This window comes from Porcipelethomonas ammoniilytica, from assembly GCF_025567485.1.
Classification (GTDB): Bacteria; Bacillota; Clostridia; order Oscillospirales; family Ruminococcaceae; genus Porcipelethomonas; species Porcipelethomonas ammoniilytica.
Genome location: NZ_JAOQKH010000009.1, coordinates 1 through 52976 on the forward strand (window position 1 = coordinate 1; position 52976 = coordinate 52976).

The 52976-nt window shown below is 38.8% G+C and carries 53 protein-coding genes; 23 read left to right on the plus strand and 30 right to left on the minus strand.

From position 1 onward, the window contains the following. Positions 1-302: 302 nt before the first annotated feature. The gene (locus tag OCV67_RS08235; RefSeq protein WP_317235031.1) at positions 303-1298 is read right to left on the minus strand and encodes a beta-ketoacyl-ACP synthase III; all 996 of its coding nucleotides are present in this window, start codon (positions 1296-1298) and stop codon (positions 303-305) included. A gap of 228 nt (positions 1299-1526) precedes the next feature. Between OCV67_RS08235 and fabD the strand changes: the two genes are divergently transcribed. The 5 genes from fabD (at position 1527) to OCV67_RS08260 (ending at position 6581) form a co-directional block, all read left to right on the plus strand. Continuing rightward, positions 1527-2438, plus strand: a complete 912-nt coding sequence (gene fabD, locus OCV67_RS08240; RefSeq protein WP_147643505.1) for an ACP S-malonyltransferase — start codon at positions 1527-1529, stop codon at positions 2436-2438. 766 nt (positions 2439-3204) lie between these two features. Continuing rightward, positions 3205-4041 (plus strand): shikimate dehydrogenase family protein, encoded by an 837-nt coding sequence (locus tag OCV67_RS08245; protein WP_147643506.1) that lies wholly within the window; start codon positions 3205-3207, stop codon positions 4039-4041. 9 nt (positions 4042-4050) lie between these two features. Beyond that, on the plus strand, positions 4051-4551 hold the full coding sequence (locus OCV67_RS08250; RefSeq protein WP_147643507.1) for a shikimate kinase: 501 nt from the start codon (positions 4051-4053) through the stop codon (positions 4549-4551). Positions 4552-4561: 10 nt separating this feature from the next. Next, entirely contained in the window at positions 4562-5734 is a 1173-nt protein-coding gene (locus OCV67_RS08255) for an amidohydrolase (protein ID WP_147643508.1), read from the plus strand. Positions 5735-5738: 4 nt separating this feature from the next. Beyond that, on the plus strand, positions 5739-6581 hold the full coding sequence (locus tag OCV67_RS08260; protein WP_147643509.1) for a fumarate hydratase: 843 nt from the start codon (positions 5739-5741) through the stop codon (positions 6579-6581). 344 nt (positions 6582-6925) lie between these two features. On the opposite strand, the gene OCV67_RS08265 is transcribed toward OCV67_RS08260, so the two are convergent. From OCV67_RS08265 to rnhA, 19 genes are all read right to left on the minus strand, one after another. Next, on the minus strand, positions 6926-7207 hold the full coding sequence (locus tag OCV67_RS08265; RefSeq protein WP_147643510.1) for a hypothetical protein: 282 nt from the start codon (positions 7205-7207) through the stop codon (positions 6926-6928). A 69-nt stretch (positions 7208-7276) separates the two neighbouring features. Further along, positions 7277-8746: a DUF4340 domain-containing protein gene (locus OCV67_RS08270; protein WP_178085058.1), complete on the minus strand. Its 1470-nt coding sequence runs from the start codon at positions 8744-8746 to the stop codon at positions 7277-7279. Further along, on the minus strand, positions 8743-10383 hold the full coding sequence (locus OCV67_RS08275; RefSeq protein WP_147643512.1) for a GldG family protein: 1641 nt from the start codon (positions 10381-10383) through the stop codon (positions 8743-8745). The genes OCV67_RS08270 and OCV67_RS08275 overlap by 4 nt, the downstream gene beginning before the upstream one ends. Before the next feature lie 14 nt (positions 10384-10397). Continuing rightward, a complete protein-coding gene (locus tag OCV67_RS08280) occupies positions 10398-11102 on the minus strand; it encodes an ABC transporter permease subunit (RefSeq protein ID WP_147643513.1) in 705 nt (234 codons plus the stop codon). Next, a complete protein-coding gene (locus OCV67_RS08285; RefSeq protein WP_147643514.1) occupies positions 11099-12085 on the minus strand; it encodes an ABC transporter ATP-binding protein in 987 nt (328 codons plus the stop codon). Before OCV67_RS08285 ends, OCV67_RS08280 begins: the two co-directional genes overlap by 4 nt. An 82-nt stretch (positions 12086-12167) precedes the next feature. Further along, a complete protein-coding gene (gltX, locus tag OCV67_RS08290) occupies positions 12168-13625 on the minus strand; it encodes a glutamate--tRNA ligase (RefSeq protein ID WP_147643515.1) in 1458 nt (485 codons plus the stop codon). 18 nt (positions 13626-13643) lie between these two features. Further along, the gene (gene ribF, locus OCV67_RS08295) at positions 13644-14573 is read right to left on the minus strand and encodes a riboflavin biosynthesis protein RibF (RefSeq protein ID WP_147643516.1); all 930 of its coding nucleotides are present in this window, start codon (positions 14571-14573) and stop codon (positions 13644-13646) included. After that, entirely contained in the window at positions 14574-15482 is a 909-nt protein-coding gene (gene truB, locus OCV67_RS08300) for a tRNA pseudouridine(55) synthase TruB (protein ID WP_147643517.1), read from the minus strand. Next, positions 15476-16432, minus strand: coding sequence for a DHH family phosphoesterase (locus tag OCV67_RS08305; RefSeq protein WP_262644437.1), 957 nt, complete (start codon positions 16430-16432; stop codon positions 15476-15478). Before OCV67_RS08305 ends, truB begins: the two co-directional genes overlap by 7 nt. 57 nt (positions 16433-16489) lie before the next feature. Next, the gene (rbfA, locus tag OCV67_RS08310; protein WP_147643518.1) at positions 16490-16825 is read right to left on the minus strand and encodes a 30S ribosome-binding factor RbfA; all 336 of its coding nucleotides are present in this window, start codon (positions 16823-16825) and stop codon (positions 16490-16492) included. A 67-nt stretch (positions 16826-16892) separates the two neighbouring features. Continuing rightward, positions 16893-19433, minus strand: a complete 2541-nt coding sequence (gene infB / locus OCV67_RS08315; protein ID WP_147643519.1) for a translation initiation factor IF-2 — start codon at positions 19431-19433, stop codon at positions 16893-16895. Between the two features lie 50 nt (positions 19434-19483). Continuing rightward, positions 19484-19840 (minus strand): L7Ae/L30e/S12e/Gadd45 family ribosomal protein, encoded by a 357-nt coding sequence (locus OCV67_RS08320; protein ID WP_147643520.1) that lies wholly within the window; start codon positions 19838-19840, stop codon positions 19484-19486. After that, the gene (rnpM, locus tag OCV67_RS08325; protein WP_147643521.1) at positions 19815-20087 is read right to left on the minus strand and encodes an RNase P modulator RnpM; all 273 of its coding nucleotides are present in this window, start codon (positions 20085-20087) and stop codon (positions 19815-19817) included. Before rnpM ends, OCV67_RS08320 begins: the two co-directional genes overlap by 26 nt. 22 nt (positions 20088-20109) lie before the next feature. Next, the gene (gene nusA / locus OCV67_RS08330; RefSeq protein WP_147643522.1) at positions 20110-21189 is read right to left on the minus strand and encodes a transcription termination factor NusA; all 1080 of its coding nucleotides are present in this window, start codon (positions 21187-21189) and stop codon (positions 20110-20112) included. Positions 21190-21212: 23 nt separating this feature from the next. Continuing rightward, on the minus strand, positions 21213-21716 hold the full coding sequence (locus tag OCV67_RS08335; RefSeq protein ID WP_147643523.1) for a ribosome maturation factor RimP: 504 nt from the start codon (positions 21714-21716) through the stop codon (positions 21213-21215). A 142-nt stretch (positions 21717-21858) separates the two neighbouring features. Further along, positions 21859-23235: an ABC transporter substrate-binding protein gene (locus OCV67_RS08340; RefSeq protein ID WP_147643524.1), complete on the minus strand. Its 1377-nt coding sequence runs from the start codon at positions 23233-23235 to the stop codon at positions 21859-21861. A gap of 143 nt (positions 23236-23378) precedes the next feature. Continuing rightward, complete coding sequence (nifU, locus tag OCV67_RS08345; protein ID WP_147643525.1) at positions 23379-23804, minus strand: Fe-S cluster assembly scaffold protein NifU; 426 nt, start codon at positions 23802-23804, stop codon at positions 23379-23381. A gap of 29 nt (positions 23805-23833) precedes the next feature. Next, positions 23834-25021, minus strand: a complete 1188-nt coding sequence (gene nifS / locus OCV67_RS08350; protein ID WP_147643526.1) for a cysteine desulfurase NifS — start codon at positions 25019-25021, stop codon at positions 23834-23836. A gap of 17 nt (positions 25022-25038) precedes the next feature. Continuing rightward, entirely contained in the window at positions 25039-25476 is a 438-nt protein-coding gene (gene rnhA, locus OCV67_RS08355; RefSeq protein ID WP_147643598.1) for a ribonuclease HI, read from the minus strand. Between the two features lie 855 nt (positions 25477-26331). Between rnhA and ilvB the strand changes: the two genes are divergently transcribed. The 12 genes from ilvB to OCV67_RS08415 all read left to right on the plus strand — a co-directional run bounded on the left by ilvB (position 26332) and on the right by OCV67_RS08415 (position 40705). Beyond that, positions 26332-28008 carry a biosynthetic-type acetolactate synthase large subunit gene (gene ilvB, locus OCV67_RS08360; RefSeq protein ID WP_147643527.1) on the plus strand — a complete coding sequence of 559 codons (1677 nt, stop codon included), beginning with the start codon at positions 26332-26334 and terminating at the stop codon, positions 28006-28008. Continuing rightward, positions 28008-28505, plus strand: coding sequence for an acetolactate synthase small subunit (gene ilvN / locus OCV67_RS08365; RefSeq protein ID WP_147643528.1), 498 nt, complete (start codon positions 28008-28010; stop codon positions 28503-28505). The genes ilvB and ilvN overlap by 1 nt, the downstream gene beginning before the upstream one ends. Before the next feature lie 55 nt (positions 28506-28560). Beyond that, positions 28561-29598, plus strand: a complete 1038-nt coding sequence (ilvC, locus tag OCV67_RS08370) for a ketol-acid reductoisomerase (RefSeq protein WP_147643529.1) — start codon at positions 28561-28563, stop codon at positions 29596-29598. A gap of 170 nt (positions 29599-29768) precedes the next feature. Then, on the plus strand, positions 29769-31430 hold the full coding sequence (gene ilvD, locus OCV67_RS08375; RefSeq protein WP_147643530.1) for a dihydroxy-acid dehydratase: 1662 nt from the start codon (positions 29769-29771) through the stop codon (positions 31428-31430). Between the two features lie 464 nt (positions 31431-31894). After that, positions 31895-33157, plus strand: a complete 1263-nt coding sequence (gene leuC / locus OCV67_RS08380) for a 3-isopropylmalate dehydratase large subunit (protein ID WP_147643531.1) — start codon at positions 31895-31897, stop codon at positions 33155-33157. 2 nt (positions 33158-33159) lie between these two features. Then, positions 33160-33654 (plus strand): 3-isopropylmalate dehydratase small subunit, encoded by a 495-nt coding sequence (leuD, locus tag OCV67_RS08385; RefSeq protein ID WP_147643532.1) that lies wholly within the window; start codon positions 33160-33162, stop codon positions 33652-33654. Positions 33655-33668: 14 nt separating this feature from the next. Beyond that, on the plus strand, positions 33669-34742 hold the full coding sequence (leuB, locus tag OCV67_RS08390; RefSeq protein ID WP_147643533.1) for a 3-isopropylmalate dehydrogenase: 1074 nt from the start codon (positions 33669-33671) through the stop codon (positions 34740-34742). Between the two features lie 19 nt (positions 34743-34761). Continuing rightward, positions 34762-35955: an ATP-binding protein gene (locus tag OCV67_RS08395; protein ID WP_147643534.1), complete on the plus strand. Its 1194-nt coding sequence runs from the start codon at positions 34762-34764 to the stop codon at positions 35953-35955. A gap of 276 nt (positions 35956-36231) precedes the next feature. Then, positions 36232-37428, plus strand: a complete 1197-nt coding sequence (gene ilvA / locus OCV67_RS08400) for a threonine ammonia-lyase (protein ID WP_147643535.1) — start codon at positions 36232-36234, stop codon at positions 37426-37428. 19 nt (positions 37429-37447) lie between these two features. Next, positions 37448-37822 (plus strand): RidA family protein, encoded by a 375-nt coding sequence (locus tag OCV67_RS08405; protein WP_147643536.1) that lies wholly within the window; start codon positions 37448-37450, stop codon positions 37820-37822. A gap of 191 nt (positions 37823-38013) precedes the next feature. Beyond that, positions 38014-39096, plus strand: a complete 1083-nt coding sequence (serC, locus tag OCV67_RS08410) for a 3-phosphoserine/phosphohydroxythreonine transaminase (RefSeq protein ID WP_147643537.1) — start codon at positions 38014-38016, stop codon at positions 39094-39096. 448 nt (positions 39097-39544) lie between these two features. Then, positions 39545-40705 (plus strand): phosphoglycerate dehydrogenase, encoded by a 1161-nt coding sequence (locus tag OCV67_RS08415; RefSeq protein ID WP_147643538.1) that lies wholly within the window; start codon positions 39545-39547, stop codon positions 40703-40705. A 343-nt stretch (positions 40706-41048) separates the two neighbouring features. On the opposite strand, the gene OCV67_RS08420 is transcribed toward OCV67_RS08415, so the two are convergent. Next, on the minus strand, positions 41049-41897 hold the full coding sequence (locus OCV67_RS08420) for an AraC family transcriptional regulator (RefSeq protein ID WP_147643539.1): 849 nt from the start codon (positions 41895-41897) through the stop codon (positions 41049-41051). Between the two features lie 93 nt (positions 41898-41990). Here OCV67_RS08420 and OCV67_RS08425 point away from each other — a divergent pair, with 93 nt between their 5' ends. Further along, the gene (locus OCV67_RS08425) at positions 41991-43370 is read left to right on the plus strand and encodes an MATE family efflux transporter (protein WP_147643599.1); all 1380 of its coding nucleotides are present in this window, start codon (positions 41991-41993) and stop codon (positions 43368-43370) included. A gap of 144 nt (positions 43371-43514) precedes the next feature. Here the strand turns inward: OCV67_RS08425 and OCV67_RS08430 are convergent, their stop codons facing one another. Beyond that, the gene (locus tag OCV67_RS08430) at positions 43515-44492 is read right to left on the minus strand and encodes an aldo/keto reductase (protein ID WP_147643540.1); all 978 of its coding nucleotides are present in this window, start codon (positions 44490-44492) and stop codon (positions 43515-43517) included. A gap of 137 nt (positions 44493-44629) precedes the next feature. Between OCV67_RS08430 and OCV67_RS08435 the strand changes: the two genes are divergently transcribed. Further along, positions 44630-44866 carry a spore coat associated protein CotJA gene (locus OCV67_RS08435; protein ID WP_262644442.1) on the plus strand — a complete coding sequence of 79 codons (237 nt, stop codon included), beginning with the start codon at positions 44630-44632 and terminating at the stop codon, positions 44864-44866. Beyond that, a complete protein-coding gene (locus OCV67_RS08440) occupies positions 44863-45117 on the plus strand; it encodes a spore coat protein CotJB (protein ID WP_147643542.1) in 255 nt (84 codons plus the stop codon). Before OCV67_RS08435 ends, OCV67_RS08440 begins: the two co-directional genes overlap by 4 nt. 48 nt (positions 45118-45165) lie before the next feature. Here OCV67_RS08440 and OCV67_RS08445 read toward each other — a convergent pair whose 3' ends face one another. The 6 genes from OCV67_RS08445 to OCV67_RS08470 form a co-directional block, all read right to left on the minus strand. Beyond that, positions 45166-46632 carry a recombinase family protein gene (locus OCV67_RS08445; RefSeq protein ID WP_147643543.1) on the minus strand — a complete coding sequence of 489 codons (1467 nt, stop codon included), beginning with the start codon at positions 46630-46632 and terminating at the stop codon, positions 45166-45168. A 304-nt stretch (positions 46633-46936) separates the two neighbouring features. Beyond that, positions 46937-47335, minus strand: a complete 399-nt coding sequence (locus OCV67_RS08450; RefSeq protein ID WP_147643544.1) for a type II toxin-antitoxin system HicB family antitoxin — start codon at positions 47333-47335, stop codon at positions 46937-46939. A gap of 23 nt (positions 47336-47358) precedes the next feature. Beyond that, entirely contained in the window at positions 47359-47556 is a 198-nt protein-coding gene (locus tag OCV67_RS08455) for a type II toxin-antitoxin system HicA family toxin (protein ID WP_147643545.1), read from the minus strand. 169 nt (positions 47557-47725) lie between these two features. Further along, a complete protein-coding gene (locus OCV67_RS08460) occupies positions 47726-48616 on the minus strand; it encodes a hypothetical protein (protein ID WP_147643546.1) in 891 nt (296 codons plus the stop codon). Continuing rightward, entirely contained in the window at positions 48603-50027 is a 1425-nt protein-coding gene (locus OCV67_RS08465) for a DUF4041 domain-containing protein (RefSeq protein ID WP_262644446.1), read from the minus strand. Before OCV67_RS08465 ends, OCV67_RS08460 begins: the two co-directional genes overlap by 14 nt. A 154-nt stretch (positions 50028-50181) precedes the next feature. Continuing rightward, positions 50182-50526, minus strand: coding sequence for a helix-turn-helix domain-containing protein (locus OCV67_RS08470; RefSeq protein WP_147643547.1), 345 nt, complete (start codon positions 50524-50526; stop codon positions 50182-50184). 182 nt (positions 50527-50708) lie between these two features. Between OCV67_RS08470 and OCV67_RS08475 the strand changes: the two genes are divergently transcribed. Next, positions 50709-50930, plus strand: coding sequence for a helix-turn-helix domain-containing protein (locus tag OCV67_RS08475; protein ID WP_147643548.1), 222 nt, complete (start codon positions 50709-50711; stop codon positions 50928-50930). Positions 50931-50942: 12 nt separating this feature from the next. Next, positions 50943-51170, plus strand: coding sequence for a hypothetical protein (locus tag OCV67_RS08480; RefSeq protein WP_147643549.1), 228 nt, complete (start codon positions 50943-50945; stop codon positions 51168-51170). A 119-nt stretch (positions 51171-51289) separates the two neighbouring features. On the opposite strand, the gene OCV67_RS08485 is transcribed toward OCV67_RS08480, so the two are convergent. Both OCV67_RS08485 and OCV67_RS08490 read right to left on the minus strand, forming a co-directional pair. Continuing rightward, entirely contained in the window at positions 51290-51790 is a 501-nt protein-coding gene (locus OCV67_RS08485; protein ID WP_147643550.1) for a hypothetical protein, read from the minus strand. Positions 51791-52102: 312 nt separating this feature from the next. After that, positions 52103-52489, minus strand: coding sequence for a helix-turn-helix domain-containing protein (locus OCV67_RS08490; protein ID WP_178085059.1), 387 nt, complete (start codon positions 52487-52489; stop codon positions 52103-52105). A 127-nt stretch (positions 52490-52616) separates the two neighbouring features. On the opposite strand from OCV67_RS08490, the gene OCV67_RS08495 reads away from it, so the two are divergent. After that, entirely contained in the window at positions 52617-52871 is a 255-nt protein-coding gene (locus OCV67_RS08495) for a hypothetical protein (protein ID WP_147643552.1), read from the plus strand. The last annotated feature ends 105 nt before the right edge of the window (positions 52872-52976 follow it).

Below are 52976 nucleotides of genomic sequence, written 5' to 3' on the forward strand. Positions count from 1 at the left end.
AAAAAAAGTAAGCAAAAAACTTTTATGCCAAATTTTATTGACTTGATTTTCTTTTTAAAGACTTGCAAAGTTAATTTTGCAGGGAATAAAAGAAAAAGATTTTGAAAAAAGTAAGCAAAAAACTTTTATGCCGAATTTTATTGACTTGATTTTGTTTTTAAAGACTTGCAAAGTTAATTTTGCAGGGAATAAAAGAAAAAGATTTTCAAAAAAAGTAAGCAAAAACTTTTATGCCAAATTTTATTGACTTGATTTTCTTTTTAAAGACTCGCAAAGTTACTATTGTGAAAATTCAATAAAAATTAAAATTCAAAAATAATTGCCCCAAAGGTCAGACCTGCACCGAAGCCTACAAATCCTACTTTGTCTCCTCTTTTGATTCTTCCGCTGCGTACTGCCTCGTCAAGAGCGATCGGAATGGAAGCACTTGAGGTATTGGCATGCTTGTCAAGATTCACAACAAATTTATCCATTGAAATTCCTAAGTTTTTAGCGGCAGTCTCAATAATTCTTACATTTGCCTGATGCGGAATGATTACGTCAAGTTCATTCAGATCGAAGTCGATTTTTTCTGCTGCCTTAGTAAGTGCATTCGGAAGAGCCTTTGTAGCAAATTTATATACTTCTCTGCCGTCTTGGTAAAGATAATGCGAATTGGACTCAGGAAAGCCGTCGTCAACCTTTCCGGCGCCTGTCATAAACGCATTTGCCGGTGGAATGGAACGTGCAAACAGATATTTCGCTCCTGTACCATCCGCACCGAGAAAGCTTGAATAAAGTGAATTTTCAGCACGTTCTATAACCAGAGCCGCTGCACCGTCTCCGAACAGCACACAGGTACTTCTGTCGGTATAATCTGTAATTTTTGTCAGATTTTCATTTGCCACCACAAGTGCATATTTCATATTTTCATCTGTCTGAAGGTATCTTTTTGCCATATCAATAGCATATACGCAGCCTGCACATGCACAGTTTACGTCGATCGTCATTGCATTAACAGCACCGATCTCCCTTTGGATCATACATGACATTGACGGAGTATAGTAATCAGAAGAAACGCTGGTGTCAATTATCACGCCTATGTCCTCCGGAGAAATTCCCGCGGCAGCGATAGCGTCCTTTGCCGCCATTGTTCCCATGTACCATGTAGGTTCGCCGTCTGATACAAAGCGTTCGGACATTCCTGTTCTTGTTCTTATCCATTCGTCACTGGTTTCGACGATAGATGTGAAGTCTTCATTTACAACCTTTTTAAGCGGCTGATATCCGCCTGTACCTAAAATTTTGATTCCCAGCAAAAAAAATTCCTCCCTGACATTGTTTTCTATTGAAATTTATGGTATATTATTATAAGCAGATGCAGTAAAACCATAAATGTATCAATTTTTATTGTAATCTATTTTTAACTTTTTTGCAATGTAATAATTGGTTTTTATTTGCCAAAATTTCAAAATCCCATATATTGCACAAAAAACTGTTTGATTTGTTGTGTAATATTAACAATTTATAGAAAGAGGTTTTTTACTATGACAGCATTTTTGTTTTCAGGACAGGGTTCACAGTATTCGGGTATGGGAAAAGAGCTTCTGGAATCTAATCCGGAATTTTCCTTTATTTATGACAAAGCGTCCGAAATACTGGGATATGATTTAAAAAAAGTAACCTTTGAGGGTACGGAAGAAGAACTTGCACAGACTTGTAATTCACAGCCTGCTATTATGGCAATGTCTCTTTTGTGTTTTGAAACTGCAAAGAAAAACGGTATTTCATTTGACGCAGCAGCGGGGCATTCACTGGGAGAATATGCCGCAATGACAGCTACAGGAATGCTATCCCTTGAGGACGGTTTCAGAGTGATCAAAGCAAGAGCTGCCGCAATGGACAAGGCAGGACGTGAAACACAGGGTGCTATGTACGCAATCATGAAAATGACTCCTGAGGAAATTGAAGCAGTATGCGAAGAAGTTTCGGGATATGTAGTACCTGTAAATTACAATTCCCCCGTTCAGACAGTAATTGCCGGTGAGAAAGAAGCGGTTGATAAGGCGGCGGAAGTGTTTGCTCAAAAGGGTGCAAGAGCAGTACCTCTTAAAGTATCAGCGGCTTTTCATTCTAAGCTGATGGAGAGTGCGTCAAAGGAATTTTATGAGGCAATTAAGGATATTAAGTTTAATAAACCGTCTGTACCGTTTTATTCAAACGTTACAGGGAAAGAACTTACAGATTTTTCCGATATGCCTTCACTTCTTGCAAAGCATATGATCTCACCTGTACGCTTTACTTCGGAATTAAATGCTATGAGCAGTGCCGGTATTGATAAATTTATTGAACTTGGACCTAATAAAGTCCTTACCGGACTGGTCAAGAAAACTCTTAAAGGTTCTACTGCTGTAAATATTGAAAATTTGAAAACACTTGAAGCAGCGTTAACTCTTTGAAGATTTTGAAAAATCTTCAGAAAAACTTTATCTTGTTCATTTCTTGTTACGCAACAAGAAATGAACCAAAGAAATGCGCCTGCTCAAACGCCGCAGTGGGCTTGCGGCACATAAGTGCCGAATTTTATCCGTCATACAGTTACTGAACTATTAGGTTATCCCATAAAAGGCAAGACGCAGCACATAAAATTCACACCCAAGTAAGATGGGTTCAGATGAATCTGGTCTCAAAGCTATCCTTTAATTCTTTGTAAAGTAAATTTTCGTGAATTAAATAAAATATATCAGTCAATTAAATCCGATATAAAAGTTTTTTGCTTACTTTTTTTCAAAATCTTTTTCTTTAATTCTCTGCAAAAGTAACTTTGCGAGTCTTTAAAAGGAAAATCAAGTCAATAAAATTCGGAATAAAAGTTTTTGCCCAGCTTTTTTCAAAATTTTTTCTTTAATTCTTTGTAAAGTAAATCTTCGTGAATTAAATAAAATATATCAGTCAATTAAATCCGATATAAAAGTTTTTTGCTTACTTTTTTTCAAAATCTTTTTCTTTAATTCTCTGCAAAGTAACTTTGCGAGTCTTTAAAAGGAAAATCAAGTCAATAAAATTCGGCATAAAAGTTTTTGCCCAGCTTTTTTCAAAATCTTTTTCTTTAATTCTCTGCAAAAGTAACTTTGCGAGTCTTTAAAAGGAAAATCAAGTCGATAAAATTCGGAATAAAAGTTTTTGCCCAGCTTTTTTCAAAAAGCTGGAGAAAGGAGTAAACCAATGAAAAAATATGCTTTAATAGGTCATCCGCTGGGACACTCCATGTCCCCATTTATACATAAAAGACTTTTTGAAGAGGCAGGCCGACAGGCTGAGTATACTTTGGAAGATATTCCTCCGGAGAGTCTAAAGGAAAAACTGCCTGAGCTATTAAAAAGTGTTACAGGTCTTAACGTTACAATCCCTCATAAAGTACCTGTAATAGATTATGTGGATAAGCTTGACGAAAGCGCCTTAAGGTACAATTCCGTAAACTGTATTTGCGGTAAAGACGGTGTACTGACAGGGTACAATACTGATTGCGACGGTTTTCTGCGTTCCGTACCTGAAAATGCTTTAGGCGGAAAAGTTCTGCTGTTGGGCTGCGGGGGAGTAGGCAGAATGATGGCAATTGAAGCGGCACGTCACGGCGCTGATATTACTATGGCAATTATTCCTGAAGCTCAGGATATGGCAGATTGCCTGAAAATGGAAATCGGAGAAAAATATCCCCGAATATCTGTAAAAATCGTTATGATGAACGAAATTTCGGGAAAATTTGACTTACTTGTAAATGCTACTCCGGTAGGTATGTACCCGAAATCTGACGCTTGCCCTGTTTCGGAAGAAGTTATCGGGAACTGCGGCGCAGTATTTGATGCTATTTACAATCCAACCAAAACAAAGCTTGTTACTGTTGCAGAAAGTAAGGGAATTACAGCAATTGGCGGTATGTCGATGCTGGTTTTACAGGCGGTTGTTGCACATGAAATCTGGAACGGTGACAGCTACACAAAAGAACAGATCGACAAAATTATAAATGAATCCGTTGAAATCGTTAACAGGGATTTTAAATAGGAGGAAATTATGGCTATATTCTTATGCGGATTTATGGGCTGCGGTAAAACTACTATCGGTAAAAATCTTGCTAAGCTGCTGGGCTGCGGATACTGTGACATGGACGAGCTTATTGTAAAAAAAGCGGGAATGTCCATACCTGAAATTTTTGAAACTAAGGGCGAAAAATATTTTCGCCAAATGGAATCTGACCTTATAATTGAACTTGGAAACTTTAAAGGAATAGTTTCCTGCGGCGGCGGAGCAATGCTTAATGAACAAAACGGAAAAAATGCCGCTGAAAACGGTACGGTATTGTTTCTTGACACACCTTTTGAAATATGCTATAAACGTATTGCAGGAGATTCCAACAGACCGATCGCCGCAAGCCGTACCAAAGAACAGCTTGAAGAGCTTTACAATGAACGTTATCCGAAGTATCTTAAAAATTCGAGAATGCGTGTAGATTGCAGCGGTACTCCTATGGAAATTTCAAAATATATAATTCAAAGTCTTAAACTGAAGAAATGAGAGAACATTTATGAAAATATATAATGTGCAGATAAAAACAATGGAAAAGAGACGGTCCATAGAAAACGGCTGGATTGAAATTGAAAACGGTAAAATCATTGCTGTTGAAGAGGGAAGTCCTGATGTTGTCGGTACAGAGGATCTGGACGGTCAGGGAAAGCTTTTGATTCCCGGATTTATTGACGCTCATACTCATCTTGGAATTATTGAAAACGGCATCGACTTTGAAGGAGACGACTGTAATGAAGCTACAGATCCCTTTACCCCTCAGCTTAGAACTATTGACGGCATTAATCCTATGGACAGATGCTTTGAAGAGGCGTATAAAAGGGGAATTACCTCCGCTGTTGTGGCTCCGGGGAGCGCTAATCCCTGCGGCGGTGAGATAATCGCTGTCAAAACCTATGGCAGACGTGTTGACGATATGATCATAAAGCCTGTGGGGATAAAATTTGCTCTGGGAGAAAATCCAAAGAGAGTTTACAATGACAGAGATGAAACTCCGGTTACAAGAATGGCTACGGCTGCTCTGATCCGTGAGGGACTTACTAAAGCAAAGCGTTATCTTGCGGATATTGACGCATATGAAATCGACAAGGAAAATAATGATATGCCTGAATTCGACCTGAAAAATCATGCGCTTATTCCGCTGCTCAGGAGGGAGATTTCCGCTCATTTTCATTGTCACCGTGCGGACGATATGTTTACGGCAGTAAGGATCGCAAAGGAATTTGATCTGAAGCTTGTGATTGTACATGCCACTGAAGGGCATCTTATTGCGGATATTTTAGGTACTGAAAAGCTATCGGCAATTTCCGGTCCGGTTATATGCGACAGATGCAAGCCGGAAATGAAAGGTCTTGAACTGAAAAATACAGCGGAGCTTGTCAAAAACGGGGTTAAAACTTCAATTTGCACCGATCATCCGGTTATACCCATCCAGTATCTTCCTGCGTCTGCCGCAATGGCTGTAAAGGGCGGACTGGACTCCGACAGCGCACTGGAAGCAATAACAATTAATGCCGCTGAAATTGCCGGAATTGATGATACAACGGGTTCAATTGCCGTAGGCAAAGACGCTGATTTACAGCTTTACTGCGGTGATCCTCTTGACATTATGAATGATCCTGAACTGGTCATGATCAATGGCAAAGTTTTAAACAATACAAAAGGAGACTGTTGAAAAAATGCGTGAGATAAATGTGTCTGAAATAGAAAATACTATAAGAGATTTATGTATAAGTGCAAATATTCAATTACCGAAAAGTCTTGAAGATAAAATTCAAAGCTGTGCTGAGCTGGAAATTTCTCCTGCCGGAAAAGCAGTATTTGAGGATCTTAAAGCAAACATTAATGCCGCTAAGGCTGAAAATATTCCGATTTGTCAGGATACGGGAATGGCTGTAATTTTCATGGAGATAGGTCAGGACGTTCATTTTACAGGCGGAAGTCTTGAAGATGCTATTAACAAGGGTGTGTCAAGAGGGTACACCGAAGGGTACTTAAGATGCTCCATCGTTGGCGATCCTCTTGAAAGAGTCAATACAGGGGACAATACGCCGCCTGTTGTGCATACGAGAATAGTGTCAGGAGACACGGTAAAAATCGACGTTTGTCCAAAAGGCTTTGGAAGTGAAAATATGTCGGCATTAAAAATGTTTACGCCGTCAGCATCCCTTGAGGATATTGTGGGATTTGTAATCGAAACTGCTTCAAAGGCAGGAAGCAATCCATGTCCGCCTATGGTTATAGGCGTAGGTATCGGCGGTAATTTTGAGCACTGCGCTTATCTTGCCAAAAAAGCTTTATGCCGTGATACTGCTGTGAGAAATCCTAAAAAGCTTTACAAGGATCTGGAGGACAAAATGCTTGAGCAAATCAACAAGCTGGGTATCGGTCCTCAGGGATTCGGCGGCAAAATTACTGCTCTGTGTGTAAATATTGAACAAGCGCCTACTCATATTGCAGGTCTGCCTGTTGCTGTGAATATAGGGTGTCATGTGACAAGACATGCGTCGGCTTTAATATAAGGTCTTTTACATTCTATTTTCTGTTTACTTTCTTGTCGAGCCTTATGAAACAAGTTCTATTGTACTAAAGACGAATTAAAAGTTTTTTGTTTACTTTTTTTCAAAATCTTTTTCTTTTATTTTCTGCAAAATTAACTTTGCGAGTCTTTAAAAAGAAAATCAAGTCAATAAAATTCGGCATAAAAGTTTTTTGTTTACTTTATTTCAAAATCTTTTTCTTTTATTTTCTGCAAAATTAACTTTGCGAGTCTTTAAAAAGAAAATCAAGTCAATAAAATTCGGCATAAAAGTTTTTTGCTTACTTTTTTTCAAAAAAGTAAGGACGCTTTTTAAGCGTCCTTTTTTTAATGTTTAGCAGTTCTTGAAAGCCATGCATTTGCGAGATCCAAAGCCTCGTACAGACTTTCTTTTTCGCTTGTTTTAGTAACTGCCTGATTAGGCGGCAGCGTCAGGTCGGTAGACATCTGATATACTTTTATTTTGCTTGCGACATCTATATCATGTACTTTCTTTTTATTAAGAATTTTCAGCATTACGACATAATCATCCGACATATTGCCGTAATATATAACATCTTCATGTCTTACAAGAGGAAATCCCTTGTATGTAAAAAAGCTTTTATCCATTGTAACCCTCCTTTTGTATACATTATTTTAATTATATCAAAGTTCTTACGTAATTTTTGTCGCATTACGTTACCAGTTCATAACAAATTCTTCGCTTGTGTCAAACTTGGACAGATTTTCGATCAGCAGATCGACATATGCGGTACGGCATTTGAAACACGGTACACCGTTTACACTAATAAGTGTTTTTTTGCCTTCGGACTTGTAGAATTCAACAGTCTGCTTTGTATTGCCGTCCTGGGTTTCAAGATAAACTGTAACCATAGGTTCTCCCTGGGGTTCTTCATCAATTATAAACTCTTCGGCTGAAGTTTTAAGCAGGAACGTATAGAAGGTACGGAATCTTTCCGTATCGCATTCAACACCGTTCTTAACTGCCTTGTAATCATCTTCGGAAGTTCCGCTGCCTTCAAAACTTACCGTTTCTCCGCCTTGAACGCTTATATCAAGCTTGCCGATATCCCAAACAAGAGTACCGAATACCATTTTTGAAGTGATATCTCCCGGCTGAAGGTCTGCCCAGCATAAATTTTCTTTGCTGACAGCATATATTACATCGTTATCATTGAACATTGCAGGATAATATTTTACGCCGTCAATGTCCATTTCATTTCCAAGCTTTAACGTATAGCTGTCGCCGTCCTGAGTTTTCATTTTAACTGTACAGAAAGGATCGTCGAGACCTGCCGATTTGATTTCTGTTTCTGACGGATGTGCGGCTATTACCGAATAAGCGCTGAGTCCGAAAAATCCGTTTACTGCGTTCTGGGATTTTTCAACGTCAAGATATGCAAATACAGGCTCTGTCATATAATGAGTCGAAAGAGTACCGCTCTTAGTATCGTCGTCATCGGTAGATTTATCATATTCCAGAACAATATCATAATCCAGATCGCTGCGGCTTATAGAAACTGTATCTACCGTGGGATTATTTCCGTCGGAGGAGTTTGCCAGAAGAGTTGTCGATACAAAGGAAGTTGCTGAATTTGCAAATACGCTTACGTTTGAAGTGGAAACCAGATAAACTGTATTTTCACCCTCAGCCATACAATATGTTTTACCGCTTTCAGGGGATTCGTTTCCTATAAGAAGCGTTTTGGTTTCAGCGTTTGATTTGACAGTAACCTTTGCCTGAGGATTAGTCAGACCGTATTTGTCTAAATCTGACGCATTTTCTTCCACGGTCGATTCTGACGATAAAGCCGCAGAACTGTTTAAAATTGAGGAAGTCAGGGTATAATTTATATCAAGATCCTCAAGACCTTTTATCGTAAGCGTTACCGTACCGTCCTCAGCCGGCTTGCCGACGGGAAGTGCTTCAAAGCCGCCACCGGCATTTTCAGCGGAAACTGATATTATATCAGCTTTTTCAAAGCTGAACAGTTCTGTGGGAACAGATATAGAATTTTCAGCAATTGATGAAGTGGAAGAATTTCCAGAATCTTCGTTGGCTCCTGTAAGCATCAGAACTGCATATCCGCCGCCGGCAATGACTAATGCGGCAGTACATGCCAGAACGGCTTTGATATTTTTTTTCATCGGTTTCTTCTCCTTATAAATACAACAATACCGCATATTACTACTATAATAGGTATTACAAACATTACAACTCTGCGGATTGCGGCAGCTTGTGAAACGGTAATATCAATTGTTTCAGAACCAAGATTCTTTTCGGCTATAATTACTGAATTTTCCTTGCCGCAGATTTTATTTACGGCGTTCATAATAAATTCAGCATTATTATAAGTTGAACCTGTTGTAAGGCGTGTATCGATCATTGACGCACCGCCGATTACCAGCATGTTGTTGGTGTGTGTCACATTTTCGCTGTCGGTATTGGACTTGGTAGCAAGTGCCATAACTACGTTTGAACCTTTTTCAGCATTTGAAGCGTCAAATTCTTCAGTTTCTTCTGTTGCCTGAGTTGTATCCTCAGATTCTGATGATTCACCGTTTAAATCAAGCTGAGAACTGTCGTCTGCTTCGGTGAGATTCAGCGGATAGAGCAAAGAAGATTCAGAGCTTGAAAGAAGCGCTGTTGTAGTTCTGTCAACATTGGCGTCGAAAAGAAGATTAATGTTTCGTGTCATAGGCGCTATTATCGGCAGCTTTGTATTTGACAGTCCTTCACTGAATGTTTCGTCGGAAGCCGTTACAATCGGAGCTTTAAGAGCCTGATTCATATCCATTGTGTTTCTTACTACGTTAACCTGCTGAGTCATTTTATCTTCAGATTCAATGACCTGATTTCCTCCCACTTCAATTCCCCAGATTTCAAGGAATTCGTCAATATTCGGAGTTTTGCGCTGTGACGTATCTGCAATATATATCAGGTTTTTATCAAGGTTTCCGCCGTTATAGAGAAAATCTTCAAGCTTTTTTATACTGTCTTCCGGAATATCGGTAGCGGGCGCCGGAAGTACCACAAGGTCGTAATCCTCCGGTGAAATTTCGTCTGCAATAATATCGGTAAATACCAGTTCGTATCCGTTTTTGGTCATAAGCTCGGCAAAGGTTGTTATTGCAGAAACTGTTTCACTTCCGAAAATTGCGGAACCGTTATATTTTGTAATAAATGCCGCCGTTTTGGGATTCGCGTCTGTAACGCTCATAATCGCCGACAAAAGCTCCTGTTCGCCTTTATATCCGGAAAGAGCCGAGGTACCGTAATATGAATTTGTTGTGTAGGCAAACAGCTCCTGGGTTACTGACAGTACCTTAACTCTGTCACCGGAGGCTATAACTATATTATCCATTGAGATAGTGCCGTTATAGTTAGCGGCATATTTATTTACAGCGTCGGGATTCTTGGTTGTATCATAAAAATTGTAGGTAATATGATCGGAATACTGGACTAATTTGTTCAGAGTTTCAAGAACCATTTTATAATATGTATTACTGTGGTAATTTGATTCGTTATCAAATACGGCAATTTCGACGTCTTTATCTATTGAGCTTACATAATCAATAGTCTGTTGTGAAATGTCATAGTATTTTTCCGGCGTCAGGTCAAGCTTCAGACCCTTTCTTTCTGTAAGAATACCTGCGATCAGATTTATAAAGACAATAACGGCAATAAATACGACTGTTATTACAGTTGCAACAGAACCGTATTTCAGTTTCTTTTTATTAAAAGACTTTTTTTTCTTTGGTTCTTTAGCTGTTTCTTTACTCATTTTTGTTATCCTCCTTAACTCCAGCGTCTCTTTTCAAATACCCTGACAGTCAGGAAATTGAATATTACAGCAGTACTGATATAGAACAGTACGCTTGAAAGATTGAATATTCCGCATGTAAATTCATAGTACTTATTGTAAAATGAAATTGAATTCAGGAAATCAGTTATAAAATCAATGCTTATGTAGTTTGTCAGAATATCAACCAGGCATAAAAACAACAGACTGCAAATGCCGCCTACTGCCGCTACCACCTGATTTTCTGTCAGTGAGGAAATAAACATTCCGATTGCGATAAACGCAGCGCCTAAAAGAATCAGAGCCAGATAATTTGAAAACAGGATTCCCCAGTCAACAGAACCGAAATAGCTTATGATAAGAGCATAGATAAGTACAATACTTACTCCGAATATGTACATTAAAATTGTAGCAAAGTATTTTCCGAGAACTATTCCTCCCAGTCCTACTGGAGCGGTCAGAAGTCCTTGTTCGGTTTTCTGTTTCTTTTCTTCGCTGAAGGATTTCATGGTAAGAATAGGAATCAGAAAAATTATTACTGCAAAAAGCATTGAAAACATTCCCGACATATCAGTTGTGCTTGACGACAGGGTATACATGTAAAAGAATAATCCTGCTAAAAGATAAAATACAGCCAGAAATACATAGGCTATACCCGATGTGAAAAATGCTCCAAGCTCTCGTCTGAAAATTGCGCTCATTGCTTTTTACCTCCGTCCGTTTCTTTAAGTTTGTTCAGATGCGGTTCAATACCCTCGCCCATAGTTATTTTCAGGAAGATATCTTCAAGGGTAAGTTCGCTGGACTTCATAAGCAGAATTGCCCAGCCGTGCTCCTGAACGACCTTATTTACTTCACGGCGGAGATCGGTACCTTCCTCCGCTTCCATTTCATATTCATATACTCCCGGTTCTCGTTCCATGTCTGCTCTTACATATTTTATACCCGGGATTTTTCTGAGTTCATAAAGAATCTCGTCTTTTTTGCCTTCAATACGGACAATAAGACGATGGTCGGCTGAAATTTTCTTTGAAAGATTGTCAGCAGTATCGTCTGCGGCAATTTCACCCTTGTTAATGATAATAACCCTGTCGCATACCGCCTGGATTTCAGAAAGTATGTGCGATGAAAGAATAACGGTATGAGTTCTTCCGAGTTTTTTTATAAGATTACGGATTTCTATTATCTGTTTCGGATCAAGACCTACTGTTGGTTCGTCCAGTACCAGAACCGGCGGATTGCCGATCAATGCCTGAGCCAGTCCTACACGCTGCTTGTATCCCTTTGAAAGATGCTTTATAATACGGTCTTTTACATCCGTGACTTTACAAAGCTCGCAGATATCTGATAAATGTGCCTTTCTGGGCAGCTTGCATTTTTTCAGATCAAAAATAAAATTTAAATAAGACTTTACAGTCATATCAATATAAAGGGGCGGTATTTCCGGAAGATAACCTATGTTTGCCTTTGCTTTTATAGGATCGTCTAAAATATCGATCCCGTTGATAAGCGCCGTACCGGAAGTTGAAGAGATATATCCCGTCAGCATATTCATTGTTGTGGATTTTCCGGCGCCGTTAGGTCCTAAAAAACCGAGAATTTCACCGTCCTCAACCGTAAAGCTGATATCATTTACAGCTATTTTGTCACCATAGTGTTTAGTGAGATTCCTGACTTCTATCATTTAAAGTATAACCTCCTTATATTATGCGGCTTATCCGCAGATTATAATTATAGTAATATAATGTGACAGTACAGTGAAAACATTATGAAAGCTTTTCTATACCTTTGCGGATTCGTGCAAGCGATTCTTCTTTTCCTAAAACAGCACAAAGTTCGACGCCGCCGCCGGGGGTAAACTGCTTGCCTGAAACGGCAGTACGTACAGGCCACAGAAGCCAGCCGTTTTTTACTTCAAGTTTAGCAATAAGGTCAAAGAGCGCTTTGTGAATACTTTCAGCGTTCCAGTCCTCAAGAGCCTCGAGAACAGGCAGTACAGCCTTTAAAGCTTCTAAGGAAGTTTCTTCATTTGTTTTCATCTTTTTGTGGCAGTACATTGAATTATCATAATCGGGAAGCTCATCAATAAAATCAACCATTTCAGGAACATCGTTGAAAACTTCCGTTCTGGTCTGGAGTATTGAAGCCAGCAGAGGAAGATCAATGTCTTCTCTTTTTACTGACTGTCTTATATAAGGAGTTACGTGTTCTAAAAACTTTTCCGGAGTCATTCTTTTAATATGTGCCGCATTTACTGCTCTGAGCTTTACAGGATCGAATATCGCCGGAGACTTTGAAATACCGCTTATGTCAAAATGTTCGGCAAGCTCGTCAAGAGTGAAAATTTCCTCTTCGCCCTTTGGCGCCCAGCCTAAGAGTGCGATAAAGTTTACGACTGCTTCCGGAAGAAATCCCTTAGCGATTATATCTTCAAACGAAGCATCGCCGTTTCTCTTGGAAAGCTTTGTAGTCTGGTCCTTCATAACAGGGGAACAGTGAATATAAACGGGTACGTCCCAGCCGAATGCTTCGTACAGCAGATTGTATTTAGGCGTTGAGGAAAGATATTCGTTGCCTCTTACAACGTGAGTTATTCCCATGGTATGGTCGTCTACAACGTTTGCAAAATTGTAGGTCGGCATACCGTCCGTCTTGATGAGTATCTGGTCGTCGAGGGTCGAATTTTCAACAGTGATATCGCCGTAAATCTCATCATGGAATGTTGTAGTACCCTCAAGCGGCATTTTTTGTCTTATAACGTAAGGTACTCCGGCAGCAAGCTTTTCCTCGATCTCTTCCTTTGAAAGATTGCGGCAGTGCCTGTCATACATTGGAGCGATATGTGAAGCCTCCTGAATTTTTCTGACTTCGTCAAGTCTGTCTTTGTCGCAGAAGCAGTAATATGCATGACCGCTTTCAACTAGCTTTAAAGCGTAGTCCTTGAACATACCCATTCTTTCAGACTGAACGTAAGGACCGTATTCACCGCCTACGTCAGGACCCTCGTCCCATTTAAGACCCGCTTTTTTTAAGGTACTGTAAATAACGTCAACAGCTCCTTCAACGTATCTTTCCTGGTCGGTATCCTCGATTCTTAAAATGAAGCTTCCGTTATTTTTCTTTGCAATAAGATAAGTATAAAGAGCAGTTCTCAGATTTCCTATATGCATATATCCCGTAGGACTTGGTGCAAATCTGGTTCTGACTTTTTTTGCGTCTGACATTTCAATTCAATCCTTTCCTTAAAGTCTATGCAGTTCAGACATTTCCGACTGCTGTCTGACATATTCAATGTCTTTTTTTATCTGGATTTTAAGTTCATCAAGAGAGCTGAATTTTTTTTCGTCTCTGATAAATTTATTAAATCTTACTTCAATTTCTTTTCCGTATAAATTTCCGCTGAAATCCAGTATATGAGTTTCTGCAAGAGGTTTGATGTCCTTTTCGACGGTAGGCTTTACGCCTATATTTGTTATCGAGTTATAAGTTTTATTGTCAATAAGAGTAACCGTACTGTAAACTCCTCTTTTGGGTACAAGCTGTTTTTCACCGAACTGCTGATTTATAGTAGGGAAGTCAAGGGTTCGCCCGATACGGTTTCCGTCCACAACTTCTGAACAAACGGCGTACATTCCCATACCCAGAGTATAAAGCTTGTCTACCTTGCCTTCTTTCAGCATAGTTCTGAAATACTCAGAAGAATAAGCAGTACCGTTCTCACCCGTAAGACTTTCAGCAATAACCTCAAAGCTGTATTTTTCACCGAATTTCATAAGTTCGGTTACTCCCCATGCCGCATTTTTTCCGAAACGGAAATTTTCTCCGCAGACGACTGTCTTTGCATTCATTTTTCTGCAAAGTATGCGGTATGCAAACTCCTCACCGTTCATTTTGCAGATATCTGTCATTTTAGGAGAATAAGTATATTTTACGCCCATATTTTCAAGTATTTTATGCTTATAATTTTCACTGAAAATATATTCGTAATCTTTCCCGTGCTTTTGTCCGATAGACTCAACATTGAAGGTAAACACTGCCGGAACAAGTCCCTTTTCAGAACATTTAACTGCCTTTGAGATTATCAGTTTATGTCCGGCATGAACCCCGTCGAATATTCCCAGAGCAACAGCGGTCGGTTCAGGAATACTGTTGCTTTCAGTAATAAGCGTCATTTAAGCGTCACTCTCCTGACCGAGGTTTTTCAATACCCTTAAAATGTTATTTTCTATGTCTGCCTTTGCAATTCCCAGAAAAATATTTTCTGCTGAATAAACTCTATACTGTTCTTTGCCGTCAAAGCCGTCAAGCTCATTAAGTCTGAGCTTAACGCCGTTTTTGTACATTTGAGTTTTCTTACTGTTCAGTGTTAAGGACGGCAGTGCCAAAAACAGCTTTTCTGTACTTTTTATTGCAGAATCAAGTCGGTTTTCATCTCTGAGCTTTTCGATTTCCTCAAGCGTAAAACAATCATCAAGGGAAAAACCGTTGGCTTTTGTTCTCACAAGAGAAGTCATTACTGCTCCGCAGCCAAGCTTCTGTCCCATGTCATTAATGAGTGTTCGAACGTAAGTACCCTTTGAGCAGGTTATATCAATATGTCCTTCGCCTGTTTCCTCGTTAAAATCACAGATATTAAATTTGGAAACTGTTATTTCACGTGAGGGTCTGTCTACTTCTATTCCTTTTCTTGCAAGATCATAAAGTCGTTTTCCGCCGACAGATACTGCCGAATACATGGGCGGAGTCTGACTTATATTTCCTTGGAAAGCTTCAGCGTTTTTTTCAATTTCCTCTTTACTGACTGAAACAGGATATTCTTTCAGAATCTTTCCTGTGATATCCTCCGTATCGGTAACGATACCAAGTTTAAATCCTGCAAGATAGCTTTTATCCGTATCGGGAAGAATACTTATTGCTTTGGTAGCGCTTCCGGCAAAAACAGGGAGTACGCCTGTAGCCATAGGATCAAGAGTTCCGGAGTGTCCTAGCTTTTTCATCTTGAGAATTCCTCTGAGCTTTGCAATAACGTCAAAGGAGGTGAATCCTTCCGGTTTGTTTACGCAGATTATTCCGTTTAACATGATTTTATTCCCTTTGCAACGGCGTCTACAATTTGTTTTTTTACTTCGTCAAGAGTACCGTGAAGCAGACAGCCGGCAGCTTTTACATGACCGCCTCCTCCCATGGAGGCGCAGATATCCGATACGTTTGCGTTGTTAGCTGAACGCATGGAAATTTTGTAGCTGTTTTCGTCCTTTTGTTTGATGGTAACGCCTACCTCTACGCCTTCTACCTGAAGAGGTATTCCCGCAAGACCCTCAAGCTCGGACGCATCGACCTTCATTTTATTTAAGATGTCGCTGGTTACGCATATCATTGTCAGCTTGTCGTCAAGATAATATTCCATTATATCCGTTACCGCACGTTCAATTTTAAGTCTGCCCTTGCTTTTAACATCAAACATTTCACGGTTAATCTTTGCAAAATTTACAGGACAGTTTCTTTTCAGTTCTGCAACGATCTCGTGACACCGTGCGGTAGTATTTTCATACTTGAAACATCCGGTGTCTGTAGCTATACCCGTATAAATACACTTTGTTATATCTTTCGTCAGAGGAATATTCAGTATTTTTATAAGCTCATACACTACCTCGCATGCCGCAGAAGCGTCAGGGCATACAAGCGTTTTTTCAGCGTAATCAGTATTTGATATATGATGGTCAATACAGAGATTGATTTTGTCCCCGTAAATATCCTTGTATTTCCCCAGCAGATTAATATCGGCAACGTCAGCTGCAATTATAAATTTCGGTTCAAATTCCTCGTCATTGTAACCTGTTCGCATGAAATCATATCTTTTGGGTATTTCATCAGAACAAATTACTCTTGCTCTTTTGCCCAGATATTTAAGAATGTGGTAAAGAGCAGTTCCGGAGCCAGTACAGTCTCCGTCGGGACTTTGATGGATCAGTATATAAGCGTCACCGCAGTTCTTCAGCATTTCGGCGGCTTCATTAAAATCTATTTTCATAAATCTCCTCCGGTCAATACCAGAATTTCACTCCCCTTTAAGGACTTTGTTAAGCAATCAAAGTCCTCTAAGCTTTTCATTTATTTCGGCGCTGTGTTCAATGGAATCATCGGCTATGAACTTAAGCTCCGGACTTTTTCTCATAGGAAGCCTGTGAAACAGCTCCCGCTTTATAAATCCGGAGGCGCTTGTAAGTCCCTTAACGGATTCCCTTGCCTTTTCAATGCCGTCAAAACAGGAAATGTAAACCTTGCAGTGTGAGAGATCGTTTGACAGATCCACTCTGACAATGGTAATAAACTCAGCGATTCTGGGGTCTTTAAGTTCACGAAAAATCGCTGTAAGCTCTCTTTTTATGTCTTCACCCATTCTTCCAACTTTAAAACTTGACATATGAATCTCCTTTATACGGATATCCCGCAGGATTATTATTACCGAAAATTACGGTAATATTGGCTTATTATTCGCTGTATTCCTCCATAATAAATCCTTCAAAGATATCGCCTTCCTTTATATCGGCAAATCTTTCAAGACTGATTCCGCATTCATAGCCTTTAGCTACTTCTTTTGCGTCGTCTTTGAATCTCTTGAGAGAATCGATTTTATCCTCTGCAACGACTATGCCGTCACGTACAACTCTTATTTCACAATTTCTTGTGATCTTACCGTCTGTAATATATGAACCGGCAACTGCTCCGACGTTTGAGATCTTATAAACCTGTCTTACCTCAGCCTTACCCAGAATAACTTCTCTGAATTTCGGCGCTAACATGCCCTTCATAGCAGTTGTGATTTCTTCGATTGCGTCATAGATGATCCTGTAAAGTCTTATGTCGACGCCGTCACGCTTAGCGCTTTCTTCTGCCACAGGATCAGGACGAACATTGAATCCGACAATGATAGCGTTTGAAGCGGAAGCCAGCATAACGTCGCCTTCCGAAACAGCACCTACGCCGCCGTGAATGACTTTTACTCTTACTTCTTCGTTAGAAAGCTTTTCCAATGACTGCTTAACAGCTTCAACAGAACCCTGAACGTCGGCTTTTACGATAATAGGAAGTTCTTTGACATCGCCTTGTGCGATCTGGCTGAACAGATTGTCAAGAGTAACCTTCTGTACCGCCTTGAACTGTTCCTGCTTTGCCTCATGCTTTCTCTGTTCAACAAGTTCCTTAGCAAGCTTTTCGTCTTCAACTGCGTTGAACGTATCTCCTGCGCTCGGAACTTCTGCAAGACCTGTAATTTCAACCGGAACGGACGGTCCGGCGGAATTTATTTTATTGCCGTTGTAGTCTGTCATTACACGAACCTTACCTACGGCAGTACCGGCGATAATAACATCTCCTGTCTTAAGAGTACCGTTCTGTACCAGCAATGTCGCAACAGGACCTCTGCCCTTGTCAAGTCTTGCTTCAATAACAGCGCCCTTAGCAAGTCTGTCGGGATTAGCCTTTAATTCTTTCATTTCAGCGATAAGCTGAACATCTTCAAGAAGCTCATCAATGCCTTCGCCTGTCTTTGCCGAAACAGGAACGCACATAATGTCGCCGCCCCATTCTTCAACGACCAGACCGTGTTCGGTAAGCTCCTGTTTTATTCTGTCAACATTTGCGCCTTCTTTGTCCATCTTGTTTACCGCAACCACAATTGAAACATTTGCCGCTTTGGCGTGGTTTATGGATTCGATTGTCTGAGGCATGATACCGTCGTCAGCCGCAACAACGAGTATTGCGATATCTGTGATGTCAGCACCCCTAGCTCTCATGGAAGTAAACGCTTCGTGTCCCGGAGTATCGAGGAAAGTGATCATTTTATCCTGAACCTTGACCTGATATGCACCGATATGCTGAGTAATACCGCCTGCTTCAGAGGCTGTTACATTTGCATGTCTGATTCTGTCAAGAAGCGAAGTTTTGCCGTGGTCAACGTGTCCCATAACAACGACTACAGGGCTTCTTTCTTCTGTGTTTGCATTATCGTCCTCGCTGTCGTCAATAAGACGTTCCTCGATTGTAACGATAACCTCCTTTTCAACCTTGGCTCCCATTTCATCGGCTACCAGTGCGGCAGTGTCAAAGTCGATAACTTCGTTGATCGTTGCCATAACTCCCAGACCCATAAGCTTTTTGATTACGTCTGTAGCTGTAGCTTTAAGTCTTGCAGCAAGCTCGCCGACGGTAATTTCATCAGGAATCAGTACTTTAAGCTGCTGCTTTCTTGCTCGTTCCAGTTCAAGACGGCGCAGCTTTTCAGCTTCGGTTTCTCTCTTGCTGGAGAATTTATTTTTATTTCTCTGAGCAGATTTCTGATTGATTTTCTGCTTCTTTGATGAATAGTTGTCCTTATGCTTGTTTGCCGGAGCAATCTGTTCATATCTTTCGTTGTATTTGTCAAGGTTTACATATGAACCTCTTGTATCGACAGTTCTTCTGTTACTTTCTGTTGTTGTTTCAACGGTCATTGACATAGCAGTACCGATTTTTTGTTTTTCGCCGTGTTTCTGAGGTTTCGGCTGCTGTTTGGCTTGCTTTTTATTCTGAACCGGCTTTTCCGGTCTTTTGAATTTATCAGCTTTCTTTTCAGCATCAGATTTTTCAGTGATTTTTTTCTCTGCCGATTTTTCAGTCTTAGGAACTGAAACTGCTTCCTTCTTACTTTCAGCCGGTTTGATTTCTTTCTTAGCCTTTGGTGTCTCGTTATTAGGTTCGGTTTTCTTTGCTGCTTTTTCTTTTTTCGGTTTTTCCTTTTTTACGGCAGGCTTTTTTACTTCTTCAGCAGGTTTTTCTTCTATCGGCTTATTTTTGGATTCAAAATAAGCATTAAAATCCTTCACCTGGTTATTCTGTGAATAATGCTCCAGTATATAATTTAATTCTTCTGCCGAAAGAGATGTTGTATTCTTTCTCTTTGTACCGTCGTATTTTTCCATCAGATCTATAATTTCCTGATTTTCAATCTTTAGGTCTCTGGCAGCCTCAGCAAGCTTTATCTTTTTGGTCATAGGCGAAACCCTCCTGTTATTAATTATTTAATCTATATAAACGCAAAACCTTACGGTTCATCGTTGTCTTTTTTTGACGTTCTTTTAGTGCGTCCTTGAATCAGTGTTCCAAGTTCACTGAATCTCTTTCCAAATCCGAAATCAGTCACAGCGGCGACTACAACTTTCTTACCGAGTAAGGTGTGCATATCGACGGAATCCATATCAATACCGATAATATCAGTGTTTGAATTTCCACAGAAATATTTAATTTCCTTAAGCGTTTTCTGTGAAATATCTTCCGATACGAGAACACATGAAACATCGCCTTCTGTAACAGCGTCCTTTACTGCGTCAAATCCAATGATCAGTCTGCCTGCTTTGCGGCATATAGAGAGCAGATTAACGGTTTTCTGCTGTGAGTTCATTCTCCATCACCTCATAAACACTTTCATCTATTTTGCAGGAAAGACTTTTTTCGAATCTCCGCGCTTTTTTTGCTTTCCGGAAACAATCTGCATTACGGCAGATGTATGCGCCTCTTCCGGATTTTTTTCCGGTAAAGTCAAGGGAAACTTCTCCCTCTGATGATTTTACGATTCTTATCAGATCCCTCTTTGGCTTCATTTCATTGCAGCCAAGACACATTCTGAGGGGTATTTTTTTTGTTTTCATAAACCTACCACCTTAAAATTTTTTATTCGTCAGCGGGTTGGGGTTCAGAAGTTTTGTCTGCAATTTCCATTTCGGGTTTTATATCAATTTTATATCCTGTAAGCTTAGCAGCAAGCTTAGCGTTCTGACCTCTGTTGCCGATAGCCAGCGAAAGCTGATCGTTAGGAACGATAACCGAACATTCTTTAAGTTCGCCTTCAGATACTTTAACGCTTAAAACCTTTGCGGGAGCAAGTGCTCTTGCAATAAATTCAGCGGGATCGTCACTGTAAGTAATAATATCAATTTTTTCACCGTTAAGTTCATTTACAATTGCTTGTATTCTGGTTCTCTTAGGACCTATGCACGCTCCAACTGCATCGACGTTTTCATCTCTTGAGTATACTGCGATTTTTGTTCGTGCTCCGGCTTCTCTTGATATGGACTTTATTTCAACAATGCCGTCGTATATTTCCGGCACCTCAAGTTCGAAGAGTCTTTTTACAAGATCCCTGTGAGCTCTTGAAATTTTTATTATAGGCTTTTTAGACCTGTTTGCAATACCTGTAACAAAAACCTTTATCTTGTCGCCTTCCTTGAAATGTTCTCCTGGAATCTGCTCGTTTCTGAAAAGATAAAGTTCTGTTTTGTCATAAATTACGGTGATTGCGCCGCTTCCAGGTTCAACCTGGGAAACCGTTGCGGTAATGCATTCATTTTCCTTATCCTGAAATTGATTAAGTATGTTTTCACGATTGATTTCTCTCAGATCGCCCTTGATCGACTGTTTGGCAGACTGGGCAGCTGCTCTGCCGAATTTTCCGGCATCCAGAGGATAGTCTACAGTACCTCCCACGTAAGCTGCCGGATCAATTGTCCTTGCTTCGTCAATATTGATTTCATTGTAGTCGATAGGCTCGTCGTCCACCACTGTTTTGATCATAAACATATCAAATTTTTTTGTCTGCGGATCAATATCCACGCGTATATTGTCTTCACAGTCGGGGTAAGCTTTTCGGATTGCCTTCAGCAGTGCGGACTTGACCTTTTCCACAATTATTTCAGTATCGACGCTGTTTTCGCTTCCCAGAAGGGACAGCGCTTCAAAAAAACCGTTGTTCATTTTCTGTTTATTCCTCCGTTTATTTATAAATAATCATTAAAATCGTCATATAATTTTATGTGTGCAATATCTGCAAGAGGAATTTCTTTTGTTCCTCTGTCGTCTCCTCCGGTATTTACCGGAAATGAAAGCATTACCTTTTCCTTGTCAAAGCCGGAAAGCTCCGCAATAAAATCTTTAACGCCTTCTATAGGTCTTATCATTTTAACAGTTACAAGCTTTCCGCAGCTTGCTTCAAAATGCGATTGCCTTAAGAGTTCTCTTTCAATTCCCGCAGAACCGACTTCAAGAAAGTATCCCTGTTTAATAGGGTCTTTTTCGTCCAGCAGATCGCTTAATGGACGGCTTAAAGCTTCGCAGTCGTCAATAGTAACGCCCGAATCCTTGTCGATAAAAACTCTCAGATACCATGAAGCGCCTTCTTTTTCAAAGCGTACGTCCCATATCCGGAGTCCTTTTTCATGGGCAATGGGTTCGGCAAGACTGTGAACCAACTGTTCGGTTGTACCGAATTTTTTTATTTTCATAATTCAATTCTCCCATATACATAAGAAAGACCGGAAATTTCCGGTCTTTAGCTTACTTTATACATACTACTTAGTATTATACCACAATATTCCTGAAAAATCAAGTGTTTTAATAAATTTTTTTACTCGTCCTTCAAAAATATCAATTATATTTTTCAATTTCCGTATCGGCGGTTTTCTTTAATGAATCTCTCAGCTCTTCCCACGTTGACGGAGCATCGGAGTAACCGGCTATAATAGCGTTGTAAAGATTGTTTATAATACCTCTGGTATCATAATTAAGGGTTTCGCCGTACATAACGTTTCCCATACCGCAGCCTAAGTCAATAACGGGAGTAATGTTTTCACAGTTTATCATTTCCTGCCAGAAGTCATATTGTTCTTCCGTTAAAGTTTTGGTTACGGTGCCGTCAAAATCCTTGACAGGTTCAAGAGCCTGTTTTTTTGCGGCTTCCGTATATTTTTCTTCTGTTGCCGCAATTCGTTCGCATTTTATGTACGCTGCGACAGCTTCGCCCTTGTCGGAATTTGCAGCAAGCATTTTGGCTGAAATATCAGCCGACATGTAATATTCGTCCTGTCCTGACATTTTCGGGAACGGCACCATAAACAAATCAGCGTCCGGATTTTCAGCGTTTGATTCAGCCAGCGCCCACGGAGCTATTCCTAAGAAAAGTAAGGATTCGTCAGTAGGAAAGCGGCTGTACCATAAATCGTCATATAGATCGCTTACTTTATCAATTATTTTTCCCGCTTCAGAAAGTTCCTTGCTGTCCATATTATTTGTAAATTTTGTACCGTCGTAATTAACAAAAGGCTGACCTGTTGACTGCATAATTCCCTGTCCGACCCATGCGCCTGCGCAGCCGTATCTGGAATCGCCTCCGTCAACGAAGCTTTCCATCATTTCAAGCATTTTATCGTAAGTCCATTCGCCTTTTTTATAGAGTTCATAGGGATCGTCAAATTTTTCGTCTTTCATCATTTTTCTGCTGTAAATAAGGCATACCGGATTGGTTATTCCGGCAGGCACTGCATAATGATTACCATTTATAGCAAGCTTGTCTGCAAGTTCTTTTGTACCTGACCATAGCTCGTCGTTAAAGTCTATATAGTCGTCAAGAGGCTGAAACAGATTTTTGGCAGTACCCTGCGGCAGTGCGGACGGATCATACGGAAACATATCAACAGGTTCTCCGCCCAGAATACGTTTTTCCAGATCTTCATATTTTTTATCTTCAGTCGTTGGGATCCATTCGATCTCAGCGCCGTATACGTCTTCAAAAAGAGTGAGGGCAATACTTCTATTGTTTCCGCCGTCGGGATTCAGGTCATAATCGGACAGCCAATAAACGGTTTGTCCTTCAATGCCGGAGGTTTCTTCAGCAGCGGAGGTTTCCGCTGTGCTTTCTTCGGATACGCTTTCGCTTTTTTCAGAGTCCTTGTCTCCGTTGCATGCCGCAGCGCTGCCAAGAGCGGCAATTGCAAGTAAAATTGTTAATAATCTCTTTAACTTCATTTGTTCTGCACCTCTGTTATAATTTTTATATATTCTATTTAATTATATACAATCTTTGCTTTTATGTCAAGTATATTTATTTTCTGTCATTATTGAATTCCAGATAAAAACAAGAAACCGTCCGTTACGGACGGTTTGTTTTATCAGTGATGACATTCCTCACATTCGCCTATTTCCCCGACAATAGGAGTAGGATCAACGCCCTGCCTTGTGTAGTAGTCGGCAAGAGCGGACTTTATAGCCTGTTCTGCGAGTACGGAGCAGTGCAGCTTAACTGCCGGAAGTCCGTCAAGAGCCTCGACAACGGCTTTGTTTGTAAGCTTTAGAGCGTCGTCTATTGACTTGCCTTTTATAAGTTCAGTAGCCATAGAAGATGTTGCAACAGCTGCACCGCAGCCGAAAGTCTTGAACTTTACATCGGAAATAATTCCATCGTCCACTTTTATATACATTTTCATAATGTCTCCGCATTTAGCGTTGCCCACTTCTCCTACGCCGTCTGCGTTTTCAATTTCTCCAACATTTCTTGGATTTGAGAAATGATCAAGTACTTTTTCACTATATAACATTTTAAATTCCTCCAAATCATAACTGTTTATCAGACTGTTTCTTCTTTACATATTCTTTCCCAAAGAGGGGACATGTCTCTTAGCCTTTTAACTACTTTCGGTACGACCTCAAGAATATAGTCGATATCCTCATCGGTCGTCTCGTCTCCGATTGAAAGACGCAGAGAACCGTGAGCCACCTCGTGTTTTAATCCCAGAGCCAGAAGAACATGGGACGGATCAAGGGAACCTGATGTGCAGGCAGAACCAGATGAAGCGCATATACCGTTTAAGTCAAGCATAAGAAGCAGGCTTTCGCCTTCAACTCCTTCGATTGAAATATTAACGGTACCCGGAAGTCGTTTTACGGGATCACCGTTTAATCGGGTACGGGGAAGCTTAAGAATACCTTCAATAAGTCTGTCACGCTGTTTTGCTGTTTTTTCTGCTCTTTTTTCAATATCCGTACTGGCAATTTCCATTGCCTTTGCAAATCCGGCGATTGCGGGGAGATTTTCTGTTCCGGCACGTCTGTTTCTTTCCTGTGCGCCGCCGAAAATCAAGTTCGTTACAGGAATACCTTTTCTCACATACAGTGCGCCGATTCCTTTCTGAGCGTGTATTTTATGACCTGAAAGGGAAAGCATGTCGATTCCCTGAGCATGAACGTCTATTTTCACATGTCCCATAGCCTGAACTGCGTCGGTATGGAACAAAACGCCTTTTTCACGGCATACTGCGGCAATTTCTTCAACAGGCTGGATCGTTCCGATCTCATTGTTGGCGTACATAATGGTAACAAGCGCAGTATCTTCACGGATCGCATTTTTTACGTCCTCTGTTTTTACGATCCCGTTTTCATATACGGGCAGATATGTTACTTCAAAGCCCAGTTTTTCAAGTGCCTGACATGTATGGAGTACAGCGTGATGTTCAAAGACTGATGTAACGATATGTTTTTTGCCTTTTGCGGCAAGTCTTTCGCATACGGAACGGATAGCCCAGTTATCAGATTCCGAACCGCAGCTTGTAAAATATATTTCAGAGGTTTCTGCACCGATTGCTTTTGCTACGGTTTCTCTTGCAGTTTCAAGAGCTTTTTTAGCGCTTCTTCCAAGAGCGTAAATACTTGAAGCGTTGCCATATTCCTCGGTAAAGTACGGCATCATAACGTCCAACACCGGTTTTGAAACCTTTGTTGTAGCAGCATTGTCCGCATACACAAATCTTTTTTCCATTGAATTTCCCTTCCTTTTTATGCGTTAAGATCACGCTGAATAACTGCCAGCTGATCGCATCTTTCATTTTCCGGATGTCCGGCATGTCCTTTGACCCAGACAAAATTAACTTTATGTTTTTCCAGGAGCGGCAGAAGCTGTTTCCACAGATCCACATTAAGCGCAGGCTTTTTATCTGATTTTATCCATCCCTTTTTCTGCCAGCCGTAGACCCATCCTTTTGTAATACTGTCAACAACGTATTTGCTGTCAGTAGTGAGTGTTACCTCGCAGGGCTCTTTTAAAGCAGACAAGCCGGTAATAACTCCTGTAAGCTCCATACGGTTGTTGGTCGTTTCATGTTCTCCTCCGGAAAGTTCTTTTGTGTGTTCTCCGAAGCGAAGTATTACTCCGTATCCGCCCGGACCTGGATTGCCGCTGCATGCGCCGTCTGTAAAAATTTCTACTTTTTTAATTATGTCCACCGCCGTTCCGCTGTAAATTGAAACGTATTTTCTAATATTGTATAATTATACCCCATTTGCGTTGTTTTAGCAAATTTGTTAACCCAATGCAACACTTACTTTTTTGAAAAAAAGTAAGCAAAAAACTTTTATTCCGTCTTTAGTACAATAGAACTTGTTTCATAAGGCTCGACAGGCAAGTAAACAGAGGGTTGAGGAAAAATTTTGAAAAAAAGTAAGCAAAAAACTTTTATTCCGTCTTTAGTACAATAGAACTTGTTTCATAAGGCTCGACAGGCAAATAAACAGAGGATTGAGGAAAAATTTTGAAAAAAAGTAAGCAAAAAACTTTAATGCCGAATTTTTTTAATGTGAAATTGTTTCTTCAATACTCTGCGTACTTACCTGTCGTGCCTTATGAAAAATAAATCATCAGACTAAAGACGATATAAAAGTTTTTGCCAAGCTTTTTTCAAAAAGCTTGAAAAGGAACTTAAATTATGGTATAATTTATAAATACATAAAATTCTGTTGTAAATATCTAAAACGCAGGGACGTAATTTTGGTGTTAATATGTGTATAATTCACAAAAATATATTTTCCCCTTGAAACAACAGAAATTACATGATATATTAAAGTATGAACATTTTATCGGAACGGAGGTTTATTCGGTGTCGGAAAAACTGGAAAAAGGAACATTTCAGGCGATTTTACAAAAAATCACTGCAAACGAAAGCGTAATGCCGGGTGAACCGGCGATTTACCGAGTCGGCATTTGTTAAACAAAAAAGCAACTGTCCTGCGCTGAAAATACCGCAGGCTTTTTAACATACTGCAAAATGAATTTAATTTTGAAAGGATCATATTATGAAATTAACCGGCGCACAGATTATAATAGAAACCCTTGTAGAGCAAGGGTGCGACCGTGTATTCGGATATCCGGGCGGTCAGATCATAAACGTATATGACGAACTTTATAAAAATCGTGACAGAATCAGACATATAATTACAGCTCATGAGCAGGGTGCTGCCCATGCTGCTGACGGTTTTGCAAGAGCTACAGGTAAGACCGGCGTTGTTATTGCAACATCGGGTCCGGGAGCAACAAATCTTGTAACGGGTATAGCTACGGCTTATCTGGATTCTGTTCCTATGGTTGCTATTACCGGCAATGTACCATGCAATCTTTTGGGACGTGACAGCTTTCAAGAGGTTGATATCTGCGGTGTGACTTTGCCGATCACCAAGCATAATTACATAGTAAAAGACGTAACAGAGCTTGCAGATACAATAAGAGAAGCATTTAGGATTGCAAAGTCAGGACGTCCTGGACCTGTTCTGGTGGATGTGCCTAAGGACGTTCAGATAGCAGCATGTGATTTTGAAAATGCAGTTGTTGCTCCGGCTTTTGAATCGCCGAAAGCGGACAGTGAAATTATCAAAAAAGCTGCTGAAATGATAGCGGCGTCAAATAAACCTTATATTTACTGCGGAGGCGGTGTTATTTCTTCAAATGCAAGCCGTGAAGTAATGGACTTTGCTGAGCTTATCGACGCTCCTATCGGATGCAGTATGATGGGCGTTTCGGCTATCCCGACTTCAAATTCCAGATTTTTGGGAATGCAGGGTATGCATGGTCATTATGCATCTTCTATGGCTCAGGCTGAGGCAGATCTGGTAATTGCGATCGGCGCAAGATTCAGCGACAGGGCAACGGGAAATAAAGACGTTTATGTAAGAAACTGCAATATACTTCACATTGACGTTGATAATGCGGAAATTGACAAAAACATTACAAGTCAGCTCGGCATTAACGGAGACGTAAAGGAAACCTTAAGAAAGCTTATGGCAGCCGTATCTCCTGCCGATCATCCGGCGTGGATGGCTGAGATCGAAAAGCTGAAAGAAAAAGAATCCGCATGTTTACAAAAATCCGAGGTTATGACTCCTTATGACATTATTGAAACAGTAAATTCAAAAATGCCTGAGGACGCTGTAATTGCAACAGATGTAGGACAGCATCAGATGTGGGTTGCTCAGCACTATAAATTCGAAAAGCCCAGAACTTTTGTATCAAGCGGCGGTTTAGGTACTATGGGATTCGGTCTGGGAGCTGCGATCGGCTCTTACATAGCAACTGAAAAGCCTGTAGTACTGTTTACAGGTGACGGCAGTTTCGGTATGAATCTGAACGAACTTGCTACAGCTGTTTCATGTAATGCACCTGTAATCGTTGTAATTATGAACAACGGAGTACTTGGTATGGTAAGACAATGGCAGACATTGTTCTTTAACAAGCACTACTCAAATACTACCCTCTGCCGTCAGACAGATTTTGTTAAGCTGGCAGAAGCATTCGGAGCATTGGGATTCCGTGCGGAAAACACAGACGAGTTATCTAAGGCTCTTGACGATGCGATTGCCGCAAAGCGACCTGTCGTTATCGACTGCAAGATAGATAAGGATGAATTTGTACTTCCTATGCTTCCTCCTGGAGGTTCTATCGACGATATAATTACTGAAATTCACGGAGGTGAGATCTGATGACAAAATATGTATTCGGTATTCTGGTAGCCAATAAATTCGGCGTACTAACCAGAGTTTCAAGCATGTTTACCAGAAGAGGATTCAATATTGATACTCTTACTGTAGGTGAGACACAGTCTCCGGAATTTTCAAGAATAACCATCTCTATGATGGGAGACGAGTACTCTAAAACCCAGATTATTAAACAGCTCGACAAGCTTCACGATGTTAAACAGGTAGAAGTCATGGAAAGAGACGAAACCGTTACCCGTGAACTGCTTCTTATAAAAATTAAAAACGATTCCGCTACAAGACAGGATGTTCTTTCTGCGGTAGACGTATTCCGTTCAAAAATCATCGACTATTCTCCTGACGCACTTTGTGTTGAAATCACCGGAGAAAGTTCCAAAATCAACGCTTTTATTGAGCTTGTAAAGCCATACGGCATAATGGAGATGTGCCGTACAGGTCTTGTAGCTCTTGAAAGAGGCGGAAATTGTCTGGGATGTGACTGAAACTCAGATAAGTAAAACGCCCGATAAAAATCATATTATAAAAGGAGTCTTTATAATGGAAAATTCAGCAAAAGTCTTTTATCAGGAAGACTGTGATTTAAGTTTACTTTTCGGCAAGACAATCGCCGTTATCGGTTACGGAAGTCAGGGTCATGCACACGCTCTTAATGCAAAGGAATCTCTCGGCGACAACGCAAGAGTTATTATCGGTTTATATGAAGGAAGCAAGTCTTGGGATAAGGCTGTAAAGCAGGGTTTTGAAGTATTTACAGCGGCTGAAGCTGCAAAGCAGGCAGATATCATTATGATCCTTATCAATGATGAAAAGCAGGCTGCTATGTATAAGAAGGATATCGAACCAAACCTTAAGTCCGGCGATATGCTTATGTTCGCTCACGGTTTCGCTATCCACTTCGGTCAGATCGTTCCTCCGGCAGACGTTGACGTTACTATGATCGCTCCTAAGGGACCCGGTCATACAGTACGTTCAGAATATCAGGCAGGCAAGGGCGTTCCTTGCTTAGTTGCAGTAGCTCAGGACGCTACAGGCAAGGCTCAGGATATGGCTCTGGCTTACGGTCTTGCAATCGGCGGCGCAAGAGCAGGCGTACTTGAAACAACTTTCAGAACAGAAACAGAAACTGACCTCTTCGGTGAACAGGCTGTTCTCTGCGGCGGTGTATGCGCTCTTATGCAGGCAGGTTTTGAAACACTGGTTGAAGCAGGCTACGATCCAAGAAACGCTTACTTTGAATGTATCCATGAAATGAAGCTTATCGTTGACCTTATCTACCAGAGCGGTTTTGCGGGAATGAGATATTCAATTTCAAATACTGCCGAATACGGCGACTATATTACAGGTCCTAAGATCATCACAGAGGATACAAAGAAGGCTATGAAGCAGATTCTGAAAAATATTCAGGACGGTTCATTCGCTAAGGAATTCCTCCTCGACATGTCACCGGCCGGCGGTCAGGCTCACTTCAGAGCTATGAGAAAGCTTGCAGCTGAACACCCGTCTGAAAAGGTTGGCGAAGAGATCCGTAAGCTTTACAGCTGGAACAACGAAGAAGATAAGTTTATCAACAACTGATAAACTGTCAGATACATAATTAATAAATTATATATCTCCGATTGTAAATGTAATCGGACTGTGTGTGAATTACTGCTTTCCTGATTTACAAAGTCGGGAAAGCAGTTTGATTTTTTAATTATATTTTAAAGATTTTTGGATATTTATAAGATAAAACGAGGTATAAAACAATGGGTTGTAATTTTTACTGCGACGGAGTTGATAAAGCTCCTCAGCGTTCACTGTTGAATGCTCTCGGTATGACTAAAGAAGAAATGAAGCGTCCGCTTGTCGGTATCGTTTCTTCATACAATGAGATCGTACCGGGACATATGAACATAGATAAAATCGTTGACGCCGTTAAAATGGGCGTTGCTATGGCGGGAGGTACTCCTGTGGTATTTCCTGCAATCGCTGTCTGCGACGGTATTGCTATGGGTCACCAGGGAATGAAATATTCGCTTGTAACAAGAGATCTTATTGCTGATTCCACAGAATGTATGGCACTTGCTCATCATTTTGACGCACTTGTTATGGTTCCCAACTGCGATAAAAACGTACCCGGACTATTAATGGCTGCGGCAAGAGTAAACGTGCCGACAATATTCGTAAGCGGCGGTCCTATGCTGGCAGGACATGTAAAGGGTAAGAAAACAAGTCTTTCAACTATGTTTGAAACTGTAGGTTCATATGCCGCAGGCAAAATGAGTCTTGAAGACGTTGAAGAATACGAAAATAAGGCTTGTCCGACATGCGGTTCATGTTCGGGTATGTATACTGCAAATTCCATGAACTGCCTGACTGAAGTTTTAGGCATGGGACTTCGTGGAAACGGTACTGTTCCTGCGGTTTATTCCGAAAGAATCAAGCTTGCCAAGGAAGCCGGAATGGCTGTTATGGAGCTTGTAAGAAAGAATATCCGTCCTCTGGATATCATGACTGAAAAAGCTTTTCAGAATGCTCTTACTGCTGATATGGCTCTGGGCTGTTCAACTAACAGTATGCTTCACCTGCCTGCCATCGCCAATGAGTGCGGAATCAAGATTAATCTTGATATGGCTAATGAAATCAGCGCTAAAACTCCTAATCTTTGTCACCTTGCTCCGGCAGGTCATACCTACATGGAGGACTTAAACGAAGCAGGCGGCGTATACGCGGTACTCAACGAGCTTAATAAGAAGGGACTTATCAATACTGACGTTATGACTGTAACAGGTCAGACAATGGGCGAAAATATCAAGGGAGTTGTAAACAAAGATCCCGAGGTCATCAGACCTATTGATAATCCTTACAGCGAAACAGGCGGTATTGCAGTACTCAGAGGAAACCTTGCTCCTGACGCATGCGTTGTAAAGAGAAGCGCAGTTGCACCTGAAATGCTTAAGCACTCAGGTCCCGCAAAGGTTTTCAACAGCGAAGAAGAAGCTATCGAAGCTATCAAGGGCGGTAAAATCGTAAAGGGCGATGTGGTTGTAATTCGCTATGAAGGACCTTCAGGGGGTCCCGGCATGAGGGAAATGCTGTCCCCTACTTCTGCAATTGCCGGTATGGGACTTGATAAGGACGTTGCTCTTATTACCGACGGACGTTTCAGCGGTGCCACAAGAGGTGCGGCAATCGGTCACGTTTCACCGGAGGCTGTAAGCGGCGGTACTATCGCATACGTTCAGGACGGTGATATTATTTCTATCGACATTCCTAATTATTCGATAAATCTTGAAATTTCAGACGAAGAACTTGAGATAAGAAAGAAAAATACAAAGCTTCTGAAAAAGGAAAATATAACAGGTTATCTCAAGAGATATGCTTCAATGGTTTCCTCAGCGGATAAGGGAGCAATTATAAATAAATGATGAAGTTTAAAAAACTTCACTAAAATTATATTTTATTCATTTCTTGTTCCGTGACAAGAAACGAATCAAAGAAACACGTACCGCTTTCTTTTCATTTGAAAAGAAAGCTCGCAAAGAAAAAATTTTATCCGTCATACAGTTTCTGAACTAATAGGTCTCCCAATAAAAGGCAAGACGTAAAATAAAAAATTCACACCCATGTAAAATGGGTGCAGTTAAGCGGAGAACGCAAGCTGCAAAATTGCCTTAACACAGTATGTGGAGAGTACCTTGTGTGATAGTTTGAAAGGGTTACGCAGTCGTTACCTTTCTTTGCTTCTTTCTTTTGTGTGAACAAAGAAAGAAGGGTGTTTCTTTTCGTTATTTTCTTTGCACAAGCAAAGAAAATGACAAATTAAATTTCTTTATAAACTTTCTAAGAATTAAGAAAGCAGAAAAATAAAATAGAAAGAAGGCTGATATAAATGGGCATGACAATGACGCAGAAAATACTTGCGGCTCATGCGGGACTGGACAAGGTCGAAGCAGGACAGCTGATATTGGTAAACCTCGATCTGGTACTGGGCAACGACATTACATCTCCGGTTGCCATAAAGGAATTCAATAAGCTGGGCGCTGAAAACGTCTTTGACAAGAATAAGGTTACTATGGTTATGGACCACTTTGCTCCTAACAAGGACATCAAAGCAGCTGAGCAGTGTAAAATGTGCCGTGATTTCTGCGGTGAAAAGGACATTACAAACTTCTATGACGTAGGCGAAATGGGTATTGAACACGCACTGCTGCCGGAAAAAGGACTGGTCGTATCAGGTGACGCAGTGATCGGTGCGGATTCGCATACTTGTACTTACGGCGCATTGGGTGCATTCTCCACAGGCGTAGGCTCAACAGACATGGCATGCGGTATGGCAACAGGCAAAGCATGGTTTAAAGTACCGTCCGCTATAAAATTTGAACTTAAAGGCGAGCTAAATCAGTACGTTACAGGCAAGGACGTAATTTTACATATTATCGGAATGATAGGCGTTGACGGTGCTTTGTACCGTTCAATGGAATTTACCGGTGAAGGACTTCACAGTCTTTCAGTAAGCGACAGACTCTGCATGGCTAATATGGCAATTGAAGCCGGAGCTAAAAACGGTATTTTTGAAGTTGATGATAAAACTATCGAATACGTAAAGGAACACAGTGACAGAGAACCTGTTGTTTACAAGGCTGACGATGATGCTGTTTACGATGAAACATATGTAATTGATCTAAGCAAGATTAAACCGACTGTTTCCTTCCCGCATCTTCCTGAAAACACACATACAGTCGATGAAATAGACGATATTAAAATAGATCAGGTCGTTATCGGTTCATGTACAAACGGCAGACTTGAAGATTTACAGATTGCCGCTGAGATAATGAATGGTAAAAAGGTTGCAAAGAACGTAAGAACTATCATCATTCCCGCAACTCAGAAAATCTATCTTGAGGCTATGGAACAGGGACTTCTGAAAATCTTTATTGAGGCAGGTGCAGTTGTTTCAACTCCTACATGCGGACCGTGTCTGGGCGGATATATGGGTATTCTGGCTGAAGGCGAAAAGGCTGTTGCAACTACTAACCGTAACTTTGTAGGCAGAATGGGTCATATCGACTCTGAAATTTATCTTGCAAGTCCGGCCGTAGCGGCGGCTTCCGCAATTGCCGGTAAAATTGCCGAACCTAAGGAGGTACTGTAATCATGAAGTTTGAAGGAACAGTTATTAAATACGGCGACAACGTTGATACAGACGTTATTATTCCTGCAAGATACTTAAATACAAGCGACAAAAAAGAGCTTGCTTCACACTGTATGGAAGATCTTGATACAACCTTTTCAGGACGTGTAAAACAAGGTGATATTATGGTGGCAGGATTTAATTTCGGCTGCGGTTCTTCCAGAGAACACGCTCCTATTGCCATAAAGGAAAGCGGTATTTCCCTGGTAATAGCAAAAAGCTTTGCGAGAATTTTCTACAGAAACGCTATCAATATCGGTCTTGCAATACTGGAATGCCCGGAAGCAGTTGATGCAATTGAAGAAGGTCATACTGTTGAAGCCGACCTTGACAAGGGTATCATTACAGACAAAACTACAGGCAAGGAATTTAAAACAGAACCGTTCCCTGAATTTATCCAGTCGATTATAACAAACGGGGGACTGGTTGAATCAATCAAAAACGGCAGCTTTAAATAAGGAGAGACTAACAAATGGAATTTAACATAGCATTACTCAGAGGCGACGGAATCGGTCCTGAAATCGTTGACAGCGCAGTTGAAGTACTTAATAAGACGGCTGAAAAATTCGGTCATACATTTAATTTTACTCCGTATCTTATCGGCGGCGCTGCAATTGACGCTACAGGCAAGCCTTTGCCTGATGAAACTGTTGAAGGCTGTCTTGCCAGCGACAGCGTACTGCTGGGAGCAGTAGGCGGTCCTAAATGGGATAATCTTCCCGGTGACCAGCGTCCTGAAAAGGCTCTGCTTGGAATCCGTGCGGCTCTGGGACTTTTCACAAATCTTCGTCCTGCAAAGCTTTATAAGGCGTTAAAGGACTCTTGCCCGCTTCGTCCCGATATTGTTGAAAACGGCTTTGACCTTATGATGGTAAGAGAACTTACAGGCGGCATCTACTTCGGTGAAAGAGGTAGAAGAGAGGGTAAATACGGCGAAGAGGCTTACGATACGGAATGCTACAGCAAAATGGAAATTGAGCGTATTGCAAAGGTTGCCTTTGAAACTGCAAGAAAAAGAAATAAGAATGTTATCAGTATAGATAAGGCAAACGTTCTTGAAAGCTCACGTCTCTGGAGAGCTACGGTTCATGAGATCGCAAAAGACTATCCGGACGTTACCTGCACAGACATGCTGGTTGACAATGCGGCAATGCAGCTTGTAAAGAATCCGGCACAGTTTGACGTTGTTGTAACTTCAAATATGTTTGGTGATATTCTGTCTGATGAATCCTCACAGATCACAGGTTCTATCGGCATGCTGCCGTCAGCTTCACTGGGTTCGACAAAGAGGGGAATGTATGAGCCTATCCATGGTTCTGCTCCTGATATAGCAGGTCAGAACAAGGCAAATCCGATTGCTACAATACTTTCCGCTTCAATGATGCTCAGATATTCATTTGATCTTGACAAAGAAGCAGACGCTATCGACGCTGCCGTTGACAAATTCCTTGAAATGGGTTACAGAACGGCTGATCTTGCAGGAAATACAGGCGTTAAGCCGCTTTCTACAACTGAAGTTACAGCAAAGATATTAGAGCTGCTCTGATAAACGGAGGCGTATTGGTGTGAAAAACAGCTTGCAGGAGCTTCATTACAGACTTAATTCTCTGGTGATTTTCAGAGATGTAATGAACTGCCGTACTATTCAAAGTCTGGAAAGACTACTGGAAAGCCTTGAGGATAATGATACGTTAAAACAGCTCAAGGCTTATTCGGACTTTGTTTCAAATCTTTACCGTCATCATAACGATCTAAGCTCATATATTCTCACACTCATTCTTGAGGACGAAAATATTTACATGATAAGAACTGCCCACAGACTTGAAATAAGTCAAAAGATGAAGGAATGTCTGTTCAGCGAGCTTGAATCATTGCAGATGATCGCTGAAATGACTTCGTTGCAGGTAAAGGACAAAATAGCCTACGACGGATTTCTTCCGGACTGGGACAATACTTATTATGATTTCAAAAAAGAATACCTAAACAGAATTGATAATATAGAATGCTACGGCTATGGAATTTATGCAAAATATTATATGTTTATCGTCAAGGACAGCCGTATTGTTCCAGTCAAATATCCCGACGAAGTAAAGCTTTCCCAGCTTATCGGTTATGAAAAACAGCGTCAGCTGGTCATAGATAACACATTGGCTCTTATTAACGGAAAACCTGCGTCTAACGTTTTGCTGAGCGGTGACGCAGGAACAGGCAAATCCTCTTCAGTCAAGGCTATTGCCAATGAATTCCGTGATAAGGGACTGCGGATAATTGAGATACGTAAGGATCAGCTGAGGGAAATTCCCGAAATTATTGACGGTCTGAGTAAAAATCCTCTCAAATTTATTCTTTTTATTGACGACCTTTCTTTTGCAAAAGACGACGATAATTTCGGTGCTCTAAAAGCAATTCTTGAAGGTTCGGTTTCGGCAAGAGCAAATAATATTGTAATTTATGCTACCAGCAACAGACGTCATCTGGTAAAGGAATCATTTTCCGACAGGGATGGGGACGATGTTCACCGCAACGATACCGTTCAGGAGCTTATTTCACTTTCGGAAAGATTCGGATTGCGAATAACATTTTCAAAACCTAATAAATATGAATATCTTGAAATTGTAAAGGGACTTGCAAAGCTTAACAGTCTTGACATGTCCGAGGAAGAGCTTGAAAAAGAAGCGGAACGCTTCGCAGTAGGAAGAAGCGGACGTTCCGCAAGAGCGGCAAAACAGTTTATTGATAAAATGATTGCCGCACACTGAATTTAAGAATACTGCAAATGCTATGACGGGAACTTATCCGTTTTACGGTCTTACAGAAAGCTGTTTTTGATGAGATACGGCAGACACGGCTTCGGAATATTATCCTCCCTGAGCAGACGGCTGAAATCCGGTTTTAAGGAAATTAAGCTGCTCCGGTTTTCCTCCGTTAAAAAGGAAACGTATTGTCAGATACGAAAATTATTGCTTTGAAGTGGTTTAGCAGACTTATGTTCTGTCTTTAAAGCAAAATTTAAATGAAATGGATGTATTTTTTATATGCTTACTCTTGATAAAGTTTACCATGCAGGTTTTGTTCTCAAAGATGTTATAAGAAAAACCGATTTGATTCATGCACCGAAAATCAATTCCGAAAGTGATATTTATTTGAAAACTGAGAATCTTCAGATTACAGGCTCTTTTAAGGTGAGGGGAGCTTACTATAAGATATCTCAGCTGAGCGATGAAGAAAAGTCAAAGGGCGTTATTGCATGCTCTGCCGGAAATCATGCACAGGGCGTTGCTCTTGCTGCAGCTAAGAACGGAATAAAGTCTCTTATATGCCTGCCTGACGGCGCACCTATCTCCAAGGTGGAGGCAACTAAGGGATACGGCGCAGAGGTTTGTCTGGTAGAGGGTGTTTATGATGACGCATACAATAAAGCAATTCAGTTAAGGGACGAAAAGGGATACACCTTTATTCACCCTTTTGATGATGAAAACGTTATTGCAGGACAGGGTACAATCGGTCTTGAGCTTTTGGAGCAGCTGCCTGACGCTGACGCCGTTATCGTACCTGTAGGCGGCGGAGGTCTGATTTCAGGCGTTGCATTTGCAATAAAACAGTTAAGACCGGAAATAAAAATCTACGGAGTACAGGCAAGCGGCGCTCCCAGTATGGTTGAATCTCTTCAAAATGGTAAGATAGAGTGTCTTGACGATGTTGCAACTATCGCAGACGGTATTAAAGTTAAAGAGCCGGGAGAACACACATTTGAATTTTGTAAAAAATATGTAGATGAAATAGTAACAGTAAGCGATGACGAAATTTCTTCCGCTATACTGGCTCTTATCGAACAGCATAAGCTTATCTCAGAAGGAGCAGGCGCTGTATCGGTAGCGGCGGCAATGTTCAATAAAGTACCGGTTAAGGGAAAAAAGGTTATATGTCTTGTATCAGGCGGAAATATAGACGTTACTATACTTTCAAAGGTAATAAAAAGAGGACTTCTCAAATCAGGGCGTTCAGATTCTATTAATATTGAGTTGATAGACAAACCCGGACAGCTTCGTGATGTTTCAAGAATAATTGCAGATCTTGGCGGAAATGTCATTGCGATCCATCATGAAAGAGCAAGTGAAAATTCGGACATAAACGGATGCTATCTCAGAATTCTTCTTGAAACAAGAAACTTTGAACACATAACGGCTATCAGAAAAAATCTTACAGACGCCGGTTTTAAAATAGTAGAATAACATGACGGAGGTTATAAAAATGGCGGAAATTATTTATACATCAAACGCACCGGAAGCTCTTGGTCCTTATTCACAGGCAATCGTTACCGGTAATATGATTTTCACTTCAGGTCAGATAGCTATCAATCCAGCGACAAATACTGTTGAAGCTACAGATATTGAAGGACAGACAGAGCAGGTTATGAAAAATCTTGAGGCGGTGCTGACTCAGGCAGGAAGCTCCTTTGACAAGGCGGTTAAGACAACATGTTTTCTGAAAAATATGTCCGATTTTGCCGCATTTAACGGTATCTATGGAAAATATTTTACTTCAAAGCCGGCAAGAAGCTGTGTTGCAGTAAAGGAACTTCCCAAGGACGTTCTTGTTGAAGTCGAAGTTATTGCAGAAAAATAAAATATTTTAAGGCGGTCGAAAGACTGCCTTACTTTTTCACAGATTAATTATGTACGATTTAACAGCAAAAGTAACAAAAAAATAAATTATTGTGAAAAAAACACTATTTTTCTTATTGACTTATATTCGCTGAAATAGTATAATATAAAGGTATAGAATTTAAACTAATATAAATTTGGAGGGTTTTAACAATGGGCAGAGTATATAATTTCAGTGCGGGTCCTGCCGTACTTCCTGAAGAAGTATTAAAGGAAGCAGCAGACGAAATGCTTGATTATAAGGGTACAGGAATGTCTGTAATGGAAATGAGTCACCGTTCAAAGGCTTATGATGAAATTATCAAGGACGCTGAAAAGGATATCCGTGATCTTATGAATATTCCTGACAATTATAAGGTACTGTTCCTTCAGGGCGGCGCTTCTCAGCAGTTTGCAGCTGTTCCTATGAATCTTATGAAAAATAAAAAAGCAGCTTATATAGTTACAGGTCAGTGGGCTAAGAAGGCTTATCAGGAGGCACAGATTTACGGTGAAGCAGTTGCAGTTGCTTCTTCTGCTGACAAGACTTTCTCTTATATTCCGGATTGTTCCGATCTTGATATTCCGGAAGACGCTGATTATGTTTACATCTGTGAAAATAATACAATTTACGGTACAAAGTTCAAGGAACTTCCTAATACTAAGGGCAAGACTTTGGTTGCCGACGTTTCTTCATGCTTCCTTTCAGAGCCTGTTGACGTTACTAAATACGGCGTTATTTACGGCGGCGTTCAGAAGAATATCGGTCCTGCCGGCGTTGTTATCGCAATTATCCGTGAGGATCTCATCAGTGATGACGTTTTAGAGGGTACTCCTACGATGCTCAAGTGGAAAACTCAGGCTGATGCTGATTCACTTTACAATACTCCTCCGTGCTACGGTATTTATATCTGCGGTAAGGTATTCAAGTGGATCAAGAAGATGGGCGGTCTTGAAGCTATGAAGGCTCACAACGAAAAGAAGGCTGCTATCCTTTATGATTTCCTTGACCAGAGCAAGCTGTTTAAGGGTACTGTTGAACCTAAGGACAGATCTCTTATGAATGTTCCTTTTGTTACAGGCGACGCTGATCTGGATGCTAAATTTGTTAAGGAAGCAAAGGCTGCCGGTTTTGAAAATCTTAAGGGACACAGAACAGTTGGCGGTATGAGAGCTTCTATCTACAATGCAATGCCTATCGAGGGCGTTGAAAAGCTTGTTGAATTTATGAAGAAATTTGAAGCTGAAAACGCTTAACCAGCTTTTTGAAAAAAGCTGGGCAAAAACTTTTATGCCGAATGTAATTATCTTGAAATGCTTTTTAAAGACTCGCAAAGTTACTTTTGCAGAGAATTAAAGAAAAAATTGAAAAAAACTGGGCAAAAACTTTTATGCCGAATGTAATTATCATAAAATGCTTTTTAAGGACTCGCAAAGTTACTTTTGCAGAGAATTAAAGAAAAAATTGAAAAAAGCTGGGCAAAAACTTTTATGCCGAATGTAATTATCTTGAAATGCTTTTTAAAGACTCACAAAGTTACTTTTGCAGAGAATTAAAGAAAAAATTGAAAAAAACTGGGTAAAAACTTTTATACTGGGCAAACTTGATTTAAGACAGTTTCTGAAGTCTTGCAAAATTACTTTTGCAGAAAATTTATGGTTCAACAGGTAAATTATTATAAAAATAATAAGGGAGATGTTTTTTATGTACAGCATTTTAACTTTAAATAAAATTGCCGCTGTCGGTACTGATAAGTTTGACAGCAGCAAGTACACAGTAGGGGAAGAAGTTTCAAATCCTGATGCAATAATGGTTCGTTCTGCTAAGATGCACGATATGGAATTTGGTTCAAATCTTCTTGCAATTGCAAGAGCAGGTGCAGGGGTAAACAATATTCCTGTAGATAAGTGCGCTGAATCCGGTATAGTTGTTTTTAATAGTCCGGGAGCTAATGCTAACGCAGTTAAGGAACTTGCTATATGTGCGCTGCTTTTGTCTTCAAGAAAAATTACCGAAGCTGCTGCGTGGGCTGCATCTCTTAAGGGTACTCCTGACGCTCCAAAGACAGTTGAAGGCGGTAAGTCTAAATTTGCAGGTCCTGAAATCCTTGGCAAGACTTTGGGTGTTATTGGTCTGGGAGCAATTGGCGGAAAAATCGCAAACGCTGCTGTTGATCTTGGAATGAAAGTGGTTGGATATGATCCATATCTGTCAGTTAACGGCGCTCTTCATCTTGATCCGTCAGTAAAGGTTGTAACTGATATCAATGAAATATATACAGCAAGTGATTATATTACTATTCATGTTCCTTATACTCCTGACACAAAGAATACTATTGATGCTGAACAGATCGCTATGATGAAAGACGGAGTACGTCTTATCAATCTTGCAAGAGGTGAATTGATAAACAGTGAAGCAGTAGTTAAGGCTATTGCAGACGGTAAAGTTGCAAAGTATGTTACAGACTTTGCTGATGATGTTGTACTCGGCGTTGATAACGTTATTGTTCTTCCACACCTTGGAGCTTCAACTCCTGAAAGTGAAGATAATTGTGCAGTTATGGCAGCTAATGAACTTATTGATTATATTGAAAACGGAAATATCAAAAACAGTGTAAACTTCCCTAATGCGATTATGAATGCAACCGGTACAAAGGTTTGTATCCTTCATAAGAATGTTCCGACAATTATCGCTCAGATTACTTCTGCAGTTGGTGAAGCCGGTCTGAACATTGACAATATGGTTAATGCAAGTAAGAAGGATTATGCTTATACAATGCTTGACATTGCCGGTGATGTTACAGACGCTGTTGCTGATAAGATGAGTTCTGTTGACGGAATCATTAAGGTTAGGGTTATTAAGTAATGTAATGATCTCTATATAATATAAAGCCGCCGATTAATATCGACGGCTTTAATTTTATAAAGTATCTTCAAAAGTAATTTTGCGAGTTTTTAGAAAGCGCTTCCAGATAATTAAATTCGGCATAAAAGTTTTTGCAAAGCTTTTTTAGCCTTAAATTTTTATATTTATTTACTTGTCGAGCCTTATAAAAAATGTAACATTAAATTAAAGACGAAATAAAAGTTTTTGCAAAGCTTTTTTCAAAAAGCGTAAGAGAAGTCAATATTGTACAATATAGTCGTCATGATTTGCTATTGCAAAAACAGTTGGATACTGTTATACTATACATGTTATGCCGAGGATATCAGGAGCCTTTAAGCTGCTTCCTTTTCTCTCCGGGAGAGCAGCCGTATTGTTCTTTGAATTTGCGGACAAAAAGCTTGTAATTTTTTTCAAAGCCGTGATGATCTGCAATACTGCCGATAGGAAAATCTGTATTGATGACGTCGTAATAAGCATGTTCAAGACGAATGGCATAAACGTAATCCATAAAAGTCATGCCCATGTATCTTTTAAAAAACCTTGAAAAATACTCCCTGTTAAGAGCAACGATGTGTGCAGCGTCATTCAGCGAAATATTTTCGGCATAATGCTGACGGACATACTGAAGAACGACTCCAAGTCTTTGAATGTTTCTGTCAGCTTTCTCTTTCATGACAGGATCTATGCTGGTTTTGAAATTTATAACAAGATGATAAAGCAGGTTATATATAAGACTGTTAAGCATAAGCAGATATCCGCAGTCTCTTGGGGATTCATAATGCATTTTCAGTTTTGTAAGTATATTACGGATCTTTATGAAGTTACCTATTGTATTTTCTTCTGAAGTACATATACATCTTATCATGATTATATCAATATCGGGAATATTTTTTTTTATTGTTTCATAGGGTATCTGAATGAGAAGATATTTGCATGTTCCGCGGCAGACTGTTGAGTGAATAGTTTTGGAATTTACTACTGCAAACCCTCCGTTTTGAAGCTTATAATCTCTATTGTTTATATTAACTGTCATTGAACCGCTTAAAATAAAAATAACTTCAAATCCGTTGTGCCAGTGCTTAGAAACGGAATGTCCGGAAACTTCAACAATTTCAAGAAGCATACCGGTATCTGTCTGGTAATGAATCTGTTCATGGCTGTAATCTTCCATGGTTGACCTCCATAATAGAAATTCAGAATGATTTTATTTTATCATAAAAAATAAAAAATTACAATATTCAAGAAAGGATAATGCAATATGTCTATGACTAAAGAAATGACGACCGGCAAACCTTATAAACTGATTTTAAGCTTTGCTCTGCCGATGATTTTCGGTAATGTTTTTCAGCAGCTTTACAATATGGTTGATACTATTATTGTTGGAAAATATGTAGGGGTTGACGCACTTGCCGCTGTAGGTTCTACAGGCGCTATAAACTTTCTTGTAATCGGTTTTGCACTTGGAATTTGCAGCGGATTTTCCATTCCGGTGGCTCAAAGCTTTGGTGCAGGGAATCACTCACAAATGCGAAAATATGTGGCAAACTCTATATATTTAAGCGTTATTGCGTCTATTATACTGACTGTTTCAACTATGCTCCTGACCGGACCGATTCTGCGTATAACAAACACCCCTGAGGAAATTTATGATGATGCTTACCGGTATATTATAGTAATTTTTGCAGGTATTTCCGCTACAATATTTTATAATATGCTTTCCGGAATTCTTCGTGCACTGGGAGACAGTAAAACGCCGTTGGTGTTTCTGGGAATATCCTCTGTACTGAATATAATTTTAGACCTCACCTTTATTATAGTATTTAAATGGGGAGTATTTGGTGCTAGTTTTGCGACTGTTATATCTCAGGGAATTTCTGCGTTGCTGTGTCTTTTTTATACTATAAAAAATTATGATATTTTAAGATTTGATTCATTTGAGTTAAAACCGGATTTGGAAAAAATGAAAAAACTTGTTGTAATAGGAGTACCTATGGCGCTGCAATTTTCTATTACAGCTATCGGTTCTATTATTTTACAGTCTGCTGTAAATACGCTTGGTAAAACAGCAGTAGCTTCAATGACAGCTGCAATAAAGATTCAGACCGTAGCTATGGGACCTATGGAAAGCATGGGTATAACTATGGCAACCTATTGCGGACAAAACAGAGGAGCCGGAAAGTATTCGAGAATTACTGTCGGAATTGGTCAGAGTATTGCAATGACAATGGTTTATTGTGTAGCGGCATGCGCAGCAGTTTCATTCTTAGGTGGAGCGCTGACAACTTTGTTTATTGACAAAAATACGGCTGATTCTGAAAATATACAAAAAATAATTGATCTTTCAGTGTATTATTTAAGAATAAACGGTTTGTTCTATCCGTTTCTTGGAGTACTGTTTATTATCAGAAATTCACTTCAGGGCATGGGATACAGTATGCTGCCGATGCTGGCAGGAGTCAGCGAGCTTGCAGCGAGATCTCTTGTAGCGATCTTGTTTGTATCTTCAATAGGATATACAGCAGTATGTTTAGCAAGTCCGGTTGCATGGATTTTTGCAGATGTTGTTTTGCTTATTACCTATACTGTGAAGATAAAGGAACTTAAAAACGAATTGATTTTTCGTAAGCATGAAGCAGTTGTTTAAGTTCTGCATTGAATAAGTAAAGAAAACCGGACAGTTTATCTGTCCGGTTTAGTATTAAAAATACTTGTTAGATTGTACTGTCCCGATTTGTGCTGAACGCATAAACCGAGGCAGTATTATTTTAGTTTTCACATATTGATAAATCTATAAAGTATCTTCAATTGCCATTAATTCTTCTTGAGAAAAATCAGTTTTAAATACTGCCTGAAGATTTTCAGTAATTTGTTCCGGACGGCTTGCACCGATTAGAACAGTTGTGATCTTATCATCACGTAAAACCCAGGAAAGTGCCATTTGTGACAATTTCTGACCTCTGTTTGCAGCAATTTCATTAAGTTTTTTCAGTTTTTTCAAGGTATTTTCATCGGGTTGGCTTTTCATCCACGGACGGTTGGAGGAACCGGTATTTGTTTTCAGATATTTATCTGTAAGAAGACCTTGTGCAAGAGGGGAAAATACGGCAAGTCCCAAGCCGTTTTCGTAAGCGTAATCTTTGAGTCCGTCCTCTTCAATCCATCTGTTGAGCATAGAATACGAGGGTTGATTAATAATAAACGGAGTTTTCAGTTCATCAAATATTTTCTTTATTTTAGAGGTTTGTTCTGTATTATAATTTGAAATTCCTACATATAGGGCTTTTCCTTGCTTTACAGCATTATCCAGTGCAAGTGCAACTTCCTCGAGCGGTGTTTCCGGATCAAAAATATGATGATAAAAAATATCAACATAATCTAGTCCCATTCTCTTAAGAGACTGGTCAAGAGAAGCGGTAAGGTATTTACGTGAACCGTGTTTAGCTCCGTAAGGACCCGGCCACATATCGTATCCTGCCTTGGTTGAAATACAAATTTCATCACGGTAATGCCAAAGACCTCTTTTAAGAATCTTTCCGAAGTTTTCTTCTGCGGAACCGTTATATGGATTACCGTAATTATTGGCAAGGTCAAAGTGAATAATACCGTTGTCAAAAGCGGTACGGCACATATTTTCCATATTTTCCAGATTGTCGGTATGGCTGAAATTCTGCCACATTCCAAGAGATATAGGAGGCAGTTTTAATCCCCATTTTCCTACGTGTCTGTAGGGCATTTTATCGTATCTTTTTTCATTTGCAATAAACATATTCAACATCCTTTGCTCTTTTTTTATAATATTATCATAATTATATTCTGAATGTCAAGTTCACAAAAATTAAAAAATTTCATAATATAATAGTGTATGGCATAGCTATACAAAATATGCATAAGGAGGAATTAAATTTGGATTTCAGTATGTTTGATAATATTCGTTTTGAACCTGAGATGCGTAAGCATGAACCAAATGATATGCCGAATATGATGTCAAGACCCAGATTTCCGGAGCATACGCCGCTTGCAATGGCTTATGTTCCGCTTCAGCAGTGGGGTCAGACTTACGATGAAGAAAAGGCGTTTGAAAGAGGTACTATTTTCCCTGAACTGGATCTTCCATTGGCTCCTGAGGAGGGATGTTTATGAATTCTAAAGAAAAACTATTCAGAGTGATCCAGATGTATGGATTTGCACTTGATGAAATTCGTATTTATCTTGATACTCATCCTGACTGTCAGGATGGTCTGGCATACTATCATAAATATAATGAATTAAGAAAAGCTGCTGTAGAAGAATATAATAAGCTTTACGGCCCTCTTACTACTGAACAAGTGCAGAGCCGAAATAAATGGACATGGGTTCAGGAACCGTGGCCATGGGAAAGGAGCGCTAATTAATGTGGCAATATGAAAAGAAATACTTATATCCCACTTGTACATAATAATTTATAGAAAATCAATGTCTAAAAATAAATCAGAGATATCTTTTCTATAACACATTCGAACGGTTTTTTTGTAATTGATTTTGCGGATAACACTTTTTAAAAGCATATTTTTTTCTTCGGCAGTAGCCTGTTCAAAATGTTTAATCACATAATTTAATTTAGTAATAGCTTCTTCTGCAGATCGCTTTGCAGGTTCTGTGTGTGATTCAAGCAACTTAATCTGATTATTTATATTTTCAAGTTTTTCATTTAACGTTTTTGAACGTGTTAAAAAAGTATTGATATCATATACATCTTGCTCTAATAAATCGTGAAGCTTATCTAATTGTTTTTTTATTTTTTCTGACTCTGCGACTAAGAGTTTCTGTTTATCTGGCTTAATTGAGGTTTCTTTTTTAACTGTTTTTTTAGACCGTAATTCTTCCAGTTCTTTTATTCGATATCTCATTGATGACAAAACTGCTTCGTTAATATTTTCTATTTTTGAGCTTACTATTTTTCCACTGCATTGTGGATAAGTACATAGCATGTGTTCTTTTCCGTTGATTGAACGTCTCCGCATCTGGTGTCCACAATTACTACAATATAGAATTTTATTATAGTAATTTTTTAGCGATTGATCTTGCTGTAATTGCACAGCAGCATTATGAGCACGTTTAATTTGAACTTTTTCGAATACATCTTCTGGAATAATGGATTCGTGTTTTCCTTCGTATAGAGTGTCACCGCTTGATTTTGTTTGCCATCTGACTTTGCCTATATAAATTGGATTTGATAAAATTTTCTTGACACTTGGAGCTCCCCAAAGTTGGTTTTTCTGCGGTGCTATTCCCATCTTGTTAAGTTCTCTTGCAATTGCTCTACCGCCATATCCCTTAAGGTACATATCAAATATCATTTTTACTACTTCTGCGTGTTCCGGCACAACTTCGAGAGTATGCACTTTGGGTTCCGGCGTAACCTTTCGGTATCCGTATGGTTCTCGTTGACCTAAATAATTTCCTTCTTTAACAGAAGCAAGACGACCAGCTTGCATACGTCTTTTAATAGTTTTATACTCACGGCGAGACATAAAGAGAGAAAACTCAAAGTATTCTTCATCGAATTCGTTATTAGGATCATAAGTTTTAATAGGCGTTATAATTTTAGTTTCAGAGTTTTTAAATGCTTGAGCCACTATCCCTTGATCAATAGTATCGCCTCGTGCAAGACGTTCTATTTCCATAACAAGCACACCTGTGTATTTTTTTAATTCAACGTCTTGTAGCAGATACTGCATTTCTGGTCTGGATGCGATGCTGTCTCCACTTACAATTTCTTCGTATATTTTAACTATGTGCAGAGAATGCTTTTGTGCAAATTCTAAAAGAGTTTGTCGATGCCTTGCTAGTGTTTCTCCTTCACCCCTTGCTTCGGCTTCGGCATCTGTACGAGATTTTCTTAAATATATAGCGTATTGTCCGCTCATATTTTCCTCCTTTTTATGACATATTATGGATATTACAAAAATAATAATGTTATAATGCACAACTTTTGTTGTTTGAATTTAGGCATATTGTCTGTTGAAAACTAGCTGTTTATTACTGAATTATTACGTTTTGTGTCATTCACGCCAAAAACAATACCAGATACGCCAAAACTATTGCAATTGAAAAAAAGCTGAGTATAATAATAACTGTAATCCGGATTCGACAAAATTTGACGAAAGGTCGTGTTGTTATGAATTGCATTTTATCTAATAAAATTCCCCGAGATTAATCGGGGACTGCGTCTTAGTCTATATGAAGACGATTTTCAAGGGCTTCACGAAGAACCTGAGAAAAATTTAAGCCATAATGTTCTGCTTCAGCATTTAACCACGAAGGGATAGTAAGCGTTTTTTTAACAATTTTACCTTTTTGCTTTTCTCTAAATGATGGCATATATACTTCAACGAGCATTATAGTTTGATTGTTTTCAAGTTTTATTTCCGTAAAAGGCGTAGGATCTGGAATATCTTCATTATCTTGTTCCATTCCAAAAATATGAAGCATTAAAGCTTCTTTAGCATTTTTAGATGCTTCTTCAATGGTGTCGGCGCACGGTAAACAGCCTGGCAGATCAGGGAACTCAATAGAAATTCCATCATTAGAAATATCAAAAACAGCTGGGTAAATATACGTATCTTTCATATAAAACTCCTTTCATACGGGGGTTATTTGAATTTAACCCCCGATTGTTTTGAAATACTTTTTAATGTTTTTATAGGAATGTCTTTTCGTGGGTGAGTTAATGTAACTCGTCCCGATTTCTCGGGGTGCTTGAATTGGTGGTGGTCACCTTCACAATTGACCTCATACCAACCATCGGCTATAAGCATTTTCAAAACTTCTCTTGAAGAATAACTTTTCATATCCTCACCTCTTGATTATATTATACCACGTATTAAAATACGTATCAATTAGCAAAATGTACAATTATATTTTTGCTTTTTTGTGCAAAACAACATTTACTTAATAATAAAAAAATTTCCCCGACCAAGTCGGGGAGGGGTCATGATTCATAACTTGTAAGGAGCATTTTTAATTTATACTTTTAAGATGATCCATTGCCTTTAATATGGCATTCTTTACCTTAGCGGTTACATCACTTTTTTCGCTCATTATAATTCCTTCTTCTTTTAATTCATTTAGTGTTTTAAATACTTTTCTTACACCATCTGTGGTATCTATGGTTTTGTATAGTTTTTCTAAGTCGTAGTCGTCTTTAATTACTCCACTTTCAAATAATTTCCAACGTTCTTCTGAACGGAAATACTTTTTTCTTTCTTCAACAGTTTTATTTTTAAGCCAATCGCATTTAATAGTGTCCTCATTAATTCCGGCTCTTGCCTTATTACGTGCGTCAAGCTCTTTTTTCCATTTGGGTCTTGAATCTTTTATGTTTTGAGCTTTTTTATACCCGAATTTTTTGTTATATAAAGCCACTTGTGATTCATTAATGGGATTAAAATTAAAATCATAGCCTACTTGTATTCCATCATAATAGCAATAAAAAATCTTTTTTTCAGAATCAAGGAATAAATGCGTTAAATGTTTCCACCCAGTTACGAGTTTGCTTTTCCCAATTAATTTCTGATGGTTCACATCTATTAGGGCAAAAGCGCCGCTATCATCATTGTTTTCATGATTATTAGCTGTCTGACATATTGCTAGTGAATTATCAAATGAAATTGTACAGGCGTTAATGAGGGATAACGGTTGGTAAATCAATCTTGGGACAAAGTGGTCATCGGTTATAAAAAACAAATCATCAACAAAACAAGCCATAGAATAATCGTGGCTCATATTAAAATTAATTTCACTTTTTGGTTTGCTTTTAAATTTATTATATATAATTTGCCTTATTTGTTCTACATCAAAATCTTTCACATCAAAAAACATCGTTACAGTTCCTCTCTCAAACAGCTGCATATTCTTTATCAATCCTTAAACTTTCACGATACTGAGCTGCTTCCGCAACTTTTGTAAAAGTAACAGTTGCATTAAAGTTTTCTTTAACAACTTTTTCAATATCATCAAGCTTAACTTTAAAAAATTCTTTACGAGGATTTACTTTGTTCACCTGATTATTCTTAAAGGTGTTATGTAAAATTGTTTCAAGAGCAGGAGCATCCTCGCTGAAAATCATCGCATGAACATCAAATTCAAATGGTACGCTTGCATCTCCTAGTTCCTTTACTCTATCCATTGGTTCTAAACGTCTGGTCATACCAATTTTATAAACATCATCACCGAACGACCCTATATTACTTATTACATAAACGTAGCCAGCTCGTGTATTTTGTTCACGTTCGAGAACATTTTCTTTATCCGCTTCAACTTTTTTTAATTTATCTTCTAGTTCACGTATTTTATCAATATACAATTGTTTTTCTGCTTCATTGGATTTTTGCATATATCCCATAAGCTTTGCAATTTCATTTTGAAACTGTTTTTCTTCTTTTTCAATTTTTACTTTTTCCTTTTCTATTTCACGTCTGACCTTTTCTTCTTCTACCATTTGTTCACGGATAGCTTTTTGCTGCAAACGTTCCTGTTCTTTTTGATATTGATAAGCGTACATTAAATCGGCTTGTTCTAATTTTATCTCTAAAATTTTTTTAGATAAAGAGACTTTATCAGTAGAGAATAGTTTATTTAACGTTTCGAAGCAACGCATAATTTTATTTTTTGAGGAATCGATATTTTTAACTGTTAGAGCTAAAAGAATAGATGCTGTTTCGGAATTGAAGCATCTAAGCAATTGTTTTGCATCATTTTCAATTTGCTTTTTTAATTCTAATTTATCATACAAATCTATATTAACAGCTCTTCCATCTTTTATTATATCTTTTTCTCTTAAGACAGATAAGTTATACTTGCTTTTATATTCCTCTGACGTAATGTTATCTGAAATAATAAATTTAGATACTTCATACATGTATTCACCATTTAATTTATTATACTCTTCCTGTAATTTGTTTATTTCAGCATCTAATTTAGTAGCTTTTTTATTAGCTTCATTAGCAATTGTTTTAATCTCTTTTTTACAATCTTCTATAATTGATTTGGTTTTTTCATCAACAGAGTGTATTTTATTATTATATTCTTCTCTTAATTTTTCAGCGTCGTTTTTTATCTTTTCGGCTTCCTTTTTACACACTTCTGCATCATCTATCAACTGACATTTATCATATAACTGCTTGTCGTATTTAAATTGTAAAATAATTAGTACAATTACACCAACAATTAATATAATTCTAACTCCCCATGAATTAATAATCATTCCCAAAAACATTATAATCGACGTAAGTATCATTCGTAAATAAGTCGGATTTTTCATAAAGTCATACTCCTTTAATATAAAAATATATTAAAATTATACTATATGTGATAATATTTTACAATTCGCATATTACAATAATTTTTTAAGGTATTTTTAGCAAAATGTGACAATAATATTGGTAAATACACACAATATATAATGGGGGTAGATTTTATTTAGACGCTGTGCAACGTTCGTATTCTTCGTTTAGAATAAAATCAACTATCTTCTTACCATGAGGGTCTAAGATGTGATATTTAAGCAATAATTGCCTGTCGGAATCAAAAAGTCTGTTTTCATTGTTTATTTTAGCACCTTTAAATTCTTCTAAAATATTGTTTACTTTATATACATCGCATAATTTAATTAACATTTCAGCATCAGGTTGCCCTCTGTTGTTTTCCCATGCATTTACGGTTTTTCCACTTTTACCAACTAATGCTCCAACTTCATCGGCGGTTAACCCAGTATTTTCCCTTAATCTTTTTAGGGCCTTTGAAATTTGCTCTCTTCCCATATAATAACTCCTTTTAGATTATACCTATATTATATACTGTTTTTGGGTTCGTGTCAATAAAAAAATCTAAAAAAAATAGATTTTTTATTTCAAAAGCGCTTGACATTCTAAAAAACGTAGTGTATAATATAGATACAATCTAAAAAACATAGATTGAACAAAAAAAGAAAGGTCGTGAATTTATGTCTACTAATCAGATTATAGACTATTTTAATGCGTATTTAAAAAATAACGGTATTACCAAAGCGCACATAAGCAGAAAAACAGAAATACCAGCAAATACTATTTCTAAAATTTTGAGAAAAGAAAGAAGATTAATGGCTGATGAATTTCTGGAAATTTGTACGGCTATTAATATTAGCCCTGAAATTTTTAGAATTAGCGACGAAACCAAATCAGCGTAGGAGGTGAAAGATATGAAAATAACCATTGAAACAGAACCTAAAGAAATAGCCGACCTTATAGTTGCGTTACAAGGTCAGCAGATTTCTAAAGTAAAGTTCCGATTGGCTACACCTAAGAAAATAAGTGCAGAAGGGTTGTCAGCTTATATTGCCGCAGAATTGATAAATAAGGCACAGCAAGGTGATGTAAAAAGTTTAAGTATGCTTAAAGAATTGACACAGGATCAATTTGAAGAGTAAATTCTTAATATTTTTTATCAATAATTTCAGTTTTAATTACTATAAATTTTTGAAGGAGAATAAAAATATGGAACATCTTCCTATTGGTCAACAATCAATAATTAATATTGAAGACAAATCTATATTCGGACGTCCTCGTGTAGTGAGAATGTCTTTTGAACTGCCTTACCTCGATTGGTGCAGATTCGAAAATTCAGAGCTTTTTCAAAATCTGAAATCTTATCTCGAGGAACTACAAAAGCAATATATCCAGATTCCGCACCCAGAGAATTAATGTTTATTGGAAGTGTTTTAGATTCAATTACTACACTATGATATGGCTTACCGCCATGTGACCAAGTGAATTCTTCTGCAATATGTGGTCTGACATCACTATCGAAAAGTGTTTCATTAACTAAAATTTGGATACGAGTTATTGAAATTGGCATTTGTGACAGGTTGGCTATTTTAAATCGTATAATAAGTAATTCTTTATTGTTATTTCTATCAAACTCATTTAAAGCATATTTGCCAAAACAAATGGTTATCCTTCTTCGATTAGAAATGTAATGGCAAAAAACATTAATAATAGAAAGAATAAAACCAGTAATACCTATAATATCAACAATAATACTTAGCATTAATTTCACCACCCTTCTAATTCAATTATAGGATAAATGGTGAAACATGTCAATAAAAAAGAAACCGAATCAGTGTAAAGGGGAAAATGTTGGTATGCGATAAAATGCAAGGGGACAATCAATAGCAACATATTATTAAAAGAGTGAAGAATGTGATTTTAATGAAATTAAATGACGATATTGAAAAAGCGTTAGCCAAGCTGGCTGAGTAACAAAATTTAGGAGAACTTGCTAAGATTGAAGCGGCCGCTCTTAGTGCAATACAAGAAATGCTGAAAGAATAGCCGGCAGCGTAGACTGTCAGCATGTCAATCAATTATTTTTCAGTTCGGCTTCTGTTTTAGAAATGACTGATTTTAAATTTTTGGAAAGTTTATTTAGAAATTGAATACGTTCTTCTCGATTAAAGCTGACATAAAGGCTTAAAAAGTTTTTTTCGAGTTCAGTAAAGTTTGCGGTAAATGCAAGAATTTCAATTGGATCAATTTCAACTTCTGTGTTGCGCCCAAGAAGATAGTCGACAGATACATTATAAAAATCTGCTATTTTTATAAGAACATCTAAAGATGGTGTTACACTGTTTTTGTCACGTTCATATTTTTGATAAGAACTTAAACTGACTTCTAAGATTTTAGACATATCACTTTGACTTAAATTTTTTGCGGTTCGTAATTTCTTAAGTGTATCGTTAATTTTCATTTTATCACCCCTTTTGTACATATTAGCATAATTATTGCTATGTGTCAAGCGGATGAAAGGGAATCATTATTAGTTATTGTAAAAAAAGTAATTAAGAAATCATATAAAATGAAGGAGAGTGGCTTTAATGAACAAAAAAGAAGAAACTATGAGTTTATGTGACAGAACAGAAGATTATGAAATTTTAAGTGAAGAAATAATTGATGGTTTCAAAATCGCAAAACTAAAAACTCATGGCGGCGCTATTGTTAGTTGTCGAATTCCAATTCATTCACCCGAAGAACAGGCTAAATTATCAGAAAGAATTTGCGAAGCAATGATTAAATTCGTTTATCCAGACTTGGATATGTCTAAAGTAAAAAGCATGGAAGTGCAATTTTAAAAGGAAAAAACCAATGAACAATTGAAGGAAGTGAAACCAATGAGAATAAAAAAGGAATATAAAACACTGATACCGCCGTTATCGCCGGAAGAATATCAGTATCTT

Bases quoted from the DNA above. Each gene is read 5' to 3' on its own strand.
- OCV67_RS08470 (WP_147643547.1), bottom strand. From the start codon at position 50,526: ATGGGAAGAGAGCAAATTTCAAAGGCCCTAAAAAGATTAAGGGAAAAT.
- nusA (WP_147643522.1), bottom strand. From the start codon at position 21,189: ATGAACAACGGTTTTTTTGAAGCGCTGTCCCTTCTGGGAAGCGAAAAC.
- OCV67_RS08430 (WP_147643540.1), bottom strand. From the start codon at position 44,492: ATGTTTATTGCAAATGAAAAAAGATACGATAAAATGCCCTACAGACAC.
- OCV67_RS08250 (WP_147643507.1), top strand. From the start codon at position 4,051: ATGGCTATATTCTTATGCGGATTTATGGGCTGCGGTAAAACTACTATC.
- ribF (WP_147643516.1), bottom strand. From the start codon at position 14,573: ATGACGCTTATTACTGAAAGCAACAGTATTCCTGAACCGACCGCTGTT.
- serC (WP_147643537.1), top strand. From the start codon at position 38,014: ATGGGCAGAGTATATAATTTCAGTGCGGGTCCTGCCGTACTTCCTGAA.
- OCV67_RS08260 (WP_147643509.1), top strand. From the start codon at position 5,739: ATGCGTGAGATAAATGTGTCTGAAATAGAAAATACTATAAGAGATTTA.
- leuD (WP_147643532.1), top strand. From the start codon at position 33,160: ATGAAGTTTGAAGGAACAGTTATTAAATACGGCGACAACGTTGATACA.
- rnpM (WP_147643521.1), bottom strand. From the start codon at position 20,087: ATGAAAACAAAAAAAATACCCCTCAGAATGTGTCTTGGCTGCAATGAA.
- OCV67_RS08305 (WP_262644437.1), bottom strand. From the start codon at position 16,432: ATGAAAATAGATTTTAATGAAGCCGCCGAAATGCTGAAGAACTGCGGT.
- OCV67_RS08245 (WP_147643506.1), top strand. From the start codon at position 3,205: ATGAAAAAATATGCTTTAATAGGTCATCCGCTGGGACACTCCATGTCC.
- OCV67_RS08475 (WP_147643548.1), top strand. From the start codon at position 50,709: ATGTCTACTAATCAGATTATAGACTATTTTAATGCGTATTTAAAAAAT.
- truB (WP_147643517.1), bottom strand. From the start codon at position 15,482: ATGTTAAACGGAATAATCTGCGTAAACAAACCGGAAGGATTCACCTCC.
- OCV67_RS08275 (WP_147643512.1), bottom strand. From the start codon at position 10,383: ATGAGTAAAGAAACAGCTAAAGAACCAAAGAAAAAAAAGTCTTTTAAT.
- OCV67_RS08270 (WP_178085058.1), bottom strand. From the start codon at position 8,746: ATGAAAAAAAATATCAAAGCCGTTCTGGCATGTACTGCCGCATTAGTC.
- OCV67_RS08425 (WP_147643599.1), top strand. From the start codon at position 41,991: ATGACTAAAGAAATGACGACCGGCAAACCTTATAAACTGATTTTAAGC.
- OCV67_RS08460 (WP_147643546.1), bottom strand. From the start codon at position 48,616: ATGCAGCTGTTTGAGAGAGGAACTGTAACGATGTTTTTTGATGTGAAA.
- nifS (WP_147643526.1), bottom strand. From the start codon at position 25,021: ATGGAAAAAAGATTTGTGTATGCGGACAATGCTGCTACAACAAAGGTT.
- leuB (WP_147643533.1), top strand. From the start codon at position 33,669: ATGGAATTTAACATAGCATTACTCAGAGGCGACGGAATCGGTCCTGAA.
- OCV67_RS08445 (WP_147643543.1), bottom strand. From the start codon at position 46,632: ATGAGCGGACAATACGCTATATATTTAAGAAAATCTCGTACAGATGCC.
- OCV67_RS08265 (WP_147643510.1), bottom strand. From the start codon at position 7,207: ATGGATAAAAGCTTTTTTACATACAAGGGATTTCCTCTTGTAAGACAT.
- ilvD (WP_147643530.1), top strand. From the start codon at position 29,769: ATGGGTTGTAATTTTTACTGCGACGGAGTTGATAAAGCTCCTCAGCGT.
- ilvB (WP_147643527.1), top strand. From the start codon at position 26,332: ATGAAATTAACCGGCGCACAGATTATAATAGAAACCCTTGTAGAGCAA.
- leuC (WP_147643531.1), top strand. From the start codon at position 31,895: ATGGGCATGACAATGACGCAGAAAATACTTGCGGCTCATGCGGGACTG.
- OCV67_RS08455 (WP_147643545.1), bottom strand. From the start codon at position 47,556: ATGAAAAGTTATTCTTCAAGAGAAGTTTTGAAAATGCTTATAGCCGAT.
- OCV67_RS08480 (WP_147643549.1), top strand. From the start codon at position 50,943: ATGAAAATAACCATTGAAACAGAACCTAAAGAAATAGCCGACCTTATA.
- OCV67_RS08450 (WP_147643544.1), bottom strand. From the start codon at position 47,335: ATGAAAGATACGTATATTTACCCAGCTGTTTTTGATATTTCTAATGAT.
- OCV67_RS08495 (WP_147643552.1), top strand. From the start codon at position 52,617: ATGAACAAAAAAGAAGAAACTATGAGTTTATGTGACAGAACAGAAGAT.
- OCV67_RS08420 (WP_147643539.1), bottom strand. From the start codon at position 41,897: ATGGAAGATTACAGCCATGAACAGATTCATTACCAGACAGATACCGGT.
- OCV67_RS08285 (WP_147643514.1), bottom strand. From the start codon at position 12,085: ATGATAGAAGTCAGGAATCTCACTAAACACTATGGTGACAAAATAGCT.
- OCV67_RS08440 (WP_147643542.1), top strand. From the start codon at position 44,863: ATGAATTCTAAAGAAAAACTATTCAGAGTGATCCAGATGTATGGATTT.
- ilvN (WP_147643528.1), top strand. From the start codon at position 28,008: ATGACAAAATATGTATTCGGTATTCTGGTAGCCAATAAATTCGGCGTA.
- OCV67_RS08485 (WP_147643550.1), bottom strand. From the start codon at position 51,790: ATGCTAAGTATTATTGTTGATATTATAGGTATTACTGGTTTTATTCTT.
- OCV67_RS08280 (WP_147643513.1), bottom strand. From the start codon at position 11,102: ATGAGCGCAATTTTCAGACGAGAGCTTGGAGCATTTTTCACATCGGGT.
- OCV67_RS08465 (WP_262644446.1), bottom strand. From the start codon at position 50,027: ATGAAAAATCCGACTTATTTACGAATGATACTTACGTCGATTATAATG.
- ilvA (WP_147643535.1), top strand. From the start codon at position 36,232: ATGCTTACTCTTGATAAAGTTTACCATGCAGGTTTTGTTCTCAAAGAT.
- OCV67_RS08405 (WP_147643536.1), top strand. From the start codon at position 37,448: ATGGCGGAAATTATTTATACATCAAACGCACCGGAAGCTCTTGGTCCT.
- rbfA (WP_147643518.1), bottom strand. From the start codon at position 16,825: ATGTCAAGTTTTAAAGTTGGAAGAATGGGTGAAGACATAAAAAGAGAG.
- OCV67_RS08255 (WP_147643508.1), top strand. From the start codon at position 4,562: ATGAAAATATATAATGTGCAGATAAAAACAATGGAAAAGAGACGGTCC.
- OCV67_RS08335 (WP_147643523.1), bottom strand. From the start codon at position 21,716: ATGAAAATAAAAAAATTCGGTACAACCGAACAGTTGGTTCACAGTCTT.
- infB (WP_147643519.1), bottom strand. From the start codon at position 19,433: ATGACCAAAAAGATAAAGCTTGCTGAGGCTGCCAGAGACCTAAAGATT.
- ilvC (WP_147643529.1), top strand. From the start codon at position 28,561: ATGGAAAATTCAGCAAAAGTCTTTTATCAGGAAGACTGTGATTTAAGT.
- nifU (WP_147643525.1), bottom strand. From the start codon at position 23,804: ATGTTATATAGTGAAAAAGTACTTGATCATTTCTCAAATCCAAGAAAT.
- OCV67_RS08340 (WP_147643524.1), bottom strand. From the start codon at position 23,235: ATGAAGTTAAAGAGATTATTAACAATTTTACTTGCAATTGCCGCTCTT.
- OCV67_RS08415 (WP_147643538.1), top strand. From the start codon at position 39,545: ATGTACAGCATTTTAACTTTAAATAAAATTGCCGCTGTCGGTACTGAT.
- fabD (WP_147643505.1), top strand. From the start codon at position 1,527: ATGACAGCATTTTTGTTTTCAGGACAGGGTTCACAGTATTCGGGTATG.
- OCV67_RS08320 (WP_147643520.1), bottom strand. From the start codon at position 19,840: ATGAACTCACAGCAGAAAACCGTTAATCTGCTCTCTATATGCCGCAAA.
- gltX (WP_147643515.1), bottom strand. From the start codon at position 13,625: ATGTCAGACGCAAAAAAAGTCAGAACCAGATTTGCACCAAGTCCTACG.
- OCV67_RS08490 (WP_178085059.1), bottom strand. From the start codon at position 52,489: ATGAAAATTAACGATACACTTAAGAAATTACGAACCGCAAAAAATTTA.